The sequence below is a fragment of the Amycolatopsis sp. NPDC102389 genome (assembly GCF_044765885.1).
In the GTDB taxonomy this organism is placed as follows: Bacteria; Actinomycetota; Actinomycetes; order Mycobacteriales; family Pseudonocardiaceae; genus Amycolatopsis.
The window spans coordinates 57,672-113,535 of the sequence record NZ_JBIWKX010000001.1 but is presented as its reverse complement, the minus strand read 5'-3'; the positions used below and the strand labels follow the sequence as shown (position 1 = coordinate 113,535).

56 protein-coding genes and 1 tRNA gene (2 of these 57 only partly in view) are annotated in these 55,864 nt (G+C 69.0%); 25 read left to right on the top strand and 32 right to left on the bottom strand.

Annotation, left to right across the window (positions count from 1 at the left end; all coding sequences use genetic code 11):
• Positions 1-235, top strand: partial view of an aminoglycoside phosphotransferase gene (locus ACIRGA_RS00505; RefSeq protein WP_400935162.1) — the 3' portion only. Its footprint begins 701 nt before the window's first position; only the last 235 of its 936 coding nucleotides appear in the window; its start codon lies beyond the left edge, outside the window; its stop codon occupies positions 233-235.
• Between the two features lie 26 nt (positions 236-261).
• Here the strand turns inward: ACIRGA_RS00505 and ACIRGA_RS00500 are convergent, their stop codons facing one another.
• A complete protein-coding gene (locus ACIRGA_RS00500) occupies positions 262-1,167 on the bottom strand; it encodes a 2-hydroxyacid dehydrogenase (RefSeq protein WP_400935159.1) in 906 nt (301 codons plus the stop codon).
• 28 nt (positions 1,168-1,195) lie between these two features.
• On the bottom strand, positions 1,196-1,552 hold the full coding sequence (locus ACIRGA_RS00495; RefSeq protein WP_400935156.1) for a VOC family protein: 357 nt from the start codon (positions 1,550-1,552) through the stop codon (positions 1,196-1,198).
• A gap of 127 nt (positions 1,553-1,679) precedes the next feature.
• Between ACIRGA_RS00495 and ACIRGA_RS00490 the strand changes: the two genes are divergently transcribed.
• Together ACIRGA_RS00490 and ACIRGA_RS00485 are read left to right on the top strand one after the other, a co-directional pair.
• Positions 1,680-3,428, top strand: a complete 1,749-nt coding sequence (locus tag ACIRGA_RS00490; protein ID WP_400935153.1) for a proline--tRNA ligase — start codon at positions 1,680-1,682, stop codon at positions 3,426-3,428.
• Positions 3,425-4,357: a hypothetical protein gene (locus ACIRGA_RS00485; RefSeq protein ID WP_400935151.1), complete on the top strand. Its 933-nt coding sequence runs from the start codon at positions 3,425-3,427 to the stop codon at positions 4,355-4,357. Before ACIRGA_RS00490 ends, ACIRGA_RS00485 begins: the two co-directional genes overlap by 4 nt.
• On the opposite strand, the gene ACIRGA_RS00480 is transcribed toward ACIRGA_RS00485, so the two are convergent.
• The 4 genes from ACIRGA_RS00480 to ACIRGA_RS00465 all read right to left on the bottom strand — a co-directional run bounded on the left by ACIRGA_RS00480 (position 4,294) and on the right by ACIRGA_RS00465 (position 9,049).
• On the bottom strand, positions 4,294-6,495 hold the full coding sequence (locus ACIRGA_RS00480) for a bifunctional lysylphosphatidylglycerol flippase/synthetase MprF (RefSeq protein WP_400935149.1): 2,202 nt from the start codon (positions 6,493-6,495) through the stop codon (positions 4,294-4,296). The two genes, ACIRGA_RS00485 and ACIRGA_RS00480, sit on opposite strands and share 64 nt — an antisense overlap.
• Positions 6,496-6,566: 71 nt before the next feature.
• On the bottom strand, positions 6,567-7,418 hold the full coding sequence (locus ACIRGA_RS00475) for a hypothetical protein (protein ID WP_400935148.1): 852 nt from the start codon (positions 7,416-7,418) through the stop codon (positions 6,567-6,569).
• Entirely contained in the window at positions 7,415-8,353 is a 939-nt protein-coding gene (locus ACIRGA_RS00470; RefSeq protein ID WP_400935146.1) for a hypothetical protein, read from the bottom strand. Before ACIRGA_RS00470 ends, ACIRGA_RS00475 begins: the two co-directional genes overlap by 4 nt.
• 9 nt (positions 8,354-8,362) lie before the next feature.
• The gene (locus ACIRGA_RS00465; RefSeq protein WP_400935661.1) at positions 8,363-9,049 is read right to left on the bottom strand and encodes an HAD hydrolase-like protein; all 687 of its coding nucleotides are present in this window, start codon (positions 9,047-9,049) and stop codon (positions 8,363-8,365) included.
• A gap of 127 nt (positions 9,050-9,176) precedes the next feature.
• On the opposite strand from ACIRGA_RS00465, the gene ACIRGA_RS00460 reads away from it, so the two are divergent.
• Complete coding sequence (locus ACIRGA_RS00460) at positions 9,177-10,175, top strand: ABC transporter permease (protein WP_400935145.1); 999 nt, start codon at positions 9,177-9,179, stop codon at positions 10,173-10,175.
• Here ACIRGA_RS00460 and ACIRGA_RS00455 read toward each other — a convergent pair.
• The 3 genes from ACIRGA_RS00455 to ACIRGA_RS00445 are packed head-to-tail and all read right to left on the bottom strand — an operon-like array spanning position 10,113 to position 11,912.
• Positions 10,113-10,523 (bottom strand): secondary thiamine-phosphate synthase enzyme YjbQ, encoded by a 411-nt coding sequence (locus tag ACIRGA_RS00455; protein ID WP_126736027.1) that lies wholly within the window; start codon positions 10,521-10,523, stop codon positions 10,113-10,115. The genes ACIRGA_RS00460 and ACIRGA_RS00455 overlap by 63 nt on opposite strands.
• Before the next feature lie 5 nt (positions 10,524-10,528).
• Entirely contained in the window at positions 10,529-11,338 is an 810-nt protein-coding gene (locus ACIRGA_RS00450) for a DUF3626 domain-containing protein (protein WP_400935143.1), read from the bottom strand.
• A 10-nt stretch (positions 11,339-11,348) separates the two neighbouring features.
• Positions 11,349-11,912 (bottom strand): helix-turn-helix domain-containing protein, encoded by a 564-nt coding sequence (locus ACIRGA_RS00445; protein ID WP_400935140.1) that lies wholly within the window; start codon positions 11,910-11,912, stop codon positions 11,349-11,351.
• A gap of 31 nt (positions 11,913-11,943) precedes the next feature.
• Here ACIRGA_RS00445 and ACIRGA_RS00440 point away from each other — a divergent pair, with 31 nt between their 5' ends.
• Positions 11,944-12,474 carry a GNAT family N-acetyltransferase gene (locus ACIRGA_RS00440; protein WP_400935137.1) on the top strand — a complete coding sequence of 177 codons (531 nt, stop codon included), beginning with the start codon at positions 11,944-11,946 and terminating at the stop codon, positions 12,472-12,474.
• 66 nt (positions 12,475-12,540) lie between these two features.
• Here ACIRGA_RS00440 and ACIRGA_RS00435 read toward each other — a convergent pair whose 3' ends face one another.
• From ACIRGA_RS00435 to ACIRGA_RS00415, 5 genes are all read right to left on the bottom strand, one after another.
• Positions 12,541-13,185 (bottom strand): response regulator transcription factor, encoded by a 645-nt coding sequence (locus ACIRGA_RS00435; RefSeq protein ID WP_125673115.1) that lies wholly within the window; start codon positions 13,183-13,185, stop codon positions 12,541-12,543.
• A gap of 8 nt (positions 13,186-13,193) precedes the next feature.
• Positions 13,194-14,465, bottom strand: coding sequence for a sensor histidine kinase (locus tag ACIRGA_RS00430; RefSeq protein WP_400935133.1), 1,272 nt, complete (start codon positions 14,463-14,465; stop codon positions 13,194-13,196).
• A gap of 79 nt (positions 14,466-14,544) precedes the next feature.
• On the bottom strand, positions 14,545-14,748 hold the full coding sequence (locus ACIRGA_RS00425; protein ID WP_400935131.1) for a hypothetical protein: 204 nt from the start codon (positions 14,746-14,748) through the stop codon (positions 14,545-14,547).
• Between the two features lie 10 nt (positions 14,749-14,758).
• Positions 14,759-15,874 (bottom strand): fatty acid desaturase family protein, encoded by a 1,116-nt coding sequence (locus ACIRGA_RS00420; protein ID WP_400935129.1) that lies wholly within the window; start codon positions 15,872-15,874, stop codon positions 14,759-14,761.
• Positions 15,875-15,887: 13 nt separating this feature from the next.
• A complete protein-coding gene (locus ACIRGA_RS00415) occupies positions 15,888-16,979 on the bottom strand; it encodes a ferredoxin reductase (protein ID WP_400935127.1) in 1,092 nt (363 codons plus the stop codon).
• An 89-nt stretch (positions 16,980-17,068) separates the two neighbouring features.
• Here ACIRGA_RS00415 and ACIRGA_RS00410 point away from each other — a divergent pair, with 89 nt between their 5' ends.
• From ACIRGA_RS00410 to ACIRGA_RS00390, 5 genes are all read left to right on the top strand, one after another.
• Positions 17,069-17,725 (top strand): TetR family transcriptional regulator, encoded by a 657-nt coding sequence (locus ACIRGA_RS00410; RefSeq protein WP_400935125.1) that lies wholly within the window; start codon positions 17,069-17,071, stop codon positions 17,723-17,725.
• 180 nt (positions 17,726-17,905) lie between these two features.
• The gene (locus ACIRGA_RS00405; RefSeq protein WP_125792807.1) at positions 17,906-19,012 is read left to right on the top strand and encodes a Re/Si-specific NAD(P)(+) transhydrogenase subunit alpha; all 1,107 of its coding nucleotides are present in this window, start codon (positions 17,906-17,908) and stop codon (positions 19,010-19,012) included.
• Positions 19,012-19,311: an NAD(P) transhydrogenase subunit alpha gene (locus tag ACIRGA_RS00400; RefSeq protein WP_007032801.1), complete on the top strand. Its 300-nt coding sequence runs from the start codon at positions 19,012-19,014 to the stop codon at positions 19,309-19,311. Before ACIRGA_RS00405 ends, ACIRGA_RS00400 begins: the two co-directional genes overlap by 1 nt.
• Positions 19,308-20,693: an NAD(P)(+) transhydrogenase (Re/Si-specific) subunit beta gene (locus ACIRGA_RS00395; protein WP_400935121.1), complete on the top strand. Its 1,386-nt coding sequence runs from the start codon at positions 19,308-19,310 to the stop codon at positions 20,691-20,693. The genes ACIRGA_RS00400 and ACIRGA_RS00395 overlap by 4 nt, the downstream gene beginning before the upstream one ends.
• Positions 20,690-21,436: a lipoate--protein ligase family protein gene (locus tag ACIRGA_RS00390; RefSeq protein WP_400935118.1), complete on the top strand. Its 747-nt coding sequence runs from the start codon at positions 20,690-20,692 to the stop codon at positions 21,434-21,436. The genes ACIRGA_RS00395 and ACIRGA_RS00390 overlap by 4 nt, the downstream gene beginning before the upstream one ends.
• A 101-nt stretch (positions 21,437-21,537) precedes the next feature.
• Here the strand turns inward: ACIRGA_RS00390 and ACIRGA_RS00385 are convergent, their stop codons facing one another.
• Positions 21,538-22,266: a histone-like nucleoid-structuring protein Lsr2 gene (locus ACIRGA_RS00385; protein ID WP_400935116.1), complete on the bottom strand. Its 729-nt coding sequence runs from the start codon at positions 22,264-22,266 to the stop codon at positions 21,538-21,540.
• 155 nt (positions 22,267-22,421) lie between these two features.
• On the opposite strand from ACIRGA_RS00385, the gene ACIRGA_RS00380 reads away from it, so the two are divergent.
• Complete coding sequence (locus ACIRGA_RS00380) at positions 22,422-23,795, top strand: dihydrolipoyl dehydrogenase family protein (RefSeq protein ID WP_400935114.1); 1,374 nt, start codon at positions 22,422-22,424, stop codon at positions 23,793-23,795.
• Here ACIRGA_RS00380 and ACIRGA_RS00375 read toward each other — a convergent pair.
• A complete protein-coding gene (locus ACIRGA_RS00375) occupies positions 23,792-25,252 on the bottom strand; it encodes a hypothetical protein (RefSeq protein ID WP_400935112.1) in 1,461 nt (486 codons plus the stop codon). The genes ACIRGA_RS00380 and ACIRGA_RS00375 overlap by 4 nt on opposite strands.
• A 193-nt stretch (positions 25,253-25,445) precedes the next feature.
• Between ACIRGA_RS00375 and ACIRGA_RS00370 the strand changes: the two genes are divergently transcribed.
• From ACIRGA_RS00370 to ACIRGA_RS00355, 4 genes are all read left to right on the top strand, one after another.
• Positions 25,446-26,918 (top strand): S8 family serine peptidase, encoded by a 1,473-nt coding sequence (locus tag ACIRGA_RS00370; RefSeq protein ID WP_400935110.1) that lies wholly within the window; start codon positions 25,446-25,448, stop codon positions 26,916-26,918.
• Between the two features lie 222 nt (positions 26,919-27,140).
• Positions 27,141-27,644: a DUF3145 domain-containing protein gene (locus ACIRGA_RS00365; RefSeq protein ID WP_016336127.1), complete on the top strand. Its 504-nt coding sequence runs from the start codon at positions 27,141-27,143 to the stop codon at positions 27,642-27,644.
• Positions 27,645-27,686: 42 nt separating this feature from the next.
• Positions 27,687-28,280 carry a hypothetical protein gene (locus ACIRGA_RS00360; protein WP_400935108.1) on the top strand — a complete coding sequence of 198 codons (594 nt, stop codon included), beginning with the start codon at positions 27,687-27,689 and terminating at the stop codon, positions 28,278-28,280.
• Between the two features lie 65 nt (positions 28,281-28,345).
• Entirely contained in the window at positions 28,346-30,706 is a 2,361-nt protein-coding gene (locus ACIRGA_RS00355) for a cation-translocating P-type ATPase (protein WP_400935105.1), read from the top strand.
• 71 nt (positions 30,707-30,777) lie between these two features.
• Here ACIRGA_RS00355 and ACIRGA_RS00350 read toward each other — a convergent pair whose 3' ends face one another.
• The 5 genes from ACIRGA_RS00350 to ACIRGA_RS00330 all read right to left on the bottom strand — a co-directional run bounded on the left by ACIRGA_RS00350 (position 30,778) and on the right by ACIRGA_RS00330 (position 35,844).
• The gene (locus ACIRGA_RS00350; RefSeq protein ID WP_400935102.1) at positions 30,778-32,028 is read right to left on the bottom strand and encodes a beta-ketoacyl-[acyl-carrier-protein] synthase family protein; all 1,251 of its coding nucleotides are present in this window, start codon (positions 32,026-32,028) and stop codon (positions 30,778-30,780) included.
• Between the two features lie 40 nt (positions 32,029-32,068).
• Positions 32,069-32,314, bottom strand: coding sequence for an acyl carrier protein (locus ACIRGA_RS00345; protein ID WP_396566465.1), 246 nt, complete (start codon positions 32,312-32,314; stop codon positions 32,069-32,071).
• A 68-nt stretch (positions 32,315-32,382) separates the two neighbouring features.
• On the bottom strand, positions 32,383-33,366 hold the full coding sequence (locus ACIRGA_RS00340; RefSeq protein ID WP_400935099.1) for a beta-ketoacyl-ACP synthase III: 984 nt from the start codon (positions 33,364-33,366) through the stop codon (positions 32,383-32,385).
• On the bottom strand, positions 33,363-34,289 hold the full coding sequence (locus tag ACIRGA_RS00335) for an ACP S-malonyltransferase (RefSeq protein ID WP_400935097.1): 927 nt from the start codon (positions 34,287-34,289) through the stop codon (positions 33,363-33,365). The genes ACIRGA_RS00340 and ACIRGA_RS00335 overlap by 4 nt, the downstream gene beginning before the upstream one ends.
• A gap of 340 nt (positions 34,290-34,629) precedes the next feature.
• On the bottom strand, positions 34,630-35,844 hold the full coding sequence (locus ACIRGA_RS00330) for a PucR family transcriptional regulator (RefSeq protein WP_400935095.1): 1,215 nt from the start codon (positions 35,842-35,844) through the stop codon (positions 34,630-34,632).
• A 331-nt stretch (positions 35,845-36,175) separates the two neighbouring features.
• Between ACIRGA_RS00330 and ACIRGA_RS00325 the strand changes: the two genes are divergently transcribed.
• Positions 36,176-36,913 (top strand): hypothetical protein, encoded by a 738-nt coding sequence (locus ACIRGA_RS00325; protein ID WP_400935092.1) that lies wholly within the window; start codon positions 36,176-36,178, stop codon positions 36,911-36,913.
• Between the two features lie 202 nt (positions 36,914-37,115).
• Entirely contained in the window at positions 37,116-37,754 is a 639-nt protein-coding gene (locus tag ACIRGA_RS00320; protein WP_400935090.1) for a nicotinamide riboside transporter PnuC, read from the top strand.
• On the opposite strand, the gene ACIRGA_RS00315 is transcribed toward ACIRGA_RS00320, so the two are convergent.
• Together ACIRGA_RS00315 and aceE are read right to left on the bottom strand one after the other, a co-directional pair.
• A complete protein-coding gene (locus ACIRGA_RS00315) occupies positions 37,751-38,962 on the bottom strand; it encodes an alpha-hydroxy acid oxidase (protein ID WP_007032785.1) in 1,212 nt (403 codons plus the stop codon). The genes ACIRGA_RS00320 and ACIRGA_RS00315 overlap by 4 nt on opposite strands.
• A 116-nt stretch (positions 38,963-39,078) precedes the next feature.
• A complete protein-coding gene (gene aceE / locus ACIRGA_RS00310) occupies positions 39,079-41,874 on the bottom strand; it encodes a pyruvate dehydrogenase (acetyl-transferring), homodimeric type (protein ID WP_400935088.1) in 2,796 nt (931 codons plus the stop codon).
• Positions 41,875-42,276: 402 nt separating this feature from the next.
• On the opposite strand from aceE, the gene ACIRGA_RS00305 reads away from it, so the two are divergent.
• From ACIRGA_RS00305 to ACIRGA_RS00290, 4 genes are all read left to right on the top strand, one after another.
• Entirely contained in the window at positions 42,277-42,708 is a 432-nt protein-coding gene (locus ACIRGA_RS00305; protein ID WP_016336117.1) for a DUF3052 domain-containing protein, read from the top strand.
• Positions 42,709-42,784: 76 nt separating this feature from the next.
• Complete coding sequence (locus ACIRGA_RS00300; protein ID WP_016336116.1) at positions 42,785-43,246, top strand: peroxiredoxin; 462 nt, start codon at positions 42,785-42,787, stop codon at positions 43,244-43,246.
• Between the two features lie 38 nt (positions 43,247-43,284).
• Positions 43,285-43,356 (top strand) — tRNA-Val (locus ACIRGA_RS00295).
• Positions 43,357-43,403: 47 nt separating this feature from the next.
• On the top strand, positions 43,404-44,357 hold the full coding sequence (locus ACIRGA_RS00290) for a GNAT family N-acetyltransferase (protein ID WP_400935086.1): 954 nt from the start codon (positions 43,404-43,406) through the stop codon (positions 44,355-44,357).
• A gap of 281 nt (positions 44,358-44,638) precedes the next feature.
• On the opposite strand, the gene ACIRGA_RS00285 is transcribed toward ACIRGA_RS00290, so the two are convergent.
• A complete protein-coding gene (locus tag ACIRGA_RS00285) occupies positions 44,639-45,142 on the bottom strand; it encodes a carboxymuconolactone decarboxylase family protein (RefSeq protein ID WP_400935083.1) in 504 nt (167 codons plus the stop codon).
• 14 nt (positions 45,143-45,156) lie between these two features.
• On the opposite strand from ACIRGA_RS00285, the gene ACIRGA_RS00280 reads away from it, so the two are divergent.
• The gene (locus ACIRGA_RS00280; protein WP_400935082.1) at positions 45,157-45,675 is read left to right on the top strand and encodes a MarR family winged helix-turn-helix transcriptional regulator; all 519 of its coding nucleotides are present in this window, start codon (positions 45,157-45,159) and stop codon (positions 45,673-45,675) included.
• Here the strand turns inward: ACIRGA_RS00280 and ACIRGA_RS00275 are convergent.
• Together ACIRGA_RS00275 and ACIRGA_RS00270 are read right to left on the bottom strand one after the other, a co-directional pair.
• Positions 45,672-46,091: a cupin domain-containing protein gene (locus ACIRGA_RS00275; protein ID WP_400935080.1), complete on the bottom strand. Its 420-nt coding sequence runs from the start codon at positions 46,089-46,091 to the stop codon at positions 45,672-45,674. The two genes, ACIRGA_RS00280 and ACIRGA_RS00275, sit on opposite strands and share 4 nt — an antisense overlap.
• 41 nt (positions 46,092-46,132) lie before the next feature.
• Positions 46,133-46,750, bottom strand: a complete 618-nt coding sequence (locus ACIRGA_RS00270; protein ID WP_400935079.1) for a TetR/AcrR family transcriptional regulator — start codon at positions 46,748-46,750, stop codon at positions 46,133-46,135.
• 63 nt (positions 46,751-46,813) lie between these two features.
• Here ACIRGA_RS00270 and ACIRGA_RS00265 point away from each other — a divergent pair, with 63 nt between their 5' ends.
• On the top strand, positions 46,814-47,305 hold the full coding sequence (locus ACIRGA_RS00265) for a DUF1453 domain-containing protein (protein WP_400935078.1): 492 nt from the start codon (positions 46,814-46,816) through the stop codon (positions 47,303-47,305).
• Here ACIRGA_RS00265 and ACIRGA_RS00260 read toward each other — a convergent pair.
• On the bottom strand, positions 47,302-48,480 hold the full coding sequence (locus ACIRGA_RS00260) for an aminotransferase class V-fold PLP-dependent enzyme (RefSeq protein ID WP_400935076.1): 1,179 nt from the start codon (positions 48,478-48,480) through the stop codon (positions 47,302-47,304). The genes ACIRGA_RS00265 and ACIRGA_RS00260 overlap by 4 nt on opposite strands.
• 46 nt (positions 48,481-48,526) lie before the next feature.
• Between ACIRGA_RS00260 and ACIRGA_RS00255 the strand changes: the two genes are divergently transcribed.
• Positions 48,527-49,156, top strand: coding sequence for a GntR family transcriptional regulator (locus ACIRGA_RS00255; protein WP_400935073.1), 630 nt, complete (start codon positions 48,527-48,529; stop codon positions 49,154-49,156).
• A 4-nt stretch (positions 49,157-49,160) separates the two neighbouring features.
• Entirely contained in the window at positions 49,161-49,922 is a 762-nt protein-coding gene (locus ACIRGA_RS00250; protein WP_400935071.1) for a metallophosphoesterase, read from the top strand.
• On the opposite strand, the gene ACIRGA_RS00245 is transcribed toward ACIRGA_RS00250, so the two are convergent.
• The 5 genes from ACIRGA_RS00245 to ACIRGA_RS00225 form a co-directional block, all read right to left on the bottom strand.
• Positions 49,919-51,541, bottom strand: a complete 1,623-nt coding sequence (locus tag ACIRGA_RS00245; RefSeq protein ID WP_400935069.1) for a CocE/NonD family hydrolase — start codon at positions 51,539-51,541, stop codon at positions 49,919-49,921. The two genes, ACIRGA_RS00250 and ACIRGA_RS00245, sit on opposite strands and share 4 nt — an antisense overlap.
• Positions 51,542-51,698: 157 nt before the next feature.
• Positions 51,699-53,087: an aspartate ammonia-lyase gene (gene aspA, locus ACIRGA_RS00240; protein ID WP_400935067.1), complete on the bottom strand. Its 1,389-nt coding sequence runs from the start codon at positions 53,085-53,087 to the stop codon at positions 51,699-51,701.
• A 10-nt stretch (positions 53,088-53,097) separates the two neighbouring features.
• A complete protein-coding gene (locus ACIRGA_RS00235; RefSeq protein ID WP_400935065.1) occupies positions 53,098-54,051 on the bottom strand; it encodes an asparaginase in 954 nt (317 codons plus the stop codon).
• Complete coding sequence (locus tag ACIRGA_RS00230; RefSeq protein WP_400935063.1) at positions 54,048-55,487, bottom strand: amino acid permease; 1,440 nt, start codon at positions 55,485-55,487, stop codon at positions 54,048-54,050. The genes ACIRGA_RS00235 and ACIRGA_RS00230 overlap by 4 nt, the downstream gene beginning before the upstream one ends.
• Positions 55,488-55,491: 4 nt before the next feature.
• A protein-coding gene (locus ACIRGA_RS00225; protein WP_093934717.1) for a FadR/GntR family transcriptional regulator crosses the window boundary here: on the bottom strand, positions 55,492-55,864 show its 3' portion. The gene runs 299 nt beyond the window's last position; only the last 373 of its 672 coding nucleotides appear in the window; its start codon lies off the right edge, out of view — the gene reads right to left on this strand; its stop codon occupies positions 55,492-55,494.

Here is a 55,864-nt window from a genome sequence, read left to right as displayed (position 1 = left end):
CCTGCTCGACGCCGGACACGAGCCCGCCGACGTCGACCGGCTGCTTCGGCGTCGCCCCGTGCTGACCGGCGTCCCGGTCTGGGCGGTCACCGCGTTCGGCGTCGCACTGGCCGGGCACGCCGAACGAGCGTGCCGGTTACCGGAACCGCCCGCGACGACAGGGGTCCGCGCCGCGCAGCGCCGTCTCGCCGGGGCCATGCGCGAGTGGCTCGCTTACCGGACGCACTGGCGGTAGCGGCCCCCGCTTGACCAAAGACGGTTCTAGCCGCTCACGAGGTTCAGCGGCTCTTCCCCGGCGGCGTACCGGCGCAACTGCTCGGCGACCAGCCGCTTCGCGCGCGGGTGGAACGACGCCGACCCGCCCGCGATATGCGGCGTGATGATCACTCCCGGCGAGGTCCACAGTGGATGCCCGGCGGGCAGCGGTTCCGGATCCACGACGTCGAGCGCGGCGCGCAACCGCCCGGAGACGGTCTCGGCCGTGAGAGCCCCGGTGTCGATCGCCGAACCCCGACCGACGTTCACCACCAGCGCGCCGTCCGGCAGCGCGGCGAGTTCTGCGGCACCGAACAGGCCCATGGTCGCGGGCGTTTCGGGCAGGATCAGGACCACGATGTCGGCGGACGGCAGCAGCTCGGCCAGTTCGCCGACGCCGTGCACCCGCTCAGCGGGCCGGGCCGTGCTCGCCACCCTGGTCACGATCGCCTCGGCCGCGACCAGCTGCCGCTCGATGGCCTGGCCGATCGAGCCGTGCCCGACCAGCAGCACGCGGCTGTCGGCCAGCGAGCGCGTGTGCTCTCGCTCCCACGACGCCGTCGCCTGCTGCGCGAACCAGCGCGGCAGATCCCGCTGTGAAGCGTGGATCAGCGCCAGCGCGTGCTCGGCGACGCTGAGGTCGTGCAGGCCGCGGCCGTTGGCCAGCTTCACTCCCGCCGGCACCAGCGGGATCAGCTTCTCCACCCCGGCCGACAACGACTGCACGAGCTTCAGCGACGGAAGCCGGTCGAGCAGCTTCATCGGCTCGGCGCCGGTGTCGTACGGCAGCACGTAGACCTCGACGTCCTCGAGGCCTTCGTCCGGCAGCGGGCCCAAGCCGTCGTAGAGGCGCGCGCTCAGTCCTTCGGGCAGCTCGATGTCGGACCAGGGCAGGATGGCTCGCTCCGTCATACCGCCATTCTGACCATCGCGACCGGCGTCATCCCTCGTGGGTCGCGACGCAGAATTCGTTGCCGACGGGGTCTGCCAGCACCGTCCAGGCCATGCCCGGCATCTCGTGCCTGTCCAGTTTCTTGGCGCCCAGTCCGATCAGGCGGTCCACCTCCTTCTCCATGTCGTCCGTACCGAAGTCCAGATGGACCCGGTTCTTGCCGGCGCGCGGCTCCGGCACACGCTGGAACGCCAACACAGGCCCGTTCTCCGCCTTGGGGCTCAGGATCAGGAACTCGCCCTCGTAGTCCTGATCCACCGCCACCCCGAGCGCCTCCGTCCAGAACGCCGCGAGCCCGCGCGGATCCGCGCAGTCGATCGTGATCATGCCCAGCTCGATACCCATGGCGGCACGCTAGCGGCGCCCACCGACAAAACCGGGCGCCCGCGATAACCGGTTGAACCGGCCCGGGGCGGGGTGACTACGCTGCGCAGAACGTCTCAGCACGTAAATTCCAGCGAGGAGCCCAGAAGTGATCACCAGGATGTCGTCGTTGTTCCTTCGCACCCTGCGTGAGGATCCGGCGGACGCCGAGGTACCGAGCCACCGGCTCCTGGTACGCGCCGGCTACGTCCGCCGGGTGGCCCCGGGCGGCTACTCCTGGCTGCCGCTGGGCCTGCGGGTGCTGCGCCGGATCGAGAACGTCGTCCGTGAAGAGATGAACGCCATCGGCGCGCAGGAGATCCAGTTCCCCGCGCTGCTGCCGAAGGAGCCTTACGAGGCCACCGGCCGTTGGACCGAGTACGGCGACGCACTGTTCCGCCTCAAGGACCGCAAGGGCGCCGACTATCTCCTCGGCCCGACGCACGAAGAGCTCTTCGCGCTCACCGTGAAGGGTGAATACAGCTCGTACAAGGACTACCCGGTCGTCCTGTACCAAATCCAGACGAAGTACCGCGACGAGGCGCGTCCCCGCGCCGGCATCCTGCGCGGCCGCGAGTTCGTCATGAAGGACTCCTACTCCTTCGACCTCGACGACGAGGGCCTGAGCAAGTCGTACGAGCTGCACCGCCAGGCCTACACCAAGCTGTTCGACCGCCTCGGCATCGAGTACGTCGTCGTGAAGGCGACCTCCGGCGCGATGGGCGGCTCGGCCTCCGAGGAGTTCCTCGCCGTCGCCGAGACGGGTGAGGACACCTACGTCCGCAGCACCGAATCGGGTTACGCGGCCAACGTGGAAGCGGTCACCACGCCCGCTCCCGAGGCGAAGCCGATCGAAGGCATGCCCGAGGCGAAGGTCCACCACACGCCGGACACCCCGACCATCGAGTCCCTGGTCGCGTTCCTCAACAACGCCGACCTCGGCCGCACCTTCACCGCCGCGGACACGCTCAAGAACGTCCTGGTGAAGACCCGTCAGCCGGGCGCGAAGGAGTGGGAGCTGCTGGCCATCGGCCTCCCCGGAGACCGCGAGGTCGACACGAAGCGCCTCGAAGCGTCGCTCGAGCCCGCCGAGTTCGAGCTGCTCGAAGAGGCCGACTTCGCCAAGAACCCCTTCCTCGTCAAGGGCTACATCGGCCCGAAGGCGCTGAAGGACAACGGCGTCCGCTACCTGCTCGACCCGCGCGTCGTCGACGGCACCGCCTGGGTCACCGGCGCCGACGAGCGCGACCACCACGTGGTCGACCTGGTCGCGGGCCGCGACTTCACCGGTGACGGCACGATCGAGGCCGCCGAGGTCCGCGAGGGCGACGCGTCGCCCGACGGCAAGGGCACCCTGGTCGCCGCGCGCGGTATCGAGATCGGGCACATCTTCCAGCTGGGCCGCAAGTACGCGGACGCGTTCGAACTCGACGCGCTGGGCCCGGACTCCAAGCCCATCCGCATCACCATGGGTTCGTACGGCGTCGGCGTCTCGCGGCTGGTCGGCGTGCTCGCCGAGCAGAACCACGACGATCTCGGCATCGTCTGGCCGCGCGAGGTCTCGCCGTTCGACGTGCACGTCGTCATCGCGGGCAAGGACGAGACGGTCGCCGCGGGTGCGGAGAAGCTCGCCGCCGAACTGGACGCCGCCGGCATCGAGGTCGTCCTCGACGACCGCAAGGCCACCCCCGGCGTGAAGTTCGCGGACGCCGAACTCGTCGGCGTGCCGACGATCCTCGTCGTCGGGCGCGGCCTGGCGAACGGTGTCGTCGAGGTCAAGGACCGCCGCACCGGCGACCGCGAGGAGATCGCCGTCGACGCGGTCGTCGAGCACCTGGTCAAGCTCGTCCGTTCGTGATCTTCGGCAAGAAGCGCGGGGATTCCCCGGGCTACGAGGACAACGCGGCGCTGGACGGGTTCGGGGGCTATCAGCCCTCGGACTCGTCCGGCTACACGCCGCCTTCCGAGACCCCGGCTCCGGTCGAACCGGAGCCGCAGAAGCCCGCGAAGCAGCCGATGTCGCGGAGCGGGCGTAGGGCCATGTACGGCTTCTTCGCGACGCTCGGCGTCATCGCCGTCGCCGCGCTCGCGAACAACGGCGACAGGTCCTCGGAAAGCAGCGCTCCGACGACCCGGGCTCCGCTCGTCTACACCCCTTCGCCCCAGGTCGTCGCGCCGCCGGTGACCGAAGGCTGGCAGTCGGTGGCGGGGAAGGACGGCGTCTACGCCTACGACGTCCCGCCGAACTGGACGCCGAAACCCGGCACGATCCACGGCTGGGAGAAGGGCACCCAGGTCCCGGGCGTCACCATGGTCGCCAGCGCCTTCGTGGGGGAGGGCTACTGCCCGCAGGAGAAACGAAGCAGGCTCGGCGGCAGCGGCGTGGTGAACGTGAAGGTCGCCGATCCGCTCGCCGCGGCGAAGAAGGCGGTCGACGACCTCGCCGTCAGCGCCTACAACCCCGAAGACGGCCCCCTGACGGCCAAGATCACCGCGGAGCCACCCCAAACGACCGAGTTCACGCTCGGTACCGGTAAGAAGGTCGCCGCGAGCATCGTCCTCGCGGAGGTCGTCACCCCGCCGGGAGCGTGCGGCGCCCACCGCGCCCTGGTCGGCGTGATCGCGCCTCAGCTGGGTGAAGCCTCGGCGGCCCTGGCCGTCTATTCGGGCCAGGACGCGCCGGGCGGAGCGGACCGCGAGCTGATCCTGAAGATCCTCAAGACCTACCGGGGTGTCCCGGAGGCCGACCGCAAGACCATCACGCCGCCGCCTTCGACGTTGCGTTGAGGCTGCGGGTCCGCCGCTTGGCGCTGAGGCTTCTTACCCGACCGCGCGAGCTTCGCCAGCCGCAGCAGCCCGGTGTTCGGCAGGTAGGCCCGGCCCAGCGCGATCCCGATCCGCGGCAGATCCGCCTCGTCGCGGAACGCGAGGTACAGCGGCACGTGGCGCGGCTGGAACTTCGCCTTGAACGCGTGCAGGGAACGGAAGCCGTAGAAGGGCTCCATCATCGTGCCGAGCGCGTCGAGCACCCGCTCGACGGCGTGCGCGGGTTCGCCGGAGCTCGCCAGAGGGGCGCCGGACAGCGAAACGAACTTCGCGCCTTCTTCGCGGAAGGCCAAGCACGACGACGCGATCAGGAACTCCATCGAAGGGCGGAATCCGTCGGCGCGTTTGCGCATGACGTCGAGCGTCCAGCCGCCGACCGCGCCCGCGCCGGTGTACACCGGCAGCCACGACGTCACACCGTGGACGACGCCGTCGGCGTCCACCGCGAGACCCACGCGGGTCTCGGGGTCCATCGCCTCGTCGACCCCGCCGAGGGTGAAGCCCATCTCCGGCATGCCCTTGTCGCTGATCCACTCCTCGGAGATCGCGCGGACCTGCGAGATCACCGAGCGCGGCTGGTCGGCGAGCCGGACGAGCCGGAACTCGATGCCGTCCTTCTTGGCGCGGTTGAGCGCGGTCCGCACGTCCTGCCAGCGCTTGCCGCGGAACTCCAGCGTTTCCAGTTCGATCAGGGTGTCCTCGGCGACCTGGACCTGCTTCCAGCCGAGCTCCTCGGTCTTGGCGGTGGTGTCGCCGGTGGCGGAGAACAGGCACGGCACGAGACCGGTGTTCTCGCACATCGTGATGAACTCGGCGATCGTGCGGTCGGCGGCGCCGTCCGGGGCGATCGGGTCGCCGAGGGCGATGGCGACCCCGGCGTGGCGCCGGTAGGCGAGATAGGACTTGCCGTCCGCGGCCACGAAGTACGAGTTCTGCGGCCAGGTCGTCATCCACGAAAGCGTGCTTCCGCCGTGACGGCTGAGCAGCGTGCGGGCCAGCGCGGGGTTGCCCATCCGGCCGAGACGGCGGCGCTTCCGCCGCGACGGCACGCGGAAGGCGCCGCGCGAGGAGACCAGCAATGCGAATTCGACCGTCCACAGCAGGTTGTCCACGAAGAACAGCGGCGGATCCATCAGGTCGGCGTCCTCGCCGAAGAGCTCCGCGACGGTGAGCACGCCGCCGTAGACCATCACCTGCAGGATGACGAACGAGGTCAGGATCATCGCGCACCACCAGGCGACCTGGCTGCCCTTGCGCAGGCCGTTCATGATCGGCACCACGATCAGGCACAGGATGACGACTTCCCAGGTGGACAGCGAAAGCTCTTCGGACGAACCGAAGGGACCGTTGCCCGGTACGAAGGACATCACCAGTTCGGCGACCGTCAGCACCAGCAGACCGGCCACGACGTAGAACCGCCACTCGCGCAGGCTCGGCCTCCGCTCACGCGCGGAGTCCTTGGCGCCGAGGAACTTCCGTCCGAACGGCAGCGCGAGGACGAGGGCGAAGAAGTGCACGAGATCGGCGAGCGTGCCGACGAAGATGATCGCGATCCCGGCGTAGACGCACAGCCCGGCGCGTAACCGCAGGCGCCACGGCGGGCGCAGGGTGGCGCTGGCGACCGCGACCGCGGCGAGCGCGCCGCCGGAGAACCCGACGTCGAGGCTGCCCGCGACGCGTTCCGCCCATTCCCAGCCGGAGTTGCGGCTCAAGGCCAGGAACTGGACCGCCACCAGGACACTGACGAACTGGCCGCCGATGGCGACGGCGATCGCCCGCCGCGTGCCGAGCCGCCATTCCGCGAACCCGGCGAACAACGCGAAGCTGAGCACCATCGGCAGGTAGTACAGCGGGACGACCGCGAACAGCGGTCCGGTGAACAAGGTCCACCACCGGCCTGCTTCGAGTGACGGCAGCCCATACGCGATGTACGGGTACACCGCGCGGTCCTCGGCGGCCGACCAGAGCGCGCCCGTGGCCAAGGCGAGCGCGAGCATGGTCACCGTGACGAGGGTGGTGAAAGGCAGCCGGTGCCTCAGCACCGTGGCGATCTTGTGCGTCCGGCCCGGCGCGGCCGTCCCGCTTCCCCCTTTTGGCATGGGACTCAAATTAGGGGTGGGAGGTGCCCGGACACATCCGGCACGGGACCCATATTTCCCTTAGGGGAGTGCTACTCGCGACGGATGCTCTCACCCATCTTGAGGACGACACCGCGGGCCAGCGCACCGGGGATCCCCTGGTCCGCCAGTACCAGAAGGACGTGGTAGCGGCCCGATCCGGGCAGTGCGCGCAGCGGGAGGGCGATGGCGGTGATCGTGACCGAAGGCGCCGGGCACGGCCCGTCCTGGGCGGGGACGACGGTGGTGGTCACGGCGGTGGCGGTCGTCCCGCCGTCCAGGACGGGCACCGGCCCGGCCTTGCCGATCTCCGTCTTCGGGGATCGCCCGTACGCCGCCTCGGCCCAGCGGATCGTCGTTTCCTCGGCCGCCTGGGCGAGGCCGCCGACTTCGCCTTCGTCGATGGTGGTGAACCCCGCCATCGCGCGCGCCGAAAGATCGGAGCCGGGGCAGAAGGCACGCCGGTATCGCGCGACGCCTTGCAGGGTGACGAGGTCGCCGGCCGGGGTTTCGTAGCCGATGGCGACGTCGGGTTCTTCGAGCTTCCAGTCCGGCGGGACGTCGTAGACGAGCGGGTGATCGTCGGACTGAACCGGTTGCCAGCCCGCGATCACGGGCTCGATCCGGGTGGCGGGCGCCGGGTCGGGCAGGACGAGATCCTGGGCCGACGGCGGAGGAGGCGCGGTCTTGGCCTGGTAGGTGGCCGTGGTGCCGACGGCGAGGACGAGGACCAGCCCGAGGACGCCCAGCGTCGGCCTGAGCCGGAAGCGACGGCGTGGCGGAACGGTGTCCCGGATGACCGGGATCGGCCTCGTCCGTTCGGTTTCGGTTTCGAGCGGTTGCCCGGTGAGCGGATCGACGAACCACTGTCCAGGTTCGTCGACGCGCCCACCGGGGCCGGTCATTGCTGAGGCCTCAGGCTCGCGAGGATCTTTTGGGCTTCCGCTTCGGGCAGCGCGTCAGGGGTGCCCTGGTCGATGGCCATGACGAAGCAGATGGTCTGGTCACCGGATTTGAACGCGGCGGAGGTGACCTTCACGCTCGGGGCCCGGCACTCCTCGGTTTCGGCCGGGGTGAACGTCCCGGTCGAGCTGACCGCCTGGATCGAGCCGCCCGCGATCTGCACCGGGGTGATGGCGGGCAGCGGGACGTCGGCCTTGCCGGTGGCGGACTGGATCCAGAGCCGGACGGCGCCTCTGGCGGCGTTGTCGACCGGGATCTGGTCCGCGGTCGCGAAGCCGACGACACCGCGGTTCGAGCCGCGGGATTCCGCGCAGGCGCCGAGTTTGTACGTCGACGCCTCGTGGATGACCATCTTGAACTCGCCCTCGTTGTAGCCGACGATCTGGCCCGGCTTGGTCTCCCAGCCCGACGCGGGCAGGTCGTAGGCGGTTTTGTCCTTGACTGACAGGATCCCCTGCCAGCCGGGCGTCGTCGAGGGGACTTTGTTGTCCTGGGGTGCGCCGCTGCTCGTGGCGGGCGGTTTCGACACCGAAGACGACGGCGGCGGAGGCGCGGAGGAGGACGGCGGCGCCGCCTGGGGCTGCGGTTCTTCGCCGTCACGCAGGACGAAGAAGAGCGTGGCGCCGACGGCGATCACCAGCACGAGCGCGCCGAGGCCGATCCACAGGCCCTTCTTGCCGCCCTTCGGCGGCTCCGGCGCGAAACCCTGGTACGTCTGCTGCGGGAACTGCTGGAACCCCTGCTGCTGATAGCCCTGGTACTGCTGCTGGGGATCCTGCGGGTACTGGGGTGGATGGCCCTGCTGCGGGGGATACTGCTGATAGGGCTGCTGCGGTTGCTGCTCCGGCCAGCCGTTGCCGCCGCCTGGGTATGCCATGAAGCGAGCTTAGTTGTCGCCTCCGAGTACGGCCGCACGTACCGCTACCAGGTCGGACAGGTCGCCGAGCACGGTGTGCGCGCCCGCGTCGGCCAGTTCCTCCGCGCTGAACTGCCCCGTCGCCACGGCCACCGCGACGGCGCCGTTGTCGAGCGCGGCACGGACGTCGTCCGGGGTGTCGCCGATGACGACGACCGACTCCGGCGCGAACTCGGTGCCGTGTTTCGCCGAAGCGTGGCCGACGGCGGCGGGCACCAGATCGGGCCGGTGCGCCGAGAGCGAGCCGTAGCCGCCGATCTCGAAGTCCACGTGCTCGTGCAGATCGAACGCGGTCAGCTTGTGCACCGAGATCTCCGGCAGATTCCCGGTGACCAGTGTCTGGACGATGCCGCCGTGCGTGGCGAAGGCGTTCAGCGCGTCTTTGGCGCCAGGAAGCGCCCGGCCGCTCGAAGACAGGGTCGGGGCGTGGCTTTCGGAGACCGCGATCAGCGCGAGCCACAGCTTGCGCACGTTCTCCTCGGTGGGCTCGACGCCGTGCGAGGTCAGGATGTCCGCGCTGATGGCGCGTTCGGTGCGGCCGCCGAAATTCGGCAACGCCCGCAGCTCGACGCCCGCGACCTCGGCGAGTGCGGTCGTGTACCAGGCGGCACCGATGCCGCGCAGGTCCACGAGGGTCTGGTCGATGTCCCACAGCACGAGCCGGTGCGGAGTAGTCACGGGAGCGACGGTACCCGGAAGCTTATTCAACGTCTGTTGACTTCTTTGCGGCCGAGGCCTACCTTGGCAGCTAATTCAACAAGCGACGAATAAATGGAGGACGGTCATGTCGAACCGTCGCCCCGCAGGGGCCTTCGCCTTACTAGCCGCGGTGGCCGGTGCGCTGGTCGCCGCCGTACTCGGCTTTCTCACCTTCGGCGCGCAGGCCACCGTCGCGCCCGAAGGTCTCCCTCTCGCCGTGTCCGCGCCCCCGGGACCGCTTCAGGCGGCCGCGAACGGCATCGCGTCCCATGGCGCTGGTCAGGTCTCGTGGCGGGTGACCTCACCCGAGGAAGGCCGGAAACTGTTGGAGGACAAGGAGGTCTACGGCGTCCTCGAACTTCCGTCGACGGTCGTGGTCTCCGGGGCGGTGAACCCGTCCGGGACGCAGATCGCGCAGCAGGCGCTGACCGGCGCCGCGCAGGCGCTCGGCGGGACGCCGAAGATCGAAACGCTGCACCCCGCGAGCGCTGCGGGCAGGGTCGCGCCGCTCGCGCTGAGCGCGCTGGCGTGGGTCGGCTGCCTGGTCGCGGGCGCCGTGCTGGTCCTGGCCGGACGGCGGATCGGCCGGGACGCGGGAGCCGCCGCGCGCTTCACGCAGATCGTCACGGCGGGAGTGCTGGTCACCGGCGTGCTGGCCGGATTCCTGAAGCTGTGGGACTCCACGCTCCCGCTCGGCTGGGACGTTCTCGGCTTCCTTTTCCTGGCCGCGACCGGATTCGCCGCTCTCCAGGCCGGGTTGCTGAGGCTGCTCGGCGTGCGGGCGATGGCGATCCTCGGCCCGCTGTACCTGGTCGCGCCCGCCGTCGCGGGTCAGGTGCCGGAACTGCTGAACCCCGCGTACCGCGCGGTGCTGTGGTCCTGGACGCCGTTCCGGTTCTCGGCGGAAGGGCTCCGGAGCCTGCTGCAGGGCGTGCCCGGCGCGCCGGATGTCACGACCGGGGTGTGGGTGCTCGCCGGGCTGCTCGCGGTGGGACTGGTGCTCGCCCTGTGGCCGGGCCGGTCAGCCCTCCAGAAGACTGAAGCGGACGCGCCGGACCGGGTTGTCGAGGTTGGTGTCCACTAGGCAGACCGACTGCCAGGTGCCCAGCGTCATCACCCCGCCGAGCACCGGGATCGTCGCGAACGGCGGCAGCAGCGCGGGCAGGACGTGGTCACGGCCGTGGCCGGGACTGCCGTGCTGATGCCGCCAGCGGCCATCGCGGGGGAGCAGTTCGTCGAGCGCCGTGAGCAGGTCTTCGTCGCTGCCGGCGCCGGTCTCGAGGATCGCCAGCCCGGACGTCGCGTGCGGGACGAAGACGTGCAGGATCCCGTCCTCGGCGTCCGCGTCGCGCAGGAAGGCCTCGGCGTCCTTGGTCAGGTCGTGCACCACGGCCACGCTGCCGGTGCGCACCTCGATCTCCGTGGAATACATGCACATCACGGTAGTGCCCCGAAGCGCGCGACGTAGTGCCAGACGTGTTTGAGGGCCTGCTGGTCGAGGTGGCGGGCTTCGCCGAGGACACGCGGATCGAGGTGACCGTCTTCGGCGAGCGCCAGGCCGAGTTCGACGAATTCGGCGCCGCGGTACGCCGGGTGCCGCGCGAGTTCTTCGGTGGAGAGGCGGAAACCCGGATGCCACTCGACCGGGCAACCTAGGCGTGAAGCGGCCTTTTCGACGTCGGTGCCGCGGTGGCTCGGGTCCAGCACCAGAGCTTCGACGTCCTTCGCGACGTCGACCGGGCCGTGGACGTGTGCCTCGATGTAGTCGTCGAGAAGATCGGTGTCGTCTTGGTCCGCCAATGAGATCAGAGCGGAAACCTTGGTGCCGTAGCCGAAATCCGCCGGATTCAGCACGCTGTCCGGGTAGCAGAACGTCGTCCTGCCGAGGGTGTGCGCGGCCATCCGGAAATGGGCCGAACCGAATCTCGGCGCGCCGCCGACCGCCCGGCGGCGGAAGTTCAACGCACCGTACTTCGGCCGTTCGGCGGGCGGCGCGTCGTCGTAGGCGCCGCCGAACATCCGGCTTTCCCAGCGCCAGCGGTGTCCGCCGGGGTGCGCGGTGAGCCCTCCGTTGCTCGTCCCGGTTTCGAACTGGTTGCGGTAGAACCCGTCTTCGGCCATCGCTTCCAGCAGCGGACGTCCGTCCACTGTGGATCGGTCGGGATGGAAGTGCACCGTCACCGGCAGCCCGGCTTCGTGCCCGCCGCGTGCTTTCGCCGCGACGTACGCGAGTGCCCGGGACCTCATCATCCGAGTATCAGGCGTGGCGCCGGGCGAGGGCGACCAAATATCGGACCGGTTCGCCGGTCGGGTTGACATAGGCGCAGGGCTGCGGGGTGCCGAGCTGCAGGCAGTCGCCGACGTCGAGTTCGTGCTCGACGTCGCCCTCGCGGAACCGCAGATGCCCATCGAGCACCCAGATCTGGTGGTGGGTCAGCGTGTAGGTGTGGGCTGGGAAGGCGGCCTCGGCGCCCGCGGGCAGCACGACCTCGACCAGCTCCAGTGGCCCGCCGAGCGAGGGCGAGACCGCGCGGCGCACGTATCCGGTGTCAGGGTCGGTCCAAGTCGGCTGCTCGGCGGCGCGCACGAGCCGCCGGTCGCCGTGTTCGGCGCGCGCGATCAGCTCGGACAACGTCATCCCGAGCGCGGCGGAAAGCCTGCTGAGCAGGACGGCCGTCGGCTGCGCCTCGCCGCGTTCGATCTTGCCGATCATCGCCCTGGACACCCCCGAGGACTCGGCGAGGGCGTTGGCTGAAAGGTTCTGGTCGAGTCTCGCGGACTGGAGCGTCGCGGCGAGCGACGCGGACAAGGGATCCGACATGCTGCTCACTATAGTGGCAGCCTCGGTTACTATGGTTGCCATGGTGATCAGGGAAGCGACGGAAGCCGACGCGACGGCGTGCGCGGAGATCTACGCGCCGTATGTCACCGACACGGTGATCTCGTTCGAAACCGAGCCGCCCAAGCCGGACGAGATGGCCGAGCGCATCGCCAAGGCGCAGCGATCGCACGCTTGGTTCGTGCTCGAAGGCGACGAAGGTCGCGTGGTCGGCTACGCCTACGGAGGCCCTTTCAGTGGTCGGCCTTCCTATCGCTGGTCTTGCGAGGTCAGTATTTATCTGGAGCTCGGCCGCCGGCGGACCGGTGGTGGGCGCGCGCTCTATCAGGCGCTGCTGGACGAGCTGGCGTCGCGCGGCTTCCGGAACTTCTGCGCGGGGATGGTGCTGCCGAACGACGCGAGCGCCGGGCTGCATCGCACGCTGGGATTCGAGCCGGTGGGGACGTACCGGCGGATCGGGTACAAGCACGGGGCGTGGCGGGATGTCGCGTGGGTGCAGCTTTGCCTGCCCGAGCTGGACGGGGTTCCTGCGGAGCCGCGATAGGGCCGGGCCGAAGGGAACTTTCCCCGCATGCGACGAAGCGAAAGCGTCCTTCACCGCATGAGATGCCTAAGACTCCAGGTAGCGCAGCACGGCGAGAACCCGCCGGTTGTCCCCTTCGGACTGTGGCAGCGCCAGCTTCCCGAAGATGCTCGATACGTACTTCTCCACCGAGCCCGCCGAAAGGAACAGCGCCGCCGCGATGGCTGAGTTCGACCGGCCCTCGGCCATCAACCCCAGCACCTCACGCTCGCGCGGCGTCAGTCCCGCGAGCGCGTCCGTCTTCCGGGTGGCGGTGAACAGCTGGCTGACCACTTCCGGATCGAGCACGGTCTCTCCGTCGGCCACCCGGCGGAGCGCGTCGAGGAAGTCCGACACCTCGGCGACACGGTCCTTCAGGAGGTAGCCGACGCCGCCCGCGCGATCGGCCAGGAGTTCCGTCGCGTACTGCGTCTCGACGTACTGCGAGAACAGCAGGATCGCGCATCCCGGCAGCTCCGCGCGCAGTGCGATGGAAGCGCGCAGCCCTTCGTCGGTATGCGTCGGCGGCATCCGGATATCCACAATGGACACATCGGGGCGGTGTTCGCGAACCGCCGCGCACAGGCTGTCGCCGTCGGCGACGGCCGCGACGACCTCGTGCCCCCGAAGGTTCAGCAGTTCGACGAGCCCCGCCCGGAGAATGGCCGAATCCTCCGCGATCACGACGCGCACGCCGCCCCCTATTTCCGTAATGGTATTCCCGCGCTGATCACCGTAGGCCCTCCCGGAGGGCTGTCGATGTCGAGCCCGCCGTCCACCGTCGCGAGCCGCTCGGCGATCCCGGCGAGCCCTCCGCCGCGCACCGGCCGGGCACCGCCTTCACCGCCGTCGCGCACGACGAGCCGCAGGTCGTCGCCGACGATACCCACGTCGACCTCGATCGCGGAGGAAGTGTGCTTGGCGGCATTCGTCAGCAGTTCGGCGACGGTGAAGTAGGCGATGGTCTCGATCGACGGAGACGGCCTGCTCGGCAGGTCGACGGTGATCCGCGCGTCGATACCCGAGCCCGCGGCCAAAGTGGACAGTGCGACGTCGAGCCCGGCGTCGAGCGCGGCAGGGTGGATGCCGCGGGCGAGGTCGCGAAGCTCGACCAGTGCCTGTTTCGCGTTGGCGTGCGCGGCGGTGACCAGGGTGGTGACCTGGTCGATGTCGCCGCCGCCGGCGAGCTCGTCCTTCGCGATGCCGAGCTTCATCGCCAGCGCCACCAGCTGGGCCTGCGCTCCGTCGTGCAGGTCGCGTTCGATCCGGCGCAGCCGCCGTGTCGCGTCGTCGACGGCGGTCGCGCGGCTGCGTTCGAGATCGCGTACGCGTTTGGAGAGATCCTCGGCGCCGAGGACGCCGCGCACCAGCAGCCGGTCGAATTCGGTGAGGCCGCGGACCACCCACGGCATCGCCAGCAGGACGGCCAGCCCGGTGAGGGCGAGCGGCAGGGTGAGGGGCCAGATGTCGACGCGGAGGTCGAACGCCGGCATGGCCTCGCCGTCGAGGGTGAACCAGAACAGCGGATAGCTCAGCGCGCTCACCGCGTACACGAACAGGGACGCGACCAGGAAGAACTCGATCAACGACAGCGGCAGCCGGATCACCAGATAGGCGATCGACCGCCAGCCGAGCGGATCCCCGAGCCGCCCTTTGACGCCGTTCCAGAGGCCCGGCCGCAGTTCGGGCCGGGCGGGTGGGGTGACCGTCGTCCCGAGCAGGGCGCGTGCCAGGCCGATGTGGGCGATGCCGATCAGCCGCGCGCCCGCCAGGACGCCGATGAGCACCGGCAGCCCGATGGTGAGCAGGCTCAGGCCCGCCCCGAGGACCAGCCCGACGACGACGAGCGCCATCAACGCCAGCGTCAGCGGCGCGCCGATGATCACCCACGCGAGCTCGGCCCAGTACGCGCGGCTCAGCTGCGCGCTGAGGACGCGACCGGCGAACCGGGGCGGGGCGAGGCGGGTGATCATGGCTTCAAGCTTGCCGTGGCCACCCGCCCGTGCCCATCCGGTTTTCCGTAAACTTCGGATTTCCGTCGCGAGACCGGCCTCAGCCGTCTTCGCGGGCCCCGTCCTCCTGCGCCCGCTGGGACGCCTCGCGCATCTCGATGACGTCCGTCAGCCAGTCGCCGGTCTCGCGGGCGATGTCCCGGATCGCGCCGGTGATGATCGTCGCGATGTTGCCGATGTGGGTGGCCGCGGACTCGGTGACCTCTTGGACCACGTCCTTGGTGCTTTCGAACTGACCGACCATGTCAGACACCTTAAGCCGCTCGGAGGGTCTTGTCGCTCTCCACGGTAGCCGGAGTGCGCGGCTCACCGTTCCACGGCAGGGCCAGTTTCACGATCTTCTTCGCCACCGAGAACAGCTGCTTGTGCAGGGGACCGGTGTTGTACGGCAGGCCGTACTTCTCGCAGATCGCCCGCACCTCGCCGGCGATCTCCGGGTAGCGGCGCGCCGGGATGTCCGGGAACAGGTGGTGCTCGATCTGGTGCGAGAGGTTCCCGGTCATGACGTGGAAGAGCTTGCCGCCGGTGATGTTCGCCGAGCCGAGGATCTGCCGCAGGTACCACTGGCCCCGCGACTCGTTCTCGGTCTCCTCCTCGGTGAAGCTCTCGACGTCGGCGGGGAAGTGCCCGCAGAAGATGATCGAGAACGCCCACAGGTTGCGGGTCAGGTTCGCGGTGGCGTTGCCCAGGAAGGTCAGCGGAGCGAGCGGACCGGTCAGCAGCGGGAACAGCACGTAGTCCTTGCCGACCTGGCGCCCGGCCTTCTTGAGCATCTTCAGGCCGACCTCCTTGTTGTCCGACCACTTGCGCTCGCCCTTGACGATGCGGTCGAACTCGAGGTCGTGCAGCATCACGCCCCACTGGAACATGAACGCCAGCGCCGTCGCGTACACCGGGTTGCCCAGGTAGTACGGATGCCATTTCTGCGCCTGGTCCATCCGCAGGACGCCGTAACCGATGTCGCGGTCCTTGTCGAGGATGTTCGTGTACGTGTGGTGCATGTAGTTGTGCGAATGGCGCCAGTTCTCCGCGGGGGCGACGTTGTCCCATTCGAACTTCTGCGAGCTCAGCGCCGGGTCGCGCGTCCAGTCGTACTGGCCGTGCATGACGTTGTGGCCGATCTCCATGTTGTCGAGGATCTTCGCCACCGAGAGCGCGGTCACCCCGGCGATCCACGCGGGCGGGAAGAACCCGGCGAACAGCAGCCCGCGGCCGGCGACCTCGAGCGCGCGCTGGGTCTTGATGACGTTGTGGATGTAGTCGACGTCGACCTGGCCGAGATCGGCGACGATCCGCTGCCGGATCTCGTCCAGCTCGCGGCCGAACTCCTCGACCTGGGCGGGGGTGAGCTTGTCCTGCAAGCCGGTCATGGCCTGCTCCTTCCTACGCGTTGATCTCGACGTCCCCGACGGGGACGGAGATACAGAGCTGGATCTCTTCGTTCTCTTCGCTGGAGGTCTCGCCGGTCTTGGCGTTGCGCACGCAGCCGGAGGTCTTGACCTGCGTGCAGGAGAAGCAGATGCCCATGCGGCAGCCGTGTTCCGGGCTCAGTCCCGCTTCTTCGGCCTGCTCCAGCAACGGTTTCCCGGAGTTCGCGAACTCGCGGCCGCTGCGCGCGAACCGCACCTGCCCTTCGGCGTTCTCGGTGTCGAAGGTGAGCGCCGGCGGCGTGAACTCCTCGGTGTGCAGATGTGCACCCAGGCCGTCGGCCTCGAACACCTCGCGGACCGAATCCATCAGTGGCTTCGGACCGCACAGGAAGGTTTCGGCGTCGGGGTACCACGGCGCGGCCTCGGCGAGGTGTTCCTTCGAGAAGAACCCGTGCAGGTCGCCGCCGGTTTTCGCGTGAGTGAACGCGTGTACCACCCGCAGGCCGGGCAGGCGGCGGGCGAGGTCGGCGAGCTCGGTGCGATAGAGGGCGTCTTCGGCGCTGTTGGAGTAGTGCAGGAAGGCGAGATCGCCTTCGTGCTTCTCGTCGGCCAACGTGCGCAGCATCGACAGGACGGGGGTGATCCCACTTCCGCCGCTCAGCAGCAGGATCCGCCGGGGCCTCGGCGATGGCAGGGTGAACTCACCGTCCGGAGTGGACAGTCCGAGCACCGAGCCGAGGGTGACCGTGCGGTTCAGGTGCCGCGAGACGAGCCCCTGCGGATCGGCCTTGATGGTCAGTTCCAGTGATCCGTCGTGCTCCGAACCGGCGGGCGAGTAGCAGCGGGTCCGGCGGACGCCGTCGATCTCGACGGTCACCCGCACGTACTGGCCGGCGACGTGTCCCCGCCACGCGCGGCTCGGCCGGATGGTCAGCGTGACCGTGTCGGGTGTCTGCCGCCGGACGTCGGTGACCAGGCCGCGGATCTCCCGGCGGACCAGCATCGGATCGACGAGTTCGAGGTAGCGGTCCATGCCATGGGGCGTGAGCAGGGCCTCGGCCAGCGAGGCCAGCCGCCTGGCCCTGCGCGGTACCAGTGCCGTCATCACTTCTCCCAAATTCAGTGAACGCTTGTACACTCAATAGTGAAGTGGCGATGGTCGCGCTTGTCAACGCGAGAGGAGGGCGATGTGACGTGAGTGATACCGCGGAGGCGATTACGCTGTCCGTCGTGACAACGGAGCCCGTTTCCCGGCAGGAGCGCAAGCAGCGAACCCGGCAGGCGCTGCTGGACGCTGCCCTCGACCTGGTGGCGGAACGAGGGTTCTCCGGCCTGAGCCTGCGCGAGGTGGCGAAGCAGGCCGGGATCGTGCCGACGGCGTTCTACCGGCATTTCGCGTCGATGGACGAGCTGGGCGTGGCGCTCGTCGAGGAGTCGATGCGCACGCTGCGCACGATGATCCGCTCGGCGCGTACCAAACCGGCCGCGTACAACGACATGATCAAGACGTCCGTGCGCATCCTGCGCGAGCACGTCCGGGCGCACGAGGACCACTTCCATTTCCTCACCCGGGAGCGGTACGGCGGCACGGGGCCGGTCCGGCAGGCGATCGCGTTCGAACTCAAGCTCTTCGTCAGCGAACTCGCCGTCGACCTCGTGCGATTCGACAATCTGCGCGAATGGAGCACCGAAGATCTCCATCTGCTCGCCGACCTGATCGTGACGACCATGCTCACGACGGTGCTGGAGCTGCTGGAGGCTCCTTCGCGGGACGACGAGATCGGGCGCACGGCCGAACGGCGGCTCCGGCTGATCTTTCTGGGCGTGCCGAACTGGCGCAGCGTTCCGTGATGCGGAAAGCGTTGCCATAAGCCCCTTATGACGTCGCGCACCTGGATCGATGGCTGGATCGATCGTGATGAGTGATGTCACGGAAAGATGCCGTCCGGATACGTTCAGCCAGGAAAGTTGTCGGCCGGACGTGGTAAACAGTGCGGGTTCGTGTGGTCCTCTCCAGCGAGGAGGTCGCCTGTGGCGGCAGAGAACGAGCAGCTCACGGTCGGCGTGGTCCGGGAAACCGGACAAGGTGAACGTCGTATCGCGCTGGTACCGAAGCTCATCGAGCGCGTCTCCGGACGCGGACTGCGGGTGGTGGTCGAGCCCGGCGCGGGCGCCGGCGCGCTGCTCGCCGACGAGACCTTCGAGCAGGCGGGCGCGGTGATCGGCGATCCGTGGGATGCCGACATCGTGGTGAAGGTGGCGCCTCCGAGCGCGGCCGAAGTCGCGAAGCTCAAACAGGGCACGATCCTCATCGGCTTCCTGAATCCGAGGGGTGATCCGGACGGGATAGCGGCGCTCGAATCGGCGGGCGTGCGCGCCTTCGCCGTCGAGGCGATCCCCCGGATCTCCCGCGCGCAGGCGATGGACGCGCTGTCGTCACAGAGCAGTGTCGCGGGATATCGCGCGGTCCTCCTGGCCGCGGAGAAGCTCACCCGCTTCTTCCCGATGCTCACCACCGCGGCCGGAACGGTGCCACCGGCGAAGGTGCTCGTGCTCGGCGCCGGTGTCGCGGGGCTGCAGGCCTTGGCGACGGCGAAACGGCTCGGCGCGCAGACCACCGGGTACGACGTGCGGCCCGAGGTCGGCGAGCAGGTGAAGTCGCTCGGCGCGAAATTCCTCGACCTCGGCATCGAGGCGGTCGGCGAAGGCGGGTACGCCCGCGAGCTGACCGACGAGGAAAAGGCCGAGCAGCAACGCAGGCTCACCGAGGCGATCACGAGGTTCGACGTCGTGATCACCACGGCGCTCGTCCCCGGCCGCAAGGCACCGGTCCTCGTCACCGCCGACGCGGTGAAGGGGATGCCAGCCGGGGGTGTCGTGGTCGATCTCGCGGGCGAGTCCGGCGGAAACTGCGAGCTGACGAAACCGGGCGAGGAGGTCGTCGAGCATGACGTCACCATCTGCTCGCCGCTCAACCTCGCCGCGGAGATGCCCGCGCATTCCAGCGAGCTCTACGCGCGCAACGTCACGGAGTTGCTGGAACTGCTCGTCGACTCCGAAGGCAAGCTCGCGCTCGACTTCTCCGACGAGATCGTCGCCGGAGCCTGCGTGGCCGGTAAAGAAGAAGGAGGCGAGTGATGCTCGTTGGCAGTTTGGCGATCCTCGTACTCGCCGGATTCGTGGGCTTCACGGTCATTTCCAAGGTGCCCAACACGCTGCACACCCCGCTCATGTCGGGCACCAACGCCATCCACGGCATCGTCCTGCTCGGCGGGCTCATCGTGCTCGGCCTCGGGGTCGACGGCGTGCTGAACAAGATCCTGCTGGTGATCGCGATCGCCTTCGGCACGATCAACGTGGTCGGCGGCTTCCTCGTCACCGACCGGATGCTCTCGATGTTCAAGGCGAAGAAGCCGGAAGACGGTGGTGACAAGTGACGACCTTCATCGCCGTCCTCTACATCATTTCCTTCGCACTGTTCATCTACGGCCTCATGGGCCTGACCGGTCCGCGCACCGCGGTGCGCGGCAACTGGATCGCCGCCGTCGGTATGGGCATCGCGGTGATCGCGACGCTTTTGACGCCCGGTATGAGCAACTGGCTGCTGATCGCCCTCGGCGTCGCGATCGGTGTCGCCGTCGGCGTGCCGTCCGCGCGCAAGGTGAAGATGACCGCGATGCCGCAGATGGTGGCGCTGTTCAACGGCGTCGGCGGCGGGGCGGTCGCGCTCATCGCGTGGGTCGAGTTCCGCACCACCGAGGGGTACGCGCACGAGCCGGCGTACGTCGCGATCGCGTCGTTGTTCGCCGCGATCGTCGGTTCGGTGTCCTTCTGGGGCTCGAACATCGCGTTCGGGAAACTGCAGGAACTCATCTCCGGCCGCCCGATCACGCTGGGCAAACTGCAGCAGCCGGTGAACGCGCTGGTGCTGATCGCGGCGATCGTGTTCGCGGTCGTCATCGCCGCCGGTGGTGACGCCGAGCTGCTGATGATCGGCCTGCTGCTCGCGGCGGGCGTGCTCGGCGTGGTGGTCGTGCTGCCGATCGGCGGCGCGGACATGCCGGTCGTCATCTCATTGCTGAACGCGCTCACCGGTTTGTCGGCCGCGGCCATGGGTCTCGCGCTCGACAACACCGCGCTGATCGTAGCGGGCATGATCGTCGGCGCCTCGGGTTCGATCCTGACGAATCTGATGGCGAAGGCGATGAACCGGTCGATCCCGGCCATCGTCGCCGGCGGGTTCGGCGGTGGCACGGCGGTCGCGAGCTCCGGTTCCGGCGAGGTCCGGCCGGTGCGCAGCACCAGTGCGTCCGACACCGCGATCCAGATGGCGTACGCCAACAAGGTCGTGGTCGTGCCGGGGTACGGCATGGCCGTCGCGCAGGCGCAGCACGTCGTCCGCGAGATGGCGAAACTGCTGGAGGCCAAGGGGATCACGGTCGCGTACGCCATCCACCCGGTGGCCGGCCGGATGCCGGGGCATATGAACGTGCTCCTCGCCGAGGCCGACGTCCCGTACGAACAGCTCAAGGAAATGGACGAGATCAACTCCGAGTTCGCCCAGACCGACGTCGCCCTGGTGATTGGCGCGAACGACGTCACGAACCCGGCGGCGGAGACCGATCCCGGCTCGCCCATCTACGGGATGCCGATCCTCAAGGTGAACCACAGCCGATCGGTGATCGTGCTCAAACGCTCGATGAGCTCGGGCTTCGCCGGCATCGACAACGAGCTCTTCTACGATGCGAAGACAAGCATGCTCTTCGGCGACGCCAAATCGTCGGTGGGCGAGATCGTGGAGGAACTCAAAGCACTGTGATCGGTCCCTCGGAAGTCGTCGCCTCGTTCGACGACCCGGCCGACAACCTCGCGTTCGACGAAGCCCTCCTGCGTTCCGCACCGGAGGCGCCGGTCCTGTGGATCTGGCGCAACACCGACTGTGTGGTCGTGGGGCGGGGGCAGAAGATCGAACGCGAGGTCAAGGCCGACGTCTGCGCGGCCGACGGCGTCCCGGTGCTCCGCCGGGCCAGCGGCGGCGGCACCGTGTTCCACGACCCCGGCAATCTCAACATCACGCTCGTCCTGCCGGGGCACGGTCTGTCGAAGACGGACAGACCGCTCGAAGCGCTCGGGGAACTGATGACCGCGACGGTGGCCGAACTCGGGCTGCCGTCGCGGCTCGGTGATCGAGGCCTGTTCGTCGGTGACGCGAAGCTGTGCGGTTTCGCCGTCTTCCGGACCAAAACGGGCTTGCTCGCGCATTCCACCCTGCTCGTTTCGACCGCTGCCGAACGGGTCGGCCGGTACCTCACTTCGGCACCCGCGGATCCCCGCCCGCTCGACTCGCACCGGAGCCGGGTCGCGTCGCTCGCCGAGCACGGCCTGCGTAAAGGTGTTGCCGACGTCACGGCCGCCGTCCGCGTGGCGGCGGCCGCGCAACTGGGTGAACTCACCACCCGGAAGCCCTCGGCCGGGGAGCGGGAGTGGCATCGCTCGCTCCAGCACACGCGGTACGGGTACCCGAAGTGGCATTCGGAAGGTTCTCAGCGTCCGGCCTCGTGAGTGGTAAGTGTCGTTCTAACGACACTTACCACTCACGAGACTTGACACAAATGGCCCCCTTCGCTCGATTACGCGAAGGGGGCCATTTGCTCTTTCTGGAACTATTTCTCCGTGGCCGAGAAAGTGACGGCGGGCACCTTACGAGCGGCGCGCGTGGTCTTCTTCGGCTCGGCGGCCTTCTTCGCCGGAGCCTTGGCCGCGGCCTTCGGCGCTGCCTTGGCGGCGGTCGTCTTCGCGGCCGCCGTCTTCGGAGCGGCCTTCGTGGCCGTCGTCTTGGTGGTCGCCTTCGGCGCCGCCTTGGCCGTGGTCTTGGCCGCGGCGGCGGTCTTCGCGCGACCGGCCGGAGCCTTGGCCGAGGTGGTCTTCGCCGCCGCGCCGCGAGTCGCCTTCGCCTTGGCAGCGGTGGCTTTCGCCGTGGTCTTGGCGGGAGTCCTGGCCTCCGCCTTGGCGGCGGTGGTCTTCGCGGCGGCGGTCTTGGGAGCGGCCTTGGCGGCGGCGGGCTTGCGGCCGGCGACCCCCTTCGCGGCGGGCTTGCGGCCCGGCTTCGCGGCCGTTTTCGCCTCGGCCTTCGCGGCGGTGGCCGCGGTCTTCGGCGTCGTCTTCGCCACCCGCGCGCCCTTGGGCCGCTGCACGACCCGCGGCCGCAATTTCCGTCCACCGATCCGGCGGCCGTTCGCCACATAGGCACGCAGGATTTCCCGGAGTGCGGTGGCGTTGTCGGCCGAAAGGTCGATGTCGTAAGCGATTCCGTCCAAACCGAAAGCGACCGTTTCCTCGGCCGCCTCGCCGGTCAGATCATCCAGCAAATGCACAGCAGTGTTCCTGGCCATGAAAAACCTCCCGCGCTCGATCGTTCTACTGCGTAACCGGCACGGCGAAACCTGACCCGCGGCTGATGACTCACGCAGCGACACGAGGATAGCGGCAGGTTGCGCGAAGCTGCGCGGTGGTGTGCGCTGAATGCATGTCAGCACAGGATTTTGACGTGATCGTGATCGGAGGCGGCCCGGTCGGCGAGGTCGCCGCCGAACGGGCGGCGCGCGGCGGCCTTCGGGTCGCGCTCGTCGAACACGAACGCTTCGGCGGCGAATGTTCTTACTGGGCCTGCATTCCGAGCAAGGCGCTGCTGCGGCCGGGGAACCTCCTCGCCGCCGCCAAGCGGGTGCCCGGTGTCCCGGTGGGCGACGCGGTCGACCCGGCCGAGGTGTTCGCGCGCCGGGACTGGTTCACCGGCAAGGGAGACGACACCGGACAGGTCAAATGGGCCGAAGGGGCCGGGATCGTCCCGATTCGCGGGCACGGCCGGATCACCGGTGAGCGGAAGGTCACGGTCGACGGAGGTGACGAGCTGACCGCACTGCACGCCGTGATCGTCGCCACGGGCAGTGTCCCGCGAACGCCGTCGATCCCCGGGCTGGACACGATTTCGCCGTGGGGTTCGCGCGAGGCGACGTCGGCGGAAGCGGTCCCGCGCCGCCTCGGCGTACTCGGAGGCGGTGTCGTCGGAGTCGAGATGGCGCAGGCCTTCGCCACGCTCGGCGCCGAAGTCCACTTGATCATCTCGGGGGCGCGTCCCCTGCCGCGGCTGCCGGATTTCGCGGGCGACGCCGTCATCGCGGGACTTCGCGAAGCCGGGGTCACCGTGCACACCGGCTCGGGTCTCGACTCCGTGTCCGCTGTGGACGGTGGTAAGGAACTGGCGTTGAAGGGTGGCGGCCGGTTGGTCGTCGACGAGCTGCTCGTCGCCACCGGACGCCGTCCGGCGACCGACGGACTCGGCGTGGAGACGCTGGGGCTCGAAGCGGGCGCGCCGCTCACCACCGACGACAACGGCCGCGTGTCCGCTGTGGACGGTGACTGGCTGTTCGCCGTCGGGGACGTCACCGGCCGGGCGCCCCTGACCCATCAGGGCAAGTACGCGGCCAGGGCCGCGGGTGACTCGGTGGCCGCGCAGGCGGCGGGCAAGCCCGTCGACTCCGCCGCGTGGAGCGCGCACAGCGCCACGGCCGATCACCACGCCGTCCCACAGGTCGTGTTCACCGACCCGGAGGTCGCTTCGGTCGGGCTCGCCGGACCCGAGGAGGGCAAGCCGCACCGCGTCGTCGACATCGACATCGCGGTGGCCGGTTCCTCACTGCACGCGGACGGCTACGCGGGCAAGGCGCGCATCGTCGTCGACACCGAACGCGACGTTCTGGTCGGCGCGACCTTCGTCGGGCAGGACGTCGCCGAACTCCTGCATTCGGCGACGATCGCGATCGTGGGCGAGGTCCCGCTGCCGAGGCTGTGGCACGCGGTCCCGTCGTTCCCCACGATCAGCGAAGTGTGGTTGCGCCTTCTGGAGGCGTACGGCCTCTAGCCGTTCACAGGCAGTTCGAGCGCGGCCTTCGCGCCGCGGACGAGGCCGGGATCGTCCGGAGTGGACGGTCCCGGCAGCCACACCACCTGGATCAACCGGACCGACTTCCCGTCCAGGCTGCTCTGGTAGGCGGCGCCTTCGAACACCGGCACTTCGCCCTGCCACTGGTTGGTCTCGGTGGCGAGATCGAGGATGCCGCCACCGCCGGGGTTGTCGGCGGTGGCCTTGAACGCGCTCGCCTGCTCGGTGTTCGGGAATTCCACGACGGCGATGGTCACCGCCGCGGCCCGGCCGTCGATGGAACTGGCGAAGCTGGCCCGTTTCACCGTCGAGCAACTCGTCTGCTGAAGGCTCGACTGGACGTCGCCGTACGCGTGCGACGCGCACTTCTGGTCCGCGGCGGACGCCCGCGACGTGAACTGGATGTTCTCCACCGCGCTGCTGCTCGGCGGCGGGGGACTGGTTGCCGGGGTCGGTGGCGGGGGAGTTTGGGTCGACGCGGTGTCGTCACCGCCGGAAGCCACGCTGATGGCCGCGACCAGCAACACGATGAGCAAGCCGATCGCGGCGACCGGCAGCCACTTCACCGTCTTGGACTGTCGCGACGTCTTCGGGGCGGGCTCGGCGGGAGGAGGAGCAGGAGCCGCGGCGGGAGCGGCCACCGCCGGCGGCGGGGCCTGCCGGACCGGGGGAACGGGCTTCGCGGCGACGGGCTGCTGAACGGGCGGAGCGGGCTTGACGGGAGGCACGGCCGGTTTCGCCGGTCTGTTCCGCTTCCCCGGATGCTGGACCGGAACCGTCGGCGCGATCGCGACGAGCGGGTTCTCGCGGATCACCGTCGGCTCGTCGTCGGAGTAAGCGCTGAAGCCTTCCCCGAGCAACATCTCCTCGGGCATCGGCGGCGCGTCCGGGGCGAGCGCGGCGATCAGCTCCCGCGCCTGCTGGACGGAGCGGGGCCGCGGCGCGGTGGCCAAGGAGACCGTCGCGGCGAGCATCGTCGTCGCCGTCGGATAAAGGACTCGGACCGAACCGGCGAGATCCGCGGCGGGCTGGTCGACCGTCTCCACATAGGGCCCGACGGCGATGATCGTGCCGATCGGCCCGGCGCCGGGGGCGACGTCCGCGATCTTGTGCGTGCACGCGGCGGACAGCGAGAGCGCGTCCGTGGCCGGGTTGATCGAGGTGTCCCCGTGGACCAGCGGCCAGCCGTCGGCCTTCCACGGTCCGCCGAGCGGGGCTTCGAGTTTCAACGCCGGGTCCGGCAGGTCGACGCCGATGACGATGAGCACGCCCTTCGGCATGACGACGACGGCCTCCACGGGCCGCCCGTCGACCGGGCTGGCGCCGACCAGGGCGACCCCGCCGACGACGTTGCTGCCCCGGCCGAGTGAAGCCAGCGCGGCGCGGACGTCCTCGGCCACCCGGGACGGCTGTTGAGCGAGGCGAACGAGTCGCACCGAACCCCTCCCCATCTCGTCGGTCTCGCTGCACAAACTAGCGCCTCCATCCGGAGCAACGCGGCGACACGTCCCAGGTAGGCGCGGTGATGTTGCTCCGAAAAGTTGTAAAGGGCGTGAGCACCGTCACCCGTCCGGGTGGTACTCGTTGGTAGGTGACAGTTCCTTGCCCCCTGTCACCAGGAGAAACGCAATGGCCGTATCTCGCCCCTGGCGTCGACGCGCCGCACTCGTCGTCGCCCTGCTAGCCGTCCCTGCCGCGGGGATGGTCCCCGCGCAGGCCGCGGGACCGCTCGCACCTGCCGCCCCCGGACTTTCCCGCCTGCTCTCGGCCGTCACCGGCACCACGGGGGTGACCGCGCTCGTGCACGCCGACGACGTCGCCACGGCCGAACGCGCCGCCCGTTCGGCCGGGCTCACGAAGATCACCTCGTTCGGGAAGATCGGCGTCGTCGCCGTCCGGGGCACCGCCGACCAGGTGCGCGCGGTGCGCAAGGCCGCCGGCGTCACCTACGTCGAAGGCAACGAGAAGCTCAAGGCACACGGCAGCCCCGGCACCACGGCGACGCGGAGCCTCCAGGCGCAGACGCAGCTCAAGGACGCCGGTGGCGCTCCCGTGGACGGCAGGGGCGTCTCCGTCGCGATCATCGACACCGGTGTCGACCCGACGCATCCGGCCTTCAAGGGCGCCGACGGCAAGACGCGGGTGGTGCGCAGCCTCAAGAGCCTCTGTCTCGACGGCACGGCCACGAACTGCATCGTCGACGTCCCGACCTCCGTCGACACCGACACCCTCTCGCTGGGCGGTCACGGCACGCACGTCACCGGCATCGCCGCCGGCAACCAGTTGACCCTGACCGACGGCACCAAGGTCGGCGGCTCGGCGCCGGGCTCGAAGATCGTCTCGGTCTCGACGGGGGCCGCACTGCTCGTCCTCGGCACGGACGCGGCGCTGAACTGGGTGCTGGAGAACCACAAGGCGCCGTGCGGCGCGGGTGTCGCGGCGTCGGTGTGCCCGCCGATCAAGGTGACCAACAACTCCTACGGTCCCAGCGGCGGCGGCACCTTCGACCCGAACTCGGCGACGGTGAAGCTGCAGCGCGCGCTCGCCGCGGAAGGCGTCGTCACGGTGTGGGCGAACGGGAACGACGGCGGCGACGGTTCGGCGAACCTCTCCAACCCACCGGGGCAGGACCAGACGCCGGGCGTGCTTTCGGTGGCGTCGTTCAACGACCAGGGGACCGGCACCCGTGACGGCACGGTCTCCGACTTCTCCTCTCGCGGTCTCAAGAGCAGCCAGTCGAGCTGGCCCGACGTTTCCGCGCCGGGGGAGAACATCCTCTCGTCGTGCCGGCCCACGCAGCCGATCTGCACGCAGGGCCTGCAGCCCAAGAACGGCCCTGGGCTCCTGGACCTCGCCACCTACAACGTGATCAGCGGGACCTCGATGGCGGCGCCGCAGATCACCGGGATCGTCGCGCAGCTGTTCCAGGTCGCGCCGAACGCGAGCCCTGGTGACATCGAGGCCGCGATCAAGGGCACCGCGTACAAGTTCGCCAACGGCTCGCCGTACGTGGCGGCCGGGCCGTACACGTCGAGCTTCGACAAGGGCACCGGTCTGGTGGACACCTTCGCCGCGGCGCGGTCGCTCGGCGCCCAGGGTTAACCCGGGTGAGGCCCCTTTCCTTCGGCTGAGCCGAAAGAAGGGGGCCTTCAGCCGAGTCCCGCGTCCCAATCAGGTGCGACTTGTGGTGTTCATGTGGCCAAACAGCACAGTTGGGGTGCACAATGTGCTCACGCGTACCGGGAGGCGGCACGAGCCACCTGACCAGCGCAGCTCGCGAGGTCGTAGGGGAAGACGCCCCTCGTCGAGTAGCGGAGGTCAGCAGTGAGCACCCGTGGCAACACCCGTGGCGTGGTGTACGTCCACTCGTCGCCGTCTGCGGTGTGTCCGCACGTCGAGTGGGCCATTTCGGGCACCCTGGGTGCCCGAGTCGAGTTGAAGTGGACTGCGCAGCCCGCCAGTCCAGGACAGCTCCGCGCCGAATGTGGTTGGCGTGCGCCTTCGGGCACCGGCGGAAAGCTGGCGTCCGCGCTCAAGGCGTGGCCGATGATCCGGTTCGAAGTCACCGAAGAGCCCAGTGCGGGGGTCGACGGCGAGAGGTTCTGTTTCGCTCCGGGCCTCGGCCTGTGGCACGGCAGGACCAGTGCCAACGGCGACATCGTCGTGGGCGAGGACCAGTTGCGCGCCTTGGTGAGCAAGGTCCGCTCCGGCGAATCGCTGGCGCACAAGCTCGACGAGCTCCTCGCCGCCAATTGGGACGAAGCGCTCGAACCGTACCGTCACGCCGGTGACGGTGCCCCGGTCACCTGGCTGCACCAAGTCGGGTAGACGCCGGTGAAGACGGAAGAGGCGGGCGGCTAACCTTTCAGGGTGACCGCCCAGCCTCGCCCCCTCTCTCGCCAGCGGTGGCTGATCCCCGTTCTCGTGGTCGTGATCTCCTTGACCGTCGGCGTGGGGTTGCTGGCCCGCGATCTCTATACGCGCCCGGAGGCCGAGCCCACCCAGCCGGTCGTCAGCGAGTCGCCGACGTCGGTCGCCCCGGAGCAACAGCCCGGTTCACCCGTCGTCGAGGTGACCCCCGACGTCTTCTCGCATCCGCAGTACCAGAGCGTCCGGCAGGTGCTGCAGGGGTATTTCGACTCCATCAACGATCGCGACTATCCGAAGTGGACTTCGGTGGTCAGCCGCGAACGGGCCAAGACCAAGACCTCGGCGGAGTGGAAGAAGGACTTCCAGTCCACTAAGGACGGCAGCATCCTCGTCTATCGCATCGAGCCGGGAGCGCCGAACACGCTCCGGGTCCTCGTCGCCTTCACCAGCACGCAGGACGTCGAAGACGCGCCGGTGTACCTGCCCGAGGGATGTATCCGGTGGCGGCTGGTGCTGCCACTGCGGCTGGAGAGCGGGTCGTGGCGCGTCGACACGACCGACGGCGGCACCAACCCCGAACACGAAAGATGCTGAAGTAAGGGGTGACATGGTCCCCGAGGCTGACGCGGGCGTGAGCCGGGCGGAATAGAGTCGCGGGCATGGCAATTGATCAGCCGGCCCTGCTGACCGACGCATCGAGGGGGCTCACCAGCGAAGAGGTCGCCCAGCGGGTGGCCGCGGGCCAGACCAACACGGTCTCCACGAAGACCAGCCGGACCACCGGCGAGATCATCCGCGCGAACGTCTTCACCCGGATCAACGCGATCTACGGCGTGCTGTTCGTGCTCATCCTGTCGACGGGGTATTTCATCGACGGGCTGTTCGGCGGACTGATCATCGTCAACAGCGCGGTCGGCATCATCCAGGAGCTCCGGGCGAAACGGACGCTGGAACGGCTCGCGATCGTCGGACAGGCCAAGCCGACCGTCCGCCGTGACGGCCTGAGCGCCGAGATCGCCCCCGAAGAGGTCGTGCTCGGGGACCTCGTCGAGCTGGGGCCCGGCGACAAGATCGTCGTCGACGGCCCGACGCTGACGGCCGACGCGCTGGAGGTCGACGAGTCGCTGCTGACCGGTGAATCCGATCCGGTGGTCAAGCAGCCCGGTGACAAGGTGCTGTCCGGCAGCTTCGTCGTCGCGGGCAGCGGCACCTACCGCGCGGACATCATCGGCGACGAGTCCTACGCGGCGAAACTGGCCGCGGAGGCCAGCAAGTTCACCCTGGTGAAGTCGGAACTGCGCCAGGGCATCGACAAGATCCTCAAGTTCATCACGTACCTGCTCGTCCCGGCGGGCGCGCTGACCATCTACAACCAGCTCGCCGGCGACCAGGCGTGGCCGGACGCGCTGCGCGGCATGGTCGCGGCGCTCGTGCCGATGGTGCCCGAGGGCCTGGTGCTGATGACCAGTGTCGCGCTGGCGGTCGGGGTCATCCGGCTGGGCAAACGCCAGTGCCTGGTGCAGGAACTCCCGGCGATCGAGGGACTCGCCAGGGTCGACGTGGTGTGCGCGGACAAGACCGGCACGCTCACCGAGAACGCGATGCGGCTTTCCGAGGTCCGGGAGATCACGCCCGGCCACCCGGTGGACGACGCGCTGGCCGCGCTCGCCGCCGCGGATCCCCGCCCGAACGCGAGCCTGCAGGCGATCGCGGAGGCGCACGGGACCGATCCGGGCTGGCGTGTCTCCACGACCATGCCGTTCTCCTCGGCGCGCAAGTGGAGTGGCGCGTCGTTCGGCGCCGACGGCGACTGGGTGCTCGGCGCGGCCGACGTCCTGCTGCCTGAGGGGGAGCACCGGGCGGAGGCCGAGAAGATCGGCTCGCGCGGCCTGCGTGTCCTGTTGCTGGGCCGTGCCGAACGGGCCGTCGACGCGGCCGAGGGACCCGGCGACATCGAACCGGTCGCGCTCGTGGTGCTGGAGCAGAAGGTCCGCCCCGACGCGAAGGACACTTTGGACTTCTTCGCGCACCAGGACGTCGCGGTCAAGGTCATCTCGGGTGACAACGCCATTTCGGTGGGCGCCGTCGCGGGCACCCTGGACCTGCCGGGCGCGGACAAGCCCGTCGATGCCAGGAAACTTCCCGAGGACGCCGAAAAGCTGGCCGACACCGTGGAGGACCGCGCCGTCTTCGGCCGCGTGACGCCGCTGCAGAAACGCGCGATGGTCGGTGCGCTGCAGTCGAAGGGGCACACCGTCGCGATGACGGGCGACGGCGTGAACGACGTCCTCGCGCTGAAGGACGCGGACATCGGCGTCGCGATGGGCGCCGGCAGTCCGGCCACCCGCGCGGTCGCGCAGATCGTGCTGCTGGACGACAAGTTCGCCACCCTGCCGCATGTCGTCGCCGAGGGGCGGCGGGTGATCGGCAACATCGAGCGCGTCTCGAACCTGTTCCTCACCAAGACTGTCTACTCGGTGCTGCTGGCGCTGATGGTCGGCATCGCGCAGGTGCCGTTCCCGTTCCTGCCGCGGCACATCACGATCACCGCGTGGTTCACGATCGGCCTGCCCGCTTTCGTGCTCTCGCTGGCACCGAACAACGAACGCGCCCGTACCGGCTTCGTCGGGCGGGTGATGCGGATGGCCGTCCCGGCCGGGCTGGTCATCGCCACCGCGACGTTCGTGAGCTATCTGCTGGTGTACAAGGGATCCGGACAGTCCGAACTGGACAAGATCCAGGCGGGGACGACGGCGCTGATCACCCTCATCACGATCGCGCTGTGGGTGCTCGGGATCGTCGCGCGGCCGTACCGGTGGTGGAAGATCCTGCTGATCGGCGGGATGGTCGTGCTGACCCTCGCGCTGTTCCTGATCCCGTTCACGCAGAAGTTCTTCGCGCTGGACCCGAGCGTCAGCGCGTACACGCTGTCGGCGTTCGCCTGCGCAGGGGTGGGGATCGTGCTGGTGGAAGTGGCCTGGTGGGCCGGGCGGCATCTGGTCAAGCGCTCGGAGGCCTGACAACCCCAGAAGTACGTGAAGGCCCCCTTCACTGCGTCAGACGCAGTGAAGGGGGCCTTCACGTACTGAAATCAGGCCGCCGGGGTGAACAACAGCGCCGTGTTGTGCCCGCCGAAGCCGAACGAGTTGCTGATCGCCGCGCCCAGCTCCACCTTGCGCGCCTCACCGGAGACGACGTCGAGCTGCACCTTCGGATCCAGGTCCTCGAGGTTCAGCGTCGCCGGGACGAGCCCGTGGTAGATCGCCAGGATCGTGGCGATGCCCTCGACCGCGCCCGCACCGCCGACCAGGTGACCGAGCGCGCCCTTGGGCGCGGTCACCACGACGTGCTCGCCGACCGCGTTGCGGATCGCCGCGGCCTCGCCGACGTCGCCGACGACCGTCGAGGTCGCGTGCGCGTTGACGTGGCCGACGTCAGCCGGGGAGACCCCGGCCATCGTCATCGCCTGCCGCATGGCGGCGATCTGGCCGACGCCCTCCGGGTGGTTGCCCGTGATGTGGTAGGCGTCCGAGGTGATCCCGTACCCGCTCAGCTGCGCGTAGATCCGCGCGTTGCGGGCCTTGGCCCGGTCCGCCCGCTCCAGGATCACGACACCGGAGCCCTCGCCGAGGACGAAACCGTCACGGTTCACGTCGAACGGCCTGGACGCCTTCGTCGGATCGTCGTTGCGGGTGGACACCGTCCGCGCCTGGGCGAAACCGGCGAGGGTGATCGGGTGGATGCACGATTCGGCACCACCGGCGACCACGACGTCGGCACGGCCCGAGCGGATCATCTCGTAGCCGGCGGCGATGCCTTCCGCGCCCGACGCGCAGGCCGACGCGGGCGAATGCACACCGGCACGCGCCTTCAGGTCGATCCCGACGTGAGCGGCGGGGCCGTTCGGCATCAGCATCGGCACGGTCAGCGGGGAGACCTTGCGGAGTCCCTGCTTGTGCAGAAGGTCGTTCTGGGAGATCAGGGTGACCGGACCGCCGACACCGGTACCGATGGTCACCCCGAGGCGCTCGGGTTCCACATCCTGATGCTCGTCGGTCGGCTGCTCGAAGCCCGCGTCCGCCCAAGCCTGCCGGGCGGCGATGAGCGCCACCTGCTCACAGCGGTCCAGCCGCCGGGCCTGGACCCGCGGCAGGACCTCGGACGGGTCGACGGCGAGCATGGCGCCGATCTTCACCGGCAGTTCGAGTTCGTCGACCCAGTCGGCTTCGATGCGGCGGATCCCGCTCGCCCCGGCGAGCAGGCCGTCCCACGTGGACGCGACGTCCCCGCCGAGCGGCGTGGTCGCGCCCATCCCGGTGATCACGACGTCGATGTTGCTCATTGGAGTCTCCCCAAGGTCGGCGCCAATCAAGAAGTCGGACTTACTTGGAGTTGGCCGACACGTAGTTCACCGCGTCGCCAACGGTCTTCAGGTTCGCCAGCTCGTCGTCCGGGATCTTGACACCGAACTTGTCCTCGGCCTGGACAGCGATCTCCACCATGGACAGCGAGTCGATGTCGAGGTCGTCCACGAAGGACTTCTCGGCGGTCACGTCGTCCTGCGCCACACCGGCGACCTCTTCGACGATCTCGGCGAGGCCGGCGAGGATCTTTGCGTTGTCTGCCACTGGTTGTTCCCTTCTCGGTGATGCTTTCGGCTGCCCTGCGGACACGGTGTCCGCAGGGGAAGTATTCATCACGGGCAGATGAAGGCCTGGCCCGCGTAGGAGAGTCCGGCCCCGAAGCCCACGGCGAGCACGACGTCGCCCTGTTTCGCGGTGCCCGCCTTGCGCATGTGGTCCAGCGCCAGCGGAATCGACGCGGACGAGGTGTTGCCCGAGTACCTGATGTCGTCGGCCACGACCATGTCCTCGCGGGCGCCCTTGGCACGCAGCTTCTTGGCGATGGCTTCGACGATGCGCAGGTTCGCCTGGTGCGGGATCAGCACGTCCACATCGGACGGTTCGAGCCCGGCGAGTTCCAGCGCGTGCAAGGCGATCGGCGCGATCTGCGTGGTCGCCCAGCGGAAGACCGACTGGCCCTCCTGGTAGATCCACTTGTCGTCGCGCATGTAGATCAGGTCGACGTGCTCGCCCGCGCTGCCCCAGGCGACCGGGCCGATCTGCGCGGTGTCGGCCGCGCCGACCACCGCGGCGCCGGCACCGTCGGCGAAGATGATCGCGTTCGCGCGGTCGACCGGGTCGACGTGGTCGGTGAGCTTCTCGGCGCCGATGACGAGCGCCTTCTTCGCGCTGCCCGCCCGGATGAGATCCGAAGCGACGCCGATGCCGTAACAGAATCCGGCGCAGGCGGCGTTGAGGTCGAACGCGGCCGGATGCGTGATGCCGATCCGGTCGGCCACCTGCGCGGCGGCGTTCGGGATCTGGGTGGGCATCGTGCAGTTCGGCAGGATGACCGTGTCCACTTCGGACGGATCCACCCCGGCGTCGGCCAGCGCGGCGGTACCCGCCTTGACCGCCATGTCGACCAGCGACTCGTCCTTCTCGGCGAACCGGCGCTCGACGATGCCGACCCGCTCGCGGATCCACTGGTCGTTGGTGTCCATGATCTTCGAGAGATCGTCGTTGGTCACGATCTTCTCGGGCTGGAAGCTCCCGACACCGAGGATGCGGGTCCCGGCGGCGCCCGGCGCCTGCCGCAAAGTGGATCGGTCGGTCACGAAGCGTCCTCCTGCCCCTGAAGCTTCGCCAGCTCGGCCGGCGTCTTCAGAGCGATCGTGGTGGTCACGGTTCCCTTGAGCTGCCGCTTGACCAGCCCGGTCAGCGTGCCCGCCGGCGGGAGTTCGAGCGTCGAGGTGACACCCGCGGCGACCAAGCCGTCCATGGTCAGGTCCCAGCGCACCGGGCTCGTGACCTGCTTTACCAGCCGGTCGAGGTACTCGGCCCCGCTGGTGACGACCTGGCCGTCGGCGTTCGACAGCAGCGGACGCGTCGGGTCCGCCGGGGTGATCTTCGCAGCGTGGGCGGCCAGCGCTTCACGCGCGGGTGCCATGTAGGAGGTGTGGAACGCGCCCGCGACCTTGAGCGCGCGGACCTTGGTGCCCTCCAGCGGCTCGGCCACGATCTTCTCGATCGCGTCGGCGGCGCCGGAAGCGACGATCTGGCCGGCGCCGTTGCGGTTCGCCGCGGCGAGGCCCTGGCCCTCGAGCCACGCGACGACCTGCTCCGGGTCGCCGAGCATGACCGCGGCCATGCTCGTGGGCTCCAGCGCGCACGCCTTCGCCATCTCGGCGCCGCGGACGGCGGCGAGCGCGACGGCGTCTTCGGGGCTCAGCACCCCGGCGATGGCGGCGGCCGCCAATTCGCCGACGGAGTGACCGGCGACCGGCGAGTCCGCGGCGACCGGGGCCTCACGCTGGAGATGCTCGAACGCCAGCAGTGACAGCGCCACGATCAGCGGCTGCGTGATCGCGGTGTCCTGGATCTCTTCGGCGTCCGCTTCGGTGCCGAGGCGGACGAGGTCGAGACCGGCCCGCTCGGACCAGGCTTCGACGCGTGCGCGGGCACCGTCGAGCTCGAGCCAAGGGGAGAGCATGCCTGGGGCTTGGGAACCCTGACCGGGGGCGAGGACTGCAACTGTCACCCCCTTAGAGAACACTCTCGGCCACCATGGTCGTGATGCCGACGCTCACCAAGTCCGGCCGACGTAATTGTCGGAACCCTCCAAAAGCGTCTTCCTGATCTCCGCGCTTAACCCAAAAGCCTTGTCGGGTTCAACCAGCTTTCCCTATGAACTCCGTCACTGCGCAGAGTTACCAACCGGTTCGCCGCTTGGGTCACGGTGGTGGGGGGGGGGGGGGGGGGGGGGGGGGGGGCGGGGGCCCCGCCCCCCCCCCCCCGCCCCCCCCCCACCCCCCCCCCCCCCCCCCCCCCCCCCCCCCACCACCGTGACCCACGCGGTACTCGCCGCTTCGCCGGAGCCTTCACCAGAGGCCGCGGGCACGGGCGAGTCGCCCGACCGTCAGCGCCACCTTCAGCACCCAGGCGTCCCGCGATTCGGCGGCGTGGCGGCCGGTGAGTTCGGCCGCCTTCCGCAGGCGGTACCGGACGGTGTTCGGATGCACGAACAGCGTCCGCGCGCAGGTCTCCAGGACCCCGCCGCTGTCGAGGTAGGTCTCCACCGTCCGCAGCAGCGCCGGGCCCGCTTCCTCGAGTGGCCGCGCGATCTGCTCCACGAGCAGGCGTTCGGCCTCGGGATCGCCGGACAACGCGCGTTCCGGCAACAGGTCGATCGATCTCGCGGGCCGCGGCGCGCCGGGCCAGCCGACGACGGCGCGCAGGCCGGAGAGCGCTTCGGTCGCGCTGTGGTGCGCTTCGGCGAGGGTGGGCACCGTCGGCCCGGCGACGACCGGGCCTTCGGCGAAGGCGACCGAAAGCTTGGTGAGGATTTCGCGGTCCTTGACGCTGCCGTCGGTGGGACCGGCGACGATCACGACCAGCCGGGATCCCTGCACCGAAAGCAGCACGGGACGCCCGACCCTGGCGGCGCGGCTGCGCACCTCGAACACGACTGCGGGCGGGTCGTCCGACGTCGGGGTGCCGACCAGCGCGGTGGCGGGCGCGGCCGGATCCCAGCCGAGCGCGGCGGCGCGGGACAGCACCGCCTCCTCGGCGTCGCCGCGGACGACGCCGTCGACGACCAGCGCCTCCAGTCGCGCGTCCCAGGCGCCGCGCGCTTCGGCCGCCGCCGCGTAGGAGTTGGCGGCGGCGAACGCGATCTCCCTGCCGTAGCGGAGGATCCCCTCGATCAGCGCGGCGCGTTCGGCCTCGTTCGCGGCGAATTCCGGCAGCTGCTCCTCGAACACCTCGATCGCCAGCCGCACCATGCCGACCGCCTGCCGCAGGCTCACCCAGCGGGAGAGTTCGGCGGGTGCTTCGCGGAACGCCTCGGTGGTGAGGGAGAGTGCCTCCTTCGCGTCGCGGAGCCAGTCGACGAAACCGGCGGCACCCGCCTGGGTGATCAGCAGGACGCTCGCGCGCTGGTCGGCGGGTAGGCGGGCAAACCAGCTCAGCCGCTCTTCCATCACCGCCACGCTCGCGCTCGCGAGGCGGCCGGAGGCGTGCTCGAGCCGCCGGAGGGTCTTGGCGGACAGCCCGTGGTGCTTGGGCACACGCCGTCCGGAGGTCGCATCAGCCATGGTCAGCCGATCCTAGTCCGGTGGGCAAAGGTGGCCCTCATCCTGCGGCCGTTCGCCCATGGAGTCCGAAGTGGACAGTCATGGGCCAGGAATTGCGAAAGATTTCCGCATAAAACTCGAGGCCGCCCGGCGCTCGCGTTTTTCGCTGCGCCGGACGGCCTCGTCTCCCCGGTCCCCACCGGTACGACAAGTATGCGACTTGTCGATCTTTTCCCGCTAGCTCACTCACTCGATCGTGGGTCGCCGAGTTGCCGGTGCGGTGCGCGTGATCAACGATCCCTCGCAAGCCGCACCGGTGTTGGGCGCGGATGCGCAGAGGAGGGAGTTCGCCGTGGGCGAGCAGCTGAAAGACGGTCTGGGACAAGCATGGAACCTTGTCGCCACCTTCGTGCCGAAATTGATCGGATTCCTGATCATCCTGCTGATCGGCTGGTTGATCGCGAAAGCCCTGTCGAAGGCATTGGGACTGGTTCTGTCGAAGATCGGTTTCGGCAAGCTCATCGAGAAGACGGGGCTCACCGGAACGCTCAAACAGGCGAATGTCGACGCGGGCGGGATCCTCGTCAAACTCGTCTACTACTTCATTCTCCTGATCGCGCTGCAGCTCGCGTTCGGCGTATTCGGTGAGAGCAATCCGGTCAGCGCGCTGCTCAACGACATCATCGCGTTCCTGCCGCGGATCCTGGTGGCGCTGGTGCTGGTGATCGTCGCGGCGGCCGTGGCGAAGGTCGTCCGCGACCTGGTGACCGGAGCGCTGTCCACCCGGCCCGCGGGACGGCTGCTCGGCACCATCGCCTACTGGATGATCATGGCGTTCGGCATCATCGCCGCGCTCGGCCAGGTGAACATCGCGACCGCGATCACCGGACCGGTCCTGATCACCGTGCTCGCCACCATCGGCGGCGTGATCGTCGTCGGCTTCGGCGGCGGCCTGATCAAGCCGGCGCAGGACCGCTGGCAGGGCTGGTTGGCCAATCTCCAGGGCCAACTGGAGGCTGGGGACGCCAAGCCGGAGGTCCGTTCGGAGCCGCCGACTTCGCCTGTGGGCATCGGTCGCGTAGATTCCTGAGCATCCCGCGGGCCCGGTGATCGAGGAAGGCACCGGGCCCGCGTGGAGTCGAAGGGGCCCATCGCCGCGGAACACGCGGTGGAGGGCCCTTTTCGCGTCCTCAGCGACTCTCGAGCCGTTCGGTTGTTCCGCACCTCACACTCTCTAGGGAATGGCGTCGGAACGGAGCATGTTGGAGCCGTAGACGGAGAGGGGTGCGGACGTGGACTTCCTGCTGCACAACGGTGTCACGGTGCTCGGACAATGGATCTCCTTCGCCGAGCTGGCGGGGCAGGTCTTCGCGCTGGCCGTGGTCTTCCTGGCGCAACGCCGCACGTTGTGGACGTGGCCGGTCCAGGTCGGCGCCACCGTGCTGTTGTTCTCGGTCTACGTCTCCGCACATCTCGGCGGCCTCGCGACCAGGCAGATCGCGATCCTCGCCATCTCGATCTACGGCTGGTGGGCCTGGTCCCGCCGCAGCGACCCGGTCTACGGCGTCGTCGTCCGCAAGGGCCGTCTCGGCGAGCGTCTGGCGATGCTCGGCGCGTTCGCGATCGGCACCACCGCGATGGCGCTGGTGCTCGACGCGCTGAACGCCTCTTGGGCGCCATGGCCGGACGCCGCGATCTTCGTCGGCACGCTGGTCGCCTTCGCCGCGCAGGGCGCGGGTCTCGTCGAGTTCTGGCTGGTGTGGCTGGTCGTCGACGCGATCGGCGTACCGCTGCAGCTCTCCTCGGGCCTGTACTTCTCCGCGGCGGTGTACATCGTGTTCGCCGGGCTGGTCGTGCACGGCTGGTGGAGCTGGAACCGCACCGCCAAGCAGGTCCGGACCGCGCCGGCCGGGGTCTCGGCCGCGGCCTAGCGCATGGTGGCGTGTGAAGGCTTGAGGTCGGCGAGGGTGCGGACGCCCAGCAGCTGCATCGTCCGGACCATCTCGGCGCGCAGGATGTCCACGCACCGCTGAACCCCGCGCTCGCCCCCGGCCATCAGGCCGTAGAGGAACGCGCGCCCGATGAGCACCGCGTCCGCGCCGCGCGCGATGGCGGCCACGATGTCGCCGCCGGACAGGATGCCGGTGTCGACCCACACCTCCGCGTCGCCCTGGATCTCGTCGAGCACCGCGGGCAGCAGCTCGATCGGCGTCGGCGCGCGGTCGAGCTGGCGTCCGCCGTGGTTGGACAGCAGCACCGCGTCGGCGCCGTGCTTGACCACGTCACGCGCGTCGTCGACGTTCTGGATCCCCTTGACCACGAGCTTGCCCGGCCAGGTCTGGCGGACCCAGTCGAGGTCGTCGAAGTTCAGGGTCGGGTCGAAGAGCTGGTTGAGCAGTTCGGCGACCGTGCCGTCGAACTGGCTCAGCGACGCGAAGGTCAGCGGCTCGGTGGTCAGCAGGTTGAACCACCACGCCGGATGCATCGCGCCGTCGACGAACGTCTTGAGGGTGAGCGCGGGCGGGATGGTCAGCCCGTTGCGGACGTCACGCAGCCGCGCGCCCGCGACGGGGGTGTCCACCGTCAGCATGAGCGTGTCGAAGCCGGCGGCCCAGGCGCGATTCATCAGATCTTCGCCCGCCTTGTGGTCGCGCCAGACGTAGAGCTGGAACCACTTGCGGGCCTCCGGAGCGGCCGCCGCGAGGTCTTCGATGGACGTCGTCGCCATCGTCGACAGCCCCATCGGGATGCCGTTGCGCTGCGCGACGCGAGCCACCGCGGACTCGCCCTCGTGGTTCATCATCCGCGTGAACCCGGTCGGCGCGAACGCGAACGGCAGCTCCGAACGCTTGCCGAGGATCTCCTTGCCGGTGTCCACATCGGACACGCCGCGCAGGACGTTGGGGTGGAATTCCACGCTGCGGAAGGCCTGACGGGCGCGGCGGAGGCTGTCCTCCAGCTCGGCGGCGCCGTCGGTGTAGTCGAACGCGGCCCGGGGAGTCCGCTTGCGGGCGAGCATCCGCAGGTCGGCGATCGTGTGCGCGCCCGCCAGCCGACGGTCGGTCGGGTTGAGCACGATCGGCTTCGGCCGCAGGATCTGCTTCAGCTCACTCGGCTTCGGCAGTCGACGCTTGGTCACTCTCGCTCACCCTCTCCACAAACATCCGATGTCTCACCCTAGCTCTTCCGGTCCCGGACGCAAGGAACGGTCCGTTCCTCGCGAATTTCGCAAGGAACGGACCGTTCATGGCAGTGCTAGGCGCTGCCGGAGTCCGACAACTGCGGACCCGCGGCGGCGACGTCGTCGAGGCGGTACTTGCGCGCCGCCTCCGCCGCCTTCGACTGGTCGATCTCGCCGCGCTTGGCTAGCGCGCTCAGCGTGCCGACCACGATCGACTGGGCGTCGACCAGGAACTTCCGCCGGGCGGCTGGGCGAGTGTCGGAGAACCCGAACCCGTCGGTGCCCAGCGTCAGCATGTCGTTCGGCACCCACGGGCGGATGAGGTCCGGCACGGCACGCATCCAGTCCGAAACCGCGACGACCGGCCCGTTCGCGCCGGACAGCTTCTGCGTGATGTACGGCACACGCGGGGAGTCGCCCGGGTGGAGCAGGTTGTCGTGGTCGACCTCGACGGCCTCGCGCCGCAGCTCGGTCCACGACGTCGCCGACCACACGGCCGCGCGTACGCCCCACTCCTCGGCCAGCATCTGCTGGGCACGAAGCGCGTCCGGCATGGTGACGCCGGAGACCAGGATCTGCGCCTCCGGGCCGTCGCCCGCCGGGGCGTCCGCGTACTTGTAGAGCCCCTTGAGCAGGCCGTCGACGTCGAGGTTCTCGGGCTCGGCGGGCTGCTGGTAGGGCTCGTTGTAGATCGTCATGTAGTAGAAGATGTTCTCGCCGTTGCCGTCCGGCCCGGTCTCGCCGTACATCCGGCGAAGACCGTCCCGCACGATGTGGGCGATCTCGAACGACCACGCCGCGTCGTAGGCCACGACGGCCGGGTTGGTCGCCGCCAGCAGCAGCGAGTGCCCGTCGGCGTGCTGCAGGCCCTCACCGGTCAACGTGGTGCGGCCGGCGGTGGCGCCGAGCACGAACCCGCGGGCCATCTGGTCCGCCGCCGCGTAGAGGCCGTCACCGGTCCGCTGGAACCCGAACATCGAGTAGAAGATGTAGATCGGGATCATCGGCTCGCCGTGCGTGGCGTACGAGGTGCCGACGGCGGTGAACGACGCGGTGGAACCCGCCTCGTTGATGCCCTCGTGCAGGATGACGCCCTTTTCGGACTCCTTGTAGGCCAGCATCAGGCTCGCGTCGACCGACGTGTACGTCTGGCCGTGCGGGTTGTAGATCTTGGCCGTCGGGAACATCGAGTCGAGACCGAAGGTGCGCGCCTCGTCCGGGATGATCGGGACGATCCGCTTGCCGATCTCGGAGTCCTTCGCCAGCTCGCGGACGAGCCGGACGAACGCCATCGTGGTGGCGACCTCCTGCTTGCCCGAGCCCTTGCGGATGCCTTCGTAGACCTTGTCGCCGGGCAGCACGAGGGCCTTCGACGCCTTCGGACGGCGCTCCGGGAGGAAGCCGCCGAGCGCTTTCCGGCGGCCGATCATGTACTCGATCTCCGGCGATTCCTTGCCCGGGTGGTAGTACGGCGGCAGCTTCGGGTCGCGCTCGAGTTCCTCGTCGCTGATCGGGATGCGCTGGGCGTCCCGGAACAGCTTGAGGTCGTCGAGGGTGAGCTTCTTCATCTGGTGCGTGGCGTTGCGGCCCTCGAAGGACGGCCCGAGGCCGTATCCCTTGATGGTGTGGGCCAGGATCACCGTCGGCTGGCCGTGGTGCTCCAGCGACGACTTGTAGGCCGCGTAGACCTTGCGGTAGTCGTGCCCGCCGCGCTTGAGGTTCCAGACGTCGGCGTCGGTGAGGTCCTTGACCAGTTCCTTGGTCCGCGGGTCGCGGCCGAAGAAGTGCTCGCGGACGAAGGCGCCGTCGTTGGCCTTGTAGGTCTGGAAATCGCCGTCCGGCGTGGTGTTCATCAGGTTGACCAGCGCGCCGTCGCGGTCCGCGTGCAGCAGCGAGTCCCACTCGCGGCCCCAGATGACCTTGATGACGTTCCAGCCGGCGCCGCGGAAGTACGACTCCAGCTCCTGGATGATCTTGCCGTTGCCGCGTACCGGGCCGTCGAGCCGCTGCAGGTTGCAGTTGATCACGAAGGTCAGGTTGTCGAGGCCCTCGCCGGCGGCCACGTGGATGAGGCCGCGCGATTCCGGCTCGTCCATCTCGCCGTCGCCGAGGAACGCCCAGACGTGCTGGTCGCTGGTGTCCTTGATGCCGCGATCGCGCAGGTAGCGGTTGAACCGCGCCTGGTAGATCGCGTTCATCGGGCCGAGGCCCATGGACACGGTCGGGTTCTCCCAGAACTCCGGCATCAGCCGCGGGTGCGGGTACGACGGCAGGCCGCCGCCCTCGCCGGCGTGCGAATACTCCTGGCGGAACCCGTCCAGCTGGTTCTCGCTCAGCCTGCCCTCGAGGAACGCGCGGGCGTAGATGCCGGGGGAGGCGTGCCCCTGGATGAAGATCTGGTCGCCGCCGCCCGAGTGGTCCTTGCCGCGGAAGAAGTGGTTGAAGCCCACTTCGTACAGCGCCGCGGACGAGCCGTAGGTAGAGATGTGCCCGCCGACGCCGACGCCGGGACGCTGCGCGCGGTGCACCATGATCGCGGCGTTCCACCGGATGTAGGCGCGGTAGCGGCGCTCGATCTCCTCGTCACCGGGGAACCAGGGTTCGTTCTCGGTGGGGATGGTGTTCACGTAGTCCGTCGACGTCAGCGCCGGGACGCCGACGTGGCGTTCCCTGGCCCGCTCGAGGATGCGCAGCATCAGGTACCTGGCGCGCTGCTGACCACCCCTGGCCAGCGCCTCGTCGAAGGAGTCCAGCCATTCGGCGGTCTCCTCCGGGTCGATGTCGGGCAGGTGCGCCGCCAATCCGTCACGGATGACGCGGACGCGTGCCGGGGTCTCCTTGCCGGAGGCGCCGTCGTTCTGCGGGGCCAAGGGGTCTCCTTGCGAAAGGTGGTAGCTGGTTGTGCTCGTACGCGGGCGTGTTCGCCGTCCATCGTCGTCCTCCGGTTCCGTTCTCGTCACCGCTACTGATCGGTAACGTTCGCGGACCCGATTGCGACACGCCTCGCACGCGCCTGTACTCGCGCGCGCGTTTTCTCTCCCACCCTAAAGCAGGGCGTTCGGGGACGCCCAGGCGCGCCCGGATTGACCCCGTCGGAGTGGGCTGAATGTCCGTACGCCGCGACACGAGTTGTTCAAGATCCGGTGTGGACGGTTGCGCGGATCGCTTCACCAGTGTTCGCTAACGGGCATCGTGTACCCGAGTGTGGTGCCCGCCCGGTCGATCAGGCCGACGCGACACCACGCTCCGTCGTAGTTGGAGGAGTGACAGCAGTGGTCGCCGCGGGAGACGCTGATCAGAGCAGCGTCGCCGAAAGGCTCGGGATCAAGCCGGACATGGTGGTCCAGGAGATCGGCTGGGACGAGGACGTCGACGACGACCTTCGTGCGGCGATCGAGGAACAGATCGGCGGCGACATCCTCGACGAGGACGCCGACGAGGTCATCGACGTGGTGCTGCTGTGGTGGCGCGAAGACGACGGTGATCTCGGTGACACGCTGATCGAGGTCCGGACCCCCCTGAACGAGAACGGCGTGATCTGGGTGCTGACCCCGAAGACGGGTCAGCCCGGGCATGTCGAGCCGAGTGACATCGCCGAGGCGGTGCCCCAGGTCGGGCTGGCGCAGACGGCCAACATCAGTGCCGGCCCCAAGTGGGCGGGCACGCGGCTGGTTTCGCCCAAGTCGTCCAAGACCAAGCGGTGACTTCGGGAGCCGCGCGATCGACACGATAGGGTTGTCGTCGCAGGCCCCTGTTCGCTCTTGAGAGGAAACCGCCGGTATGGCCGTCGAGGTCGGATCGCAAGCCCCGGACTTCACGCTCAACGACTACAACAAGCAGTCCGTGACGCTTTCGTCCTTCAAGGGCGACAAGCCGGTCCTGCTCGTGTTCTACCCGTTCGCGTTCAGCGGCATCTGCACCGGTGAGCTGTGCCAGCTCCGCGACGAGTTCGCGGACTACGACGGCCAGGGCGTCCAGGTCATCGGCGTGTCCGTGGACACCCCGTTCTCGCTCAAGGCGTGGGCGGAGCAGGAGGGTTACCAGTTCCCGCTGCTTTCGGACTTCTGGCCGCACGGTGAGGTCGCGAAGGCCTACGGCGTCTTCAACGAGGCGGCCGGCCTGGCCACCCGCGGCACCTTCCTGATCGACAAGGACGGCGTCGTCCGGTTCGCCGAGGTCAACCAGCCCGGTGAGGCGCGCGACCAGCAGGCGTGGAAGAAGGCCGTGGCCTCGCTGGCCTGAGTCTTCACGGTGGCACCCGTGCGCGGGTGCCACCTCCCGGGCGCATAGCTCAGCGGGAGAGCACTCGGTTTACACCCGAGCGGTCGTAGGTTCGATCCCTACTGCGCCCACCGAAAACCCGGCGACAGGCCGCACGCGCGGCGCTAGCGTCGCCCGCATGCACGACCTCACGTGGCGGCCGCTCACCCGCGAGGACGCCCAGGCGTCGGCCGACCTCCTCAACGCCATGGAGACCGTCGACGGGATCGGCGAGAACTACACGGCGGAGGACACCCTCCAGGAGCTGATCGACCCGTACGCGGATCTGGAACGGGCGAGTCTCGCCGCCTTCGACGGCGACGTGATGGCCGGTTACATGAAGATCCGCTTCAAGCCGTCCGTGGAAGAGGTCCATCGGGTCTTCCTCGACGGCGGGGTCCACCCCGGATATCGCCGCCGGGGCATCGGTGGCGCGCTCGTCGACGCGGGTGTGGCGGCGGCCGAGGTGGTGCACGAGGCGCACCATCCGGGCTCGAAGCTCGTGGTGGACGTCAACCGGCCCGAGCGCATCGCGGGTTTGGCCGAGCTCGTCCGTTCCCGGGGTTTCGTGCCGGTGCGCTACTTCCAGCGCATGGAGCACTCGCTCTCCGCGTTGGATGCTTCGAAGCTTCCTGACGGGTTTGTGGTCGAGCCGTGGTCGGAGCGGAACGACGAGGATTTCCGGAAGGTCCGGAACGAGGCGTACCGGGACTACTGGGGCGCCGTGCCGATGCCCGCCGATCTCTGGCGGAACAAGATCACCAATCAGACTTTTCGGCCCAAGGCCAGCTTTCTGCTTCGTGAGGAGGGCCGTGCGGTCGGGATGCTGGTGACCCTGTGCTGGGACGCCGACACGGAGGCCACCGGTGTCCGCGACGCGCATTTCATGGCGATCGGAACACTTCGGGAGTATCGGCGGCGGGGTGTGGCGAGCGCGCTGATGGGGCACGCGCTGAGAGCCGCCGCGGGGCAGGGCTACGACCGCGCGAGCCTGAATGTGGACTCGGCGGATCCGTCCGGGGCGTTCGGGGTCTTCGAGGAGGCGGGCTTCGTGCCGGCGATGCGGTACGTGCGCTGGGCGCTCGAGACCTGACGCATTCAGAGGACTAAATGCGGGGGAAGACACGTGAAGGCCTCCTTCCCTCGACTGAGCCGAGGGAAGGAGGCCTTCACGCACCCCCAACACCTGTGGAACGTCTTCGGTTTTCGGCGGTCTGGTCTGCCCCCTCGGCAGGCCAGACCGCCGGTGCGCCGCGCCGCGGGTGGCGAACTTTCGGCTGCACAAGACAGGAGACGGTCGGGTCTGCCCAGATACATCAAGATCGGCGGCCATTGGAGTGATCCCGGGCCGCGAGGGGTGATCACGCAGAGTGGCTAGGCGCGGATGAGCCTGTTCGCCAGGGTCGACATCGTGTAGGCGCCGATGCCCATGACGACTTCGAGGGCGTTCCGTTCGGTGTATCCGTGCCCGAAGAAGGTCCGCAGCGTCTCGTCGTCGACTGCGCCGGCGGTTTCGAGTACCGCGAGCGTGAACTGCCGGACGGCTTCCAGTCGTTCGTCGGGAACGGGCTGCTGCGTGCGAAGCGCCGCGATGACGTCGTCGTCCGCGTGGTGACCCTTCAATCTGTCGGTGTGGATCTCGACGCACACCTCGCAGCCGTTGCGGGTCGCCACGGTCATCACGACCGTTTCCCGCGCGAGCGGGTCGAGTGTCGTCCGCTCGAAGCTCGCGCTGAGTTTCAGGAATCCGTCGAGGAGTTCCGGTGACGACGCCTGCCGGGCGACGGCGGTGGGGAGGTGCCCGAATTTCCGGATGGTCGCTTCCATGGTGCGACGTGCGGCTTCGGGGGCGGTTTCGACGGTGTGCTCGGTGAACAAGGCTTCCCCTTAAGATGGTCAACGTGGTTGACGAAAAGGTAAACCAAGTTGTCGAACCTGGCAAGGGAGTTCGCGAAACTCCCGGCTTTGAGCTGCCGCTCCTGCTGTTCGCGGGCTTCCGCTCGATCATCGACCGGATGCACGCCGAACTGGCCGAGCAGGGGCATCCCGACGTCCGGCCGGCGTACGGCTTCGCCATGCAGGCGATCGGCCGTGAAGGCGCGACGGCGAGCGAGATCGGGCGGCGGCTCGGCGTCAGCAAGCAGGCGGCGGGCAAGACCGTCGACAGGCTGGAACAGCTCGGCTACGTCGCACGCGTCGACGACCCGGCCGACGCGCGGCGCAAGGTCGTGCGGCTCACCGGCCGCGGGTTCGACTCACTCGGCCGGTCGGCGGCGATCTTCGAGCAGGTGCGCAAGGAGTGGGCCGACGCGCTGGGCATCGACAGGGTCCGTGCGCTCGAGGCCGACCTCCGGACGATGGCGCCGACGGACCGCTTCCGTCTCGACGTCGCCAGCTGGTTCGGCGCCTAGAACGGACAACCCGGGTTCGGCGCGTCCTGTGAGAGCGGGCTTCCGTGCGGCAGCACGTAAAGCACCTCCAGCACCACCGGTGTCGTTCCGAGGTTCCGTCCGATGTGGACGGTGTCGCTCGGCTCGGTGAAGACGGCGCCCTGCCGGTACAGGCCGTCGAGCCCGCAGTCGGCCGAGTTGTGCGTCAACGTGCCTGCCTTGACATACGCGTACAGCTTCCCGTCGTGGTAGTGCCAGCCGGTGTAACCGCCGGGCTGGACGACGACCTCGCGCAGCACGTAGTCGGTGTTCCCGACCGTCTTCTGCCCGAAGATCGTCCCGGTCACCCCGGACCCGGGGGTCGCTTCGGCCGTCGCGGGGACGGCGAGCGCGAGAACGAGAGTGGCGAGCAGCGTGGTCACGGACCGCAGGCGCATGAGGGAACGGTACCGCGATCGACACTGCCCGAAAGGGCCGTTCATTCGGCCCTGAGTGTCCGCCGCAGGCTCTCCAGATGCCGCCGGAGCACCGTGCGCATCAGCTCCGGCGAGGTCCGGCCCGTCGCCAACGCGAGCCCGTCAAGCAGCGCGGCCAGCCGCTCGGTCTCGACGGCCAGGTCGAGGCCGTCGAGCAGGCCGCCCGCGTCGTTCGCGCCGTCGAGCACGCGGCGGACCAGGGCGCGGACCCCGGCGTACATGCGGGCGGCCTCCTCGGCGAGGTCGGGCCGGTTCTTCGCGGCGGCCGAGAACGCCAGCCAGACGTCGGTTTCGGCCCGGGTCTGCTCGGTGAGCGGCAGTAGTTCGCCGAGGAGCGCTTCGGTGATTTCCTGCCGCCGTGAGCGTGGTGTCGCGGGGTCGAGCAGATCGGGGAGGTGCCGCAGCAACCGCGTCTCCAGCCGGTCGCCGAGCGCGCGCATGGCGAACACGATCAGCTCGTCGTGGCCGCGGAAGTAGTGCCGCACCGAACCGATCGCGAGGCCGGCTTCCTCGGCCACGCTCCTGAGTGACGCCTGGGCGAGGCCATCCCGCTGGATCACCCGGAAGACGGCTTCGGCTATCTCCAGGCGGCGGGCCTCGGGGTCGACGATCTTGGGCACGTTGTCTTTATAGCACGACCTTGCTATTTTATTTGGCACAGTCATGCTACAAAGGGGGAGTTCATGAAGACCTGGTTGCTGATCGCGCTGGTGGTCGCCGTGGTGATCGCGATCGTCGTGCGCAGGCTGCGCGGCGAGCCACTGGTGGCCCGTGACGTGTTCGGGGCGCCGGTGATCCTGCTCGGGATCGGCGTCTACGGTTTGGCCAAACTGGAGGCCTTCACCTTCACTGACGGTCTCTGGCTCGTGCTGGGGTCCGCGGTCGGCTGCGGCCTCGGCGCGGTGCGTGCCGCCACCACGAAACTGTTCGAGCGCGAGGGCGTTCTTTGGCTGCGCTACACCGGCTGGACGTTCGGCGTCTGGGTGCTGTCGCTGGTGGTGAACTTCGGGATCGGTTTCCTGGCCACCACGGCGGGGGCGCATCCCGACGCGCGGCCGGTGACGTTGTCGATCGGCGTCAGCCTGCTGGGGGAGGCGCTGATGATCGGTAAGCGCGCGAAGACGACGGGGCTGCCGTACGCCCCGCCGTCCGAGTCGCTGCTTTCCCGCCGCTAGGCCAGTTTTCGGACTTCGCCGACAAGGAGGTCGAGGTCGTCTTCGGTGTTGAAGTAGTGCACCGAAGACCGGACCATCGGCGGGAGCCCGCGCTCGGCGAAGTCGAACTGGGCCGACGTCGCCTCGGTGACGCTGACGTTGATCTTCGCCGAGGCCAGGCGCTGTTTCACTTCCTGCGACGGTGTTTTCGCCACGTCGAACGTGACGATCCCGCACTTGCGCAGGCCCTGGTCGCGGACGTGGACGCCGGGGATCTCGCTGAGCGCTTCACGCAGTTTCGCCGCGAGCGCGGCGACGCGGGCTTCGATGGCGGGCATGCCCCATTCGAGGGCGTAGTCGATCGCCGCGCCGAGGCCGTGCAGGGCGGCGTGATCGCGTTCCCAGACCTCGAACATCTTCGCCGTCGGATCGACTTCGTAGCTTTCGGGCGCGGTCCACAGCGCCGAATGAAGATCGAGCATCGCGGGCTCGACGCGTTCGCGCAGGCGCGGGTGCGCGTAGAGGAAGCCGGTGCCCCGTGGTCCGCGCAGGTACTTGCGGCCGGTCACGCTGAGCGCGTCGCAGTTCAGGCGCGCGACGTCGAGGTCGATCTGGCCGGCGCTCTGGCACGCGTCCAGCAGGAACGGGATCCCGGCTTCGCGCGCGACCGCGCCGATCTCCTCGGCCGGGTTCACCAGCCCGCCCTGGGTCGGCACGTGGGAGACGGCGATCAGCTTGACGTCGCCGTCGACGCGGCGCTTGAGGTCTTCGACGTCCAGCTGTCCGGACTCGTCGTTCTCGACCACCTCCACGACGGCGCCGGTGCGCTTCGCGATTTGCAGGAAGGAGATGACGTTGCTCGCGTACTCGGATTTCGCCGTCAGGATCCGGTCTCCGGCGGAGAAGGGCAGCGCGTAGAAGATCGCCTGCCAGGAGCGGGTCGCGTTGTCGGTCAGGGCGATGTCGTCGGGGCCGGCGCCGACAAGGCGCGCGGCGGAGGCGTAGACGCCGTTCATCCGCTCCACGGTCGCCGCGGCCTGCTCGTATCCGCCGATCAGGGCCTCTTCGCGCAGGTAATCGACGACGGTGTCGGTCACCCGTGCGGGCGGCAGCGACGATCCGGCGTTGTTGAGGTGGACCACCTCCGCGCAGCCCGGGGTTTCGGCGCGAGCGCGGGTCACATCGAAGTCCGTCATGCCTAACTGAATACAGTACGGGCGAAGTGCATGCAATACTGTGCCGATGACGAGGAACCTGCTCCGGCGCGACCTCGCGGAGGAGATCACCGCTCGCGTGCTCGACGGCCGGATCGCCGCGGACAGCCGTATCAACGAGGTGCACCTCGCCCGCGAACTGGGCGTCAGCCGGACCCCGTTGCGCGAGGCGCTGATCGGGCTGGCCGATCGCGGCCTGCTCGTCTCGGCGCCGAACCGGGGCTTCCTCGTGCCGCCGTTCGATCCGGACGAGGCCAGGCAGCTGTATCCGCTCGTCGCGGAGCTGGAATCGCTCGCGCTGCGGTGGAGTTCGCCGCAGGACCTCGCCGGGCTCACCGGCGGTCTGGACCGGATCGCCGCCGAGATGGCCGTGGAACTCGGGCGGCAAGGCGATCTGTCCACTTTGGATGATCGCTGGCACGCGCTGCTCGTCTCGCGGTGCACGAACACCCATCTGCTGCGCCTGCTGGAGCAGACGAAGCCGCTGCTGAAACGCTATGACGCACGCTATTTCGGTGGCGTCGAGCGGTCGAAGGAGAGTATCGAGGAACACCACCGGATCGCCGAGGCGATCCGCGCGGCGGACCTCGATGCGGCCGTCGGGCTGCTCCGGCGGAACTGGGTGAAAACGTTGGCATATCTGGAAGACATGGGGTGACACGATGTTCGTGACGGCACATTTGAGCGACAACCATCTCGACGGCGGGGACCGCGCCGACGAACGGACGGCGCGGGTCATGCGGTACCTGGAGGGCCTGGCGACACCGGTCGACGCGATCCTCGTGACCGGTGACATCTCCGACCACGGCACCGTCGAGGAGTACCGGCGCGCGGCCGAGCTCTTCAAGACCGATACTCCGCTGTTCACCTGCCCCGGCAACCACGACAAGCGCGGCCCGTTCCGAGAAGGGCTGCTCGGGCAGGCGCCGGACGAAGGCCCCGTCAACGTGGCGCACACCGTCGGCGACGTCACGTTCGTCATGGCCGATTCGAGTATCCCGGGCAAGCCGGACGGACAGTTCGACGACGAGACCATGGCCTGGCTGGACGACGTCCTCTCCGGCGGCGACGGCCCCGCCTTCATCGCCTTCCACCACCCCCCGGTCGCGCTCGGCCTGCCGCTGGTGGACGCGATGCGCCAGTACGGCGAGGACAAGCTGGCCGAGGTGCTCGCTCGTCACCCGCGCGTGGTCGCTCTGCTCTGCGGGCACGTCCACACCGCGGCGTCGACGACGTTCGCCGGTGTGCCGCTGCGGTCGGCGCCCTCGGTCGGGTCGAGCATCCTGTTCCCGTGGGAGGAGAACGGCCTCCGGCACTGGGCCGAAGGTGGCCCGGTCGACTACGACCTGCCGCCGTCGCTGCTGTTCCACGTGCTGCACGACGACGGCAGGCTGACCACGCACCAGCGGGTGGTCCCGGCTTAACCCCCGAACACCGGCAGCGTGATCCGGGACGGATGCGCGGGGTCGTGGAAGATCTCGAACCGCGCGGGTTTCCCGTCCACCGCGCTGAAGACCGGTTCGTCGGTGCCGTGGTTGCGGGCGAAGCGCGGGAACGCGCCGCCCGCGACCTGCACCCGCAGCCGGTGGCCGCGCCGGAACCGGTAGGCCGTCGGGTCGAGCGGGATCTCGGCCGCGACCACACCGTCCACATCGGACTCAGGACTGCCGGGACGCAGGCGGAGAACGCCGTCGGTGACATTGCGCGAGACGCCGCGACGGTCCACATCGCACAGCCGGACGAAGACGTCACCGTGCCCGAGGTCGGTCCGGACGTGCACCAGCGCGGAGATCTCGCCGATGACGTCGAGATCGCGTTCGAGCACGTCACCGGTGAAGAGCAACACGTCCCGCCGCGCCTCGACGTCCTTGTTGTCCTGCTGTTTCTGCACGCCCGACAGCAGCGGCCCGCCGACGGTCGGCGTCGGATCGGCCGGGTCGAAGGTGAACGTGCCCGGCTTCGACTCGACGGGTTCGGTGACGGAAAGCCCGCCAGGACGCAGGAAGTACGGGGTGGCGCCGGACTTCGGCGGCCAGCTTTCGAAGTCGAGCCAGCGCCCGGAGCCCTGGAGATACAGGCGCACGGGTGACTGCCTCAGCGGCGCGCGATCGCCGAGGAGATGGGCGGAGAGGAAACCGATCTGGTCGGTCAGCAGGGTTTTGAGGCTGGCGGGTTCGCCGTGCGCCCACGGGCCGATGGTGATCCGCGGTTCGCGTCCGGCCGCGGCGAGTTCCTTGAAGTCACGCAGCTGGGCGGAGATGAACAGGTCGTACCAGCCGGTCACCATGGTCACCGGCGTCGTCAGCGCTGCGACTTCGGCGCTGTGGTCGGACGGCGCCCAGAAGTCGTCGCCGGGTTCGGCGTGCGCGGAGACGTCTTGGAGGAACCGCACCTGCTCGCCGATGGCCGCGACGTCGGCGCCGGAGACCGGTAGATGCGCCATGGCCCGGCGGGTCTTCTTCGTCTGCCAGGGATTCGGCAGGCCGGCGAACCGGCCTTCCTGCCGTCCGATCAGCGCCGACCACGACACCATGTTGTCGACCGCGAGGATCCCGCCGGGATAGAAGGTCGACACGAATTCCGACGCGGTGACACCGAGGCAAAGCGCTTCGAGCGGCTCTTCGAGGTACGGCGCGACGGCCCATTGCGTGTGGCCGAGGTAGCTCGCGCCCGCCATCGCGACCCGGCCGTCGCACCACGGCTGCTCGCGCAGCCACGCGACGGTGGCGAGGCCGTCCTCCTTCTCCAGGTGGAACGGCCGGAACTCGCCGCCGGAGCCGAAGGTCCCGCGCGTGCTCTGGAGGACCGTCTGCAACCCGTGCCGCGCGAACGTCTCGCCGAAGATCTTGCCCATCAGGCCCTTGCGGCCGTACGGCGTGCGGATCAGCACGACCGGCCGCGGCTCGTCGCCCGGAACGGCGTAGCGATCCGCCAGCAGGCGGACGCCATCGGGCATCGGGACGGGGATCGCCTTGGTCACCGAGGGGGCGGGGCCCTCGGCGGGCGGGAGACCGAGGTACCGGTCGAGAAGTCGGTCGAGCACGCGGGCCGCCTTTCGCGCGGAGGATCACCTTCCGCTTACGACCGTACTCGCGTGGCCTCTCGCCCGCCTGAAATGAAAGCGTCCTTCATCGCGAAGTCCGCGATGAAGGACGCTTTCGTGGCGCGGGGCGGACCGCCCGGTACCGCCCCGCGGGTCTTCAGGAAAGCCGGGCGAGTGTCTCCGGCTTGAGCAGTTTCGCCAGTTCCTCGGCGGGCAGAAGGCCCTTCTCGACGACGAGTTCCGCCACGCCACGCCCGGTCTCGAGCGCTTCCTTGGCGATCTCGGTCGCGGCCGCGTACCCGATGCTCGGGTTCAGCGCGGTCACCAGCCCGATCGAGTTCTCGACGTAGCCGCGCATCACGTCGGCGTTCGCGGTGATCCCGGAGACGCACCGCTCCGCCAGCACCAGGCAGGCCGACCGCAGATGCGTGATGCTCTCCGAAAGCGAGTGCAGGATCAGCGGTTCGAACGCGTTGAGCTGCAGCTGCCCGGCCTCGGCCGCCATCGTGACGGCGACGTCGTTGCCGATGACCTCGAACGCGACCTGGTTGACCACCTCGGGGATGACCGGGTTGATCTTGCCGGGCATGATCGACGACCCCGCCTGCACCGGCGGCAGGTTGATCTCGTTGAGCCCCGCCCGGGGCCCGGAGGAGAGCAGCCGCAGATCGTTGCAGCTCTTGGAAAGCTTCACCGCGATCCGCTTGAGCACCCCGGACAGGTGCACGAACGCGCCGCAGTCCTGCGTCGCCTCGATGAGGTCCGCGGCGGACACGACGGGCAGGCCGGTGATCTCGCGCAAGTGCGCGACGGCGGCTTCGGCGTACCCGGGCGCGGCGTTGAGCCCGGTGCCGATCGCGGTCGCGCCGAGGTTGATCTCGTGCAGCAGCGCCACCGCCTCGGTGAGCCGAAGCCGGTCTTCGCCGAGCATGACCGCGTAGGTGCCGAATTCCTGCCCCAGCGTCATCGGGACAGCGTCCTGCAACTGCGTGCGGCCCATCTTCAGCAGATCGTGGAACTCGACGGCCTTGGCCGCGAAAGCCTGTTCCAGCACGACCATCGCTTCGGCCAGTTCGCGCACGGCGATGATCGTCGCGACATTGACCGCGGTCGGGTACGCGTCGTTGGTCGACTGCCCGAGGTTCACGTGCTCGTTCGGGTGCACGCGGGCGTAATCGCCCTTCTTGTGCCCGAGCAGTTCGAGCGCGCGGTTCGCGATCACCTCGTTGGCGTTCATGTTCGTCGAGGTGCCCGCGCCGCCCTGGATGACGTCGACGACGAACTGGTCGTGCAGCGCGCCTTCGCGGATCTCGCGGCACGCCCGGCGGATGGCGTCGGCGACGTCCGGCTCCAGCAATCCCAGATCGGCGTTGGCCCGGGCGGCGGCCTCCTTGACCGAGGCGAGCGCCTCGATCAGGTGCGGGTACGCGGAGATCGCGGTGCCGGTGATGGGGAAGTTCTCCCGCGCCCGGGCGGTGTGCACGCCCCAATAGGCGTCGGCGGGGACTTCCTTGTCTCCCAGCAGATCGTGTTCCACGCGGTGCATCGAAGGCTCCTCAGGCGGCGAGGTGAAGTTCGGCCAGCGCGCCGGTCACGCGCAGGCCGGGGGTGGGCTCCAGCACGGTCTGATCGACACCGCACAACGTGAGCGCGGCGGCGAGCACCGGCCGGCGGGCGCGGTCACCGCCGTCGGCGATCTTGATCGCGATCGCCGTCCCGTCCGGGAGGGCGGCGACCTGGACGGCTTCGAAACCGTCCTTGGCGATCAGGCCGGGTACCGCGCGCATGAGCGCGGTGACGTCGCGACGGGTACCGGCGACCAGTTCCGGATGCTTCCGGATCCCTTCGGCGACAAGGCCTTCCGGTGTTCCCGGCGCCGCCGCGGCGATCTTGCCGACCGCGCGGGCGAGGCCGCGCAGCGAGACCGCGAACAGGGGAGCGCCACAGCCGTCGACGGCGACCTTCGGGATCCGCTGTCCGGTCAGGTCTTCGACGCACTCCGCGATCGCGCGCTGCAGCGGATGCGCGGCGTCCAGATAGTCCTTTGTGGACCAGCCGTGCCGACGACAGGTCGCGAGCATCGCCGCGTGCTTGCCGGAACAGTTGTGCGCCGGCTTCGAGGCGCTCCGCCCCGAAGCGATCCAAGCGTCGCGCTCGACCGGGTCGAACGGCAGGTCTTCCGGCGTCCGCAGATCTTCCGCGGTGAGCCCGGCACCGTCGAGGGTTCTGAGCACCTCGGCCAGGTGGATCTCTTCGCCGGAGTGGCTGGCCGCGCCGACGGCGAACCCGGCGGCGCTCAGCTCGACCCCGAGTCGCGCCATCGCGGTGGCCTGCAAGGGTTTCGCCGCCGAACGCGGATAGAACGCCGCCTCGACGTCGCCCGCGGCGAACAGGACGCGGCCGTCGGGCGCGAGCACCACGGCCGAACCGTGGTGCACCCCCTCGACCATGCCATCGCGAAGGACGTGCACCAGCGGTTCGTGCGCGGGAACGCGGATCTCGGGGATCACAGCTTCGTCTTTTCGAAGACGTCCATGTTGATCCGCTTGCGGACCCCGAACCAGCCCGCCACCAGCGCGAGCCCGATGATCGGCAGGCAGTACAGGGTGATCCGGCCGGTCTCGTCGAAGCCCATCAGCACCACGACCGCGGCGAGGAAGACCAGCGTCGCGATCTCGGTGTAGGGCGAGAACGGCAGGCGGTACGACGGACGCTTGACCTCGCCGCGCTTGGCCTTGCGCACGAACAGCAGATGGGACAGCACGATGATCGCCCAGGTGCCGAGGATGCCGACGGCGGCGAAGTTCAGCACGATCTCGAAGGCCTGGCTCGGCACGACGGCGTTCAGGCCGACACCGACGACGCAGACCGCGGAGGTGAGCAGAATCCCGCCGTAGGGCACGTGGTTCTTGTTCATCACGCCGGTGAACTTCGGCGCGGAGCCGGCCAGCGACATCGACCGCAGGATGCGGCCGGTGGAGTAGAGGCCCGAGTTCAGGCTGGACAGCGCCGCGGTCAGCACCACCAGGTTCATCACGTTGCCCGCCTGCGGCACCCCGATATGCGAGAGCACGGTGACGAACGGGCTCTCCTGCTTCGAGTAGGCGTCCCACGGCATCAGCATCGTCAGCAGGATCACCGAGCCGACGTAGAAGATCCCGATCCGCCACATGATCGAGTTGATCGCCTTCGGCATGATCTTGCGCGGGTTCTCCGTCTCACCGGCGGCGACGCCGACCAGCTCGACCGAGGCGTAGGCGAACACGACACCCTGGACGATCAGCACCATCGGCAGCACCCCGGCCGGGAAGATCCCGCCGTGGTCGGAGATCAGCGAGAAGCCCGGCGTGGTGCCGTCGATCGGCTGCTGCGTGACCAGCAGGAAGATCCCGATCCCCATGAACGTCACCAGCGCGGCGACCTTGATGATGGCGAACCAGAACTCCATCTCGCCGAACAGTTTCACCGAAACCATGTTCAGCGCCAGCACCACCGCGAGCGCGACGAGCGCCAGCACCCATTGCGGGATCGGGGTGAAGAACGACCAGAAATGCGCGTACAGCGCGATCGCGGTGATATCCGCGATACCGGTCGTCGACCAGTTCAGGAAGTGCATCCAGCCCGCGACGAAAGCGCCCTTCTCGCCCATGAATTCCCGGGCGTAGGAAACGAAGGCGCCGGAAGAAGGGCGGTACAGGATGAGTTCGCCGAGCGAGCGCACCACGAAGAACGCGAAAAGGCCGCAGACCGCGTACACGATCGCCAGTGCCGGGCCCGCCTGCGCGAGCCGTCCGCCCGCGCCGAGGAACAGGCCGGTGCCGATGGCCCCGCCGATCGCGATCATGTTGACGTGGCGGGGTTTCAGCGCTTTGTCGTAGCCGGCGTCACCGGCGTCGGCCGGCACCGGCGCGGCTTTGCCGTCCGCGCTGAGGGTCTGTTCGGTCACGGTGTCAGTCGTCCTTGTTCTGGTGCGTCGTGTGGCTTGGCCGCACGATGGTGGTGAGCGCGTTCTCGACGTGCTCGAGATGGGAGGTCATCGCCGCGATGGCGTCCGCTTCGGAACCGGAGGCGATGGCGGTGACGATCTCACGGTGCTCGGTGTTCGAGCGGGTCCGACGGTCCCCCAATTGGTTGAGAAAGGACGACTGGCGCGCCAGCGCGTCCCGGATCTCTTCGATGACCTTGCCGAACACCGGATTGCCCGAGGCCTGCGCGATGGTGATGTGGAACAGGGAGTCCAGCGCCACCCACGCGGTGTTGTCGGTTTCGAGGTCCATGCGCTCGACGAGGTGACCGAGCAGGTCCAGGTCGTCGGTGCTGCGG

What these genes read in the sequence shown, in the direction of transcription:
- ACIRGA_RS00500 (WP_400935159.1), bottom strand. Translation starts at nt 1,167, where the DNA reads ATGACGGAGCGAGCCATCCTGCCCTGGTCCGACATCGAGCTGCCCGAA.
- ACIRGA_RS00495 (WP_400935156.1), bottom strand. Translation starts at nt 1,552, where the DNA reads ATGGGTATCGAGCTGGGCATGATCACGATCGACTGCGCGGATCCGCGC.
- ACIRGA_RS00480 (WP_400935149.1), bottom strand. Translation starts at nt 6,495, where the DNA reads ATGCCAAAAGGGGGAAGCGGGACGGCCGCGCCGGGCCGGACGCACAAG.
- ACIRGA_RS00475 (WP_400935148.1), bottom strand. Translation starts at nt 7,418, where the DNA reads ATGACCGGCCCCGGTGGGCGCGTCGACGAACCTGGACAGTGGTTCGTC.
- ACIRGA_RS00470 (WP_400935146.1), bottom strand. Translation starts at nt 8,353, where the DNA reads ATGGCATACCCAGGCGGCGGCAACGGCTGGCCGGAGCAGCAACCGCAG.
- ACIRGA_RS00460 (WP_400935145.1), top strand. Translation starts at nt 9,177, where the DNA reads ATGTCGAACCGTCGCCCCGCAGGGGCCTTCGCCTTACTAGCCGCGGTG.
- ACIRGA_RS00455 (WP_126736027.1), bottom strand. Translation starts at nt 10,523, where the DNA reads ATGTATTCCACGGAGATCGAGGTGCGCACCGGCAGCGTGGCCGTGGTG.
- ACIRGA_RS00450 (WP_400935143.1), bottom strand. Translation starts at nt 11,338, where the DNA reads ATGAGGTCCCGGGCACTCGCGTACGTCGCGGCGAAAGCACGCGGCGGG.
- ACIRGA_RS00445 (WP_400935140.1), bottom strand. Translation starts at nt 11,912, where the DNA reads ATGTCGGATCCCTTGTCCGCGTCGCTCGCCGCGACGCTCCAGTCCGCG.
- ACIRGA_RS00440 (WP_400935137.1), top strand. Translation starts at nt 11,944, where the DNA reads ATGGTTGCCATGGTGATCAGGGAAGCGACGGAAGCCGACGCGACGGCG.
- ACIRGA_RS00430 (WP_400935133.1), bottom strand. Translation starts at nt 14,465, where the DNA reads ATGATCACCCGCCTCGCCCCGCCCCGGTTCGCCGGTCGCGTCCTCAGC.
- ACIRGA_RS00425 (WP_400935131.1), bottom strand. Translation starts at nt 14,748, where the DNA reads ATGGTCGGTCAGTTCGAAAGCACCAAGGACGTGGTCCAAGAGGTCACC.
- ACIRGA_RS00420 (WP_400935129.1), bottom strand. Translation starts at nt 15,874, where the DNA reads ATGACCGGCTTGCAGGACAAGCTCACCCCCGCCCAGGTCGAGGAGTTC.
- ACIRGA_RS00415 (WP_400935127.1), bottom strand. Translation starts at nt 16,979, where the DNA reads ATGACGGCACTGGTACCGCGCAGGGCCAGGCGGCTGGCCTCGCTGGCC.
- ACIRGA_RS00400 (WP_007032801.1), top strand. Translation starts at nt 19,012, where the DNA reads ATGCTCGTTGGCAGTTTGGCGATCCTCGTACTCGCCGGATTCGTGGGC.
- ACIRGA_RS00385 (WP_400935116.1), bottom strand. Translation starts at nt 22,266, where the DNA reads ATGGCCAGGAACACTGCTGTGCATTTGCTGGATGATCTGACCGGCGAG.
- ACIRGA_RS00370 (WP_400935110.1), top strand. Translation starts at nt 25,446, where the DNA reads ATGGCCGTATCTCGCCCCTGGCGTCGACGCGCCGCACTCGTCGTCGCC.
- ACIRGA_RS00355 (WP_400935105.1), top strand. Translation starts at nt 28,346, where the DNA reads ATGGCAATTGATCAGCCGGCCCTGCTGACCGACGCATCGAGGGGGCTC.
- ACIRGA_RS00350 (WP_400935102.1), bottom strand. Translation starts at nt 32,028, where the DNA reads ATGAGCAACATCGACGTCGTGATCACCGGGATGGGCGCGACCACGCCG.
- ACIRGA_RS00330 (WP_400935095.1), bottom strand. Translation starts at nt 35,844, where the DNA reads ATGGCTGATGCGACCTCCGGACGGCGTGTGCCCAAGCACCACGGGCTG.
- ACIRGA_RS00300 (WP_016336116.1), top strand. Translation starts at nt 42,785, where the DNA reads ATGGCCGTCGAGGTCGGATCGCAAGCCCCGGACTTCACGCTCAACGAC.
- ACIRGA_RS00290 (WP_400935086.1), top strand. Translation starts at nt 43,404, where the DNA reads ATGCACGACCTCACGTGGCGGCCGCTCACCCGCGAGGACGCCCAGGCG.
- ACIRGA_RS00280 (WP_400935082.1), top strand. Translation starts at nt 45,157, where the DNA reads ATGGTCAACGTGGTTGACGAAAAGGTAAACCAAGTTGTCGAACCTGGC.
- ACIRGA_RS00275 (WP_400935080.1), bottom strand. Translation starts at nt 46,091, where the DNA reads ATGCGCCTGCGGTCCGTGACCACGCTGCTCGCCACTCTCGTTCTCGCG.
- ACIRGA_RS00265 (WP_400935078.1), top strand. Translation starts at nt 46,814, where the DNA reads ATGAAGACCTGGTTGCTGATCGCGCTGGTGGTCGCCGTGGTGATCGCG.
- ACIRGA_RS00260 (WP_400935076.1), bottom strand. Translation starts at nt 48,480, where the DNA reads ATGACGGACTTCGATGTGACCCGCGCTCGCGCCGAAACCCCGGGCTGC.
- ACIRGA_RS00255 (WP_400935073.1), top strand. Translation starts at nt 48,527, where the DNA reads ATGACGAGGAACCTGCTCCGGCGCGACCTCGCGGAGGAGATCACCGCT.
- ACIRGA_RS00250 (WP_400935071.1), top strand. Translation starts at nt 49,161, where the DNA reads ATGTTCGTGACGGCACATTTGAGCGACAACCATCTCGACGGCGGGGAC.
- aspA (WP_400935067.1), bottom strand. Translation starts at nt 53,087, where the DNA reads ATGCACCGCGTGGAACACGATCTGCTGGGAGACAAGGAAGTCCCCGCC.